Below are 57671 nucleotides of genomic sequence, written 5' to 3'. Positions count from 1 at the left end.
TTGCCGCGCACCCAAGTCTGCTGGCGCTGTTAGTATTAACATCGCTGTTCTGGCTAGTTCACGATTTGAGCGCTACACTGCGATCGCCGATGATTTTGGCACGTACTGGCAACGATGCCAGAATATTGGGTCTGGCCGTCTCGGCTGCCGGCTTGGGCGGTATTGTTGGGGCGTTAGCTGTGAGTGCTTGGGGCGGCCCTAAGCGCCGGATACACGGCTTTTTGCTCGGTATGGCAGGTGCGGGCTTGAGCAAAACTGTGTTTGGCTTAGGAGTAACGCCGTTGGTTTGGACTTTGGCTCAGTTTTGTTCGTCTCTCAATTTCCCGCTGCTAGGCAGTTCTGCTGACGTTATCTGGCTTGTTAAGGTTAAACCGGAGGTGCAAGGGCGGGTTTTTGCCACTCGTTCTGTAAGCTTACTGGTTGCTTCAACTTTTGGTTACTTAATCGCAGGCCCGTTGGTCGATCGTGTTTTTGAGCCGGCGATGATGCCAAAAGGCAGTCTTGCACCTGTTTTTGGCTGGCTGTTCGGGACTGGGACTGGGGCCGGTATCGCGCTGCTTTACGCTAGCTGCGGACTCTGTATGTTCATACTTGGCTTAGGCGGGTATGCCTTCCGGGTGTTGCGCGATGTTGAGGATATTGGGAGCGATCTCATATCGAAGTTCGATTGATTAATCATCTCGGTCTTCTGTATTTAACTAGGGCTTGCTGAATAAGTAAAGGAAGCTCAAAAATAGCTCGATCGCTAATTCCAGCAAGCCGATAATTTAAGTTTTTCTGGTCGTTCTGATGCCCGAATCTAATTTTTTATTGTCGCCGCATTGGAGCAAGTTGTTATTGATGCAAATTGACAAAAAAAACCACAATAACCTTCTCAATTCTGGGATAAGGTTTATGATTAAAAAAGCGATTCCTTCTTCGGTTGGGGAAGTATTATCAAGTTTTGCCATCACTCTATCGAGACCAAATCTTCCCTTCGCTTACCCGAATTTTCCTTCGATTGTCTCGCTTTTAGGATTCCTATATCAATCGACTAACATATCTGCTTTGGTAAACTATGTATTCGCGATCGTCGCATCGGGGGTTTTTTGATTGTTGCCTTTGTCGCTAGCCGAATCAGATTGGAAGAACTGCTGGATAAATATCCTGGAATTGAATCAGAAGACATTTCTGCTTGTTGCTTGTGAAAGACATTGGAATGACAGTTGTCAATGTGAATGGGGCTTAAAAATCGGGTTCCGCAGCTAAAAGCTCGATCGACAAATCCATCTGTTCCTTCCCCCGCGCCAAAAAGCTTTCGCACTCCTGCAAGCACTCGACAGCAACCGCAAACTGCTCGAAAACCTCCTCAAGAGGCAACTCTCCCGATTCCACCCGATCGATAATCGCTTCAATTCGATCGACCGTTTCCTCATAATTCCAGTCAGACTGGCGCAACTGCGAATCAATCATAACTTTTCTTCTGCATTTAATACTTCTACAATCTTAACTTTCAGCACGCCCCGACTCAACCTCACCGTCAATTCTTCTCCCAATTCCAAACCGTCGCTTTTGCGGACGATCGTACCGTCACTTTGGATTACCGCCGCATAACCCCTTTGCAATACCGCAGCCGGATTTAGGGCGGATAACTTTTCTTGCAATACCTCCAGTTTACCAGTTGCTTGCCGCAAAGTTCGGGATGTCGCAGGCAAACGTTTTAATCGATTTTGTAACAGTTGCAAATGCTCTGCTTCTGTCTGAAATCTTGCCCGCACAGCGTTTGCTAAATCGATCGTTCTTTGCTTGTGATCGAAGTAAATATCTGCTAAAACTGGTACAGCTTGAGCCGCCGCCGCAGTCGGAGTGTGGGCTCGTTTATCTGCTACTAAATCGGCGAGAGATTCGTCTCTTTCGTGCCCGATACCGGTGATAATTGGAATCGCACAATTCGCGATCGCCCTGACAACTCTCTCATCATTAAAACAAGCCAAATCTTCCGCAGAACCCCCGCCGCGGGCTAACACGATCGCATCGGCCCTACCGTCCAATTCTACCCGGGCGATCGCCCTAGCAATGGCAGCAGCAGCCAATTCTCCCTGTACCAAAGTCGGCGACAGCAACACCCGCAAACCCGGATATCTTTGCGCTAGAGTGCGCTGAATGTCTCCCCAAGCAGCGCCGGTATCGGATGTCACCACGGCGACAATTTGCGGGTGTGCGGGAATCGGGCGCTTTCGGGCGGGATCGAAGAAACCCTCAGCATCCAAGCGCGATCGCAATTGCTGCAACCGCAAAGCCTGCAACCCTTCCCCAGCGGGCAGCGATTGCACAACAGTCAACTGGTACTCGCCGCGATTTTTGTAAACCCGGATGCTTCCCAAAACCAGCAACTGTTCGCCTTTTGCCGGGATTTGCACCAATTTTTGCCGCTGAGAATTCCACACCACGCAGCGAATAGCAGCGCTTTTGTCGGTGTCGCACAGGGTGAAAAAGCAGCCGCTGGGGTGGTGCGAAACGTTCGACACCTCGCCTGTCAGCCAAAGTGATTGCAGGTTGCGATCGCCCTCCAACAAGTCTTGCAGGTATGATGTTAGTCCGGCAACAGAGAACGCTGTATCGGGAAAAATTGAAGTCATCCAATTTTAGATTTTAGATTTTAGATTTTCGATTTAGGCTACTATCAATGCTTCTGACAGTGTGTGATTGCCCAGCGTAAAATAAGGGTTTCTGGGCGATTGCAGAATCGACTTGCTAACGGAAAATCAAGGGTTTCAGAATACCATCTCAACATAGTCCGGACTATTGTAGTATATGTAAGGTAATTTATTTGTAGGCTGAGCGGGCGATCGTAAATTTAACTGCAAACAAACTAATGATATCAGATACAATGACTTCGATGAATGTGCTGCGCCAAGAGGCTGCGGCGATCGGCATTACGGAGGAAGAAGCCAGAAAATATGGTGACCTCCGACATAAAAGAACTTGGTCTTTGGCGATCGAACATCACCTCTCAATGCAAGATTTTGCCGATCGCATAGAACCATCCTTCACAACTTCCGAACCGGAGTCGTCCAGCGCACTCAACCACTCTCTGACTGAGGAGTCGAAAGACAATGGTATTCAGCTAACGGCGAACCTAGGCGAATCTAGAGTAACCAGGGAGAACCAAACCGCATCTCTTGCTTCGTTTCCACAACCAACAGAAGAAATCGGGCGATCGCACAACAAATCCATCCTGCGCCTCAAGCAGGCTAGAAGTTTTGAACAAGTAGTTCAAAATCACATTAAAGCATTACAAACTGCATCTAATGCTCGCACAAATGAAGCACATTCATCGCTAGGCAATTGGGTTTGTCCTGAGTGCGGCCCGCAAGGTGAAATTAGCTGTCACCTGTGTGAGGGGACTGGCAATATCAGCGACCTTGCAGCTATTGGCTGGACGCTAGCTTATATGGAAATGTTGGGCTGTTCTGCTCGCGAAATTGAACCGGTACGGAAATTTTCGCCTGCGTCCAGCACTCTAGAATTGAATTTAAAAGTTTGTATCGCTATCAAACAAAGTACCGAGGTTTTAGCCCGAACAGAAAAATGGGTAATTAGTCATTAGTCATTAGTTATTAGTCATTAGTTATTAACTCTTAGTTACCGGAAAGCTCAACCAAATTAAGTATTGATTCTAGCTTTTTAAAAGCAACTTCCAAATCATCGTTGACAACTTGGAAATCGAATTCCCCCGCAGCTTCAATTTCCTCTTTAGCCCGCAGCAACCGACGGGCGATCGCACTTTCGGAATCTTGACCTCGACTCCGCAAGCGCCGTTCCAACTCATCCCAAGAAGGAGGTAAAATAAAAATTCGCAGCGCCTCTGGAAAATTATTCCTAATTTGCCTCGCGCCTTCGAGCTCAATTTCTAGGATTACCGATTTTCCCTCACCGATTCCTTGTTTGAGACCAAAATAAGGAGTACCGTAAAAATTACCGGCAAACTGAGCCCATTCTGCCAAATCTCCAGCCTCAACCATTTGTTCAAAGCGGCTGCGGCTGACAAAATAGTAATGCTTTCCCTCAATTTCTCCCTCACGGGGCGAGCGAGTTGTCACCGATACCGAAAGATACAATTCGGGATGGCGATTGAGGAGCGATCGTACTAGGGTGCCTTTCCCCACACCGCTAGGCCCAGTCAGAACAATTAATTTACCAGATTTCATTTTTAGAATAGAAACGTGTAACAATTTAAGTTTCCGCTTACTTTAGACTGTAAACGCTTAAATTGCAACTGACAAACCTCAATCATCCCGACCTTGACTGTCTTTGCCGATCGCAAAACGATTAGCAACCGTTTCCGGCTGAATCGCCGAGAGGATGACGTGACTCGAATCTGTAATAATTACTGCTCTCGTGCGGCGGCCGTAAGTAGCGTCAACCAGTTGTCCCCGTTCCCGCGCATCAGTAATAATCCGCTTAATTGGCGCTGACTCGGGACTGACAATGGCAATCACTCGGTTAGCAGACACAATGTTACCAAAACCGATATTAATTAATTGAATATCCATGAAAATCTTAATCTATGGGTTAACGACTAACTATCAATCCTTACTTTTTATCATATATACAAATATTTTTTCTGGCAATCCTAAAATTAATCCCAACTAATTTTTTTAGTTTCTACCTAAATTTTTTACCCTTTCGACGCCAAGTACCCCGTTCTTTATCAAAATTTTAAAAAAAACTTGCTGTTGCCGCTCTATATTAAAGATTCGGTAAAAGCCTAGATTTTTTGTTGCCAATAAAAGCATTAGCTGTATCGAGAAAACAGCCAGTAAATGTTGAGAAATATAAAGTTAATTTCAGGTAGAGGGAACGTTAAGGAGCGCGAATTAAATAATTTACACTCTTGAAAGTGGGGTGGGCGTCCCGCCCGCCCTTTCTGGACGGGCGGGACGCCCATCCCACAAGAACATCACGCATTGTAAGTTATTTAATTCTCATTCCTAAGTATAATCAATCAGTGATAAATGACAGCAAATATTCGCAAATTGCAGTCTATACTAACAGTATTGACACTGATGCTGCCTTGATGAGCCTTCAACCTAAACTAAAAGCTGCTGGCGATCGCACTTTCGACCCGATTTTCCACAAAAATAGGACTAAGTTTCCGGTAGCATCGGAATGATACCGAAGACACAGCACTGCCGTGTCCCTAACCCCATTAATTGTAGGGACACGGCACTGCCGTGTCCTGACTGTGAGTAACATCAATTCCGATGCTAGCGGAGTTGATATTACCCCTATTTGTGACAGTTTACCTTAGTCCTAAAAAAGATAGAGGATGATGTGGCAAACTACGGATATTTCTTGCATCATGTTCTATAATAAAATTGGTTGGTAGTGAGGCACGCAAGTCCTATTAATACCATAAAAAAAGTGGGGATTTAATTATCAATTTTATAACAATAAAAGTTACGCAGAAAGTTTGATTACACGTAAATTATAGCGGATTTTAGGTTTATGAAATGTAGGAACACGGTAATGCGGTGTCCCTACGGGTATCGAACGCTCTGTGGTGTAATTCATCAGCCTGGGATCTGCTGGATAGCGGTAAGACTTCATGCACACCGCACCCTACACATACACGATCTGCGTAAATCCTGTGCAACAAAAAATCGGGATTAATGCAGATAAATTCACCCGCCTTAATCCCGAGTTATTCCACACTTAAATTAAGCCGCAACTAAACCGCTGTGTCTCAACAAAGCTTTAGTGCTCGGTTCGCGTCCCCGGAAAGTTTTAAACACTTCCATCGGGTGCAAACTGCCGCCCAATCCTAACACTGTATCTCGGAAGCGCTTACCTGTAGATGCGATCGCACTTTCATCTTCCAAACCCGCTTCCTCAAAAGCCGCAAAAGCATCAGCGCTGAGCACTTCCGCCCATTTATAACTGTAATACCCCGCCGCATAGCCGCCCGCAAAAATGTGTCCGAAAGCGCACAAAAATGCGTCTTCTTCCAGAGGAGGCAAAACAGTCGTAGTTTTAGCAATGCGGTTGCGGACATCGGCCACAGTTTCGCTGCCGCCCGAGCGATAGCGGTGGTGCAATTCGATGTCAACGCTGCTAAAATGTACTTGCCTGAGCATGACGGTGCCGCTCATGTAGTGGCGCGCTGCTAGCAGTTTTTGGTAATAGTGTTCCGGCAAAGTTTCCCCGGTTTCGTAATGCTTTGCCATCCCGAACAAAGTCGCGCGATCGTAACACCAATTTTCCATAAATTGACTGGGCAATTCCACCGCATCCCACTCAACATTATTGATGCCCGAAGCCCCCGGATAGTCTACCGTTGTCAGCATATGCTGCAAACCGTGACCGAATTCGTGAAACAAAGTTTCGACTTCCCCAAAAGTCATTAAACTCGGTTTGCCGTCCACAGGAGGACTTTGGTTGCACACCAAATAAGCCACCGGCAACCGCGTGGTTGTCTTGGACCCTTCCACAAATTTAGCGCGCACCACGCACTCGTCCATCCAAGCACCGCCGCGCTTTTCCTCGGGGCGGCTGTAGGGGTCTAAATAGAAATTGGCGATCGCATTTCCTGCTTCATCATCTATTTGGAAATAGCGCACATCTTTGTGCCAGACAGGAGTTTGACCGTCTGCCGCAGTTACTGTCACGCAGAACAGGCGTTTTACTAATCCAAATAACCCCTCTAATACCTGTGGCAAAGCAAAATAAGGTCGCAATTCTTCGGCACTAAAAGCAAACTTTTCTTCCCTGCGCCGTTCCGACCAAAAACCTACATCCCAGTGCTTCAAATCTCCAGCTTCCGGCGCGCCTTTTTCGGCAGCAAAAGCTTTCAAATCTTCTAAATCTTTAATAGCAGCACTGTAACTAGCTAAGCGCAATTCTTCTAACAAAGCTTCCACTGCTGTAACGTCTGGAGCCATTTTGCTCGCCAAGCTCAATTCGGCATAACTGCTAAACCCGAGCAAAGCAGCTTTTTCCTGGCGCAAAGCTAAAATGCGATCCGTCAACGGCCAGTTATTCAATTCTCCGCTACTTGCTCTGCCGATAAAAGCTTTGTACAACTTTTCGCGCAAGTCGCGGCGGGTGCTGTGCTGCATGAAAGGGCCGTAACTGGGAAAGTCTAAAGTGATCCGCCAAGGGCCGTTTTCGGCATCCGCATTTTCTTCGCCTGCGCTGCGAGCGGCTTGAGCTGCTAAACTCAACAAACTCGGCGGCAAACCGTCAACTTCGTCTTTGTTTGTGAGGGTGATGCTGAATGCTTTGGTAGCGTCGAGGACGTGATTGGAAAATTGGGTAGTAATTTCCGCCAATTCTAATTGAATGGCATTAAAACGCTCTTTTTGCTCGCCTTCTAAACCGACGCCGGAGAGTTGGGCGTCTCGGAGAGCGGCTTCGACAATTCGCTGTTGAGCTGACTCTAAGCTGTCCCAATTTTCGCTTGCCCGCAGCGCTTTAAAAGCTTCGTAAAGCGGTTTGCTTTGACTGAGCTTGCTCCAAAATTTTACTACTTCCGGCTGCACTGTTTCGTGAGCCGATCGCAGTTCCGGGCTATTTTTCACGCCCATCAAATGTCCGACAATGCTCCAGCTCCAATTTAAACGCTCTCCGAGTCGCTGCAAGGGTTCTACTAAGCCGCTCCAAGTCGGCTCTACAGACGATTCTAAGGCAGCTAGCGAGGCTTCTAGTTCGGTCAGCAGTTGGGTGATGGCGGGGACTACCTGTTGTGGTTCGATCGCGTCAAATGGAGGCAGTCCTTGACCGATTAGTAACGGGTTATCAGCAATAGTTACGGTTGCAGTCATTTAATTTTCTTGTAACAGGTTGAAAACAGGTGAACTAGATAGATTAGCTTTTCATTTTGTAACACAGTTGTCGACAAATTTGGACTGGATGGGGCGAGAGTCGGAGAGTGTCTGAGTGGAAAAATCTTCCTTCTGACTGATGACTAATGACTAACGACTAATGACTACTCTCTTGTATGTGCTGCAACTCCTTGACAACCGAGATTAAGCGCTTGAGGTGAGGTTTGACAACTTCTTGCTGCTCGTGTTCCAAACGGTGGATTTGAGCTTGGACAATTGACAAATCCGGAGTCGATTGGTGCGCGGGAACTTGCAGTTGGCTTTGCAAATTGGCCATGACTTTCTGGATTTCCAAAAATCGAGTATTTACTGCTTCCCAGTCGTCTCGGGTGATAGAAGTTTCTACCAAGCCTTGCGTCGCACTTTGCAGTTGCTCTATAGCCTGTTCCACAGCTTGGAGATGCGCCGATTGGTCAACCGATAAATCTTGCAGTTGTGCGCTCACCTGGTGGCGGACATCGAGGACAGCAGACGCTACGATTTCTTGCAAAGAAGCTACCGACTCTCCCAAACTCAGCAACTGCCGCTGGATGTCTATCGACTCCTCAAAGCCTTCTGCCCTAGGCATTGCAGCCATTTGCTGGCGCAGCGCTGCAATATCTGCAGACAACTGCTTGCGCAATTTAACAATTACCGTCACCGCCGTTTTTTCGACTTTATTGACAGACTTTTGGACTTGGGCCATTTCCGAATTTTGATGCACCCGCACTTGCTGCTCGAACCGATACCTGTTAGCAACATTCAGCGACAAAGCCAAAGTTAGGGGAGCTACCCCGTAAAAAGCTTGACCCGACACAGCCACCGCCAGGGAACCCACACCAGAGGCAGCCAGAGAGGCGTATTCTGCCAGCTCCAGCCAGTGCCTTTGAGGAAAACTTGGTCTCAAATGGTTGTTTGCAACAGAGGGTTTTGGCTTCCGCACGGCTCTTTGAGTCATAGTATTTTCTCGTTGTTGGTAAGGTTGCGAGACTGGGTGGAGCATTGATTTCTATCCTTTTTTCAGTTATATGTTTTAGATTATTTCCTGAAACTCTTCTATTTTTACCTTTGTCAGCAAGCTAAGGATGACTGACATATTATTATGTATTTGGGAGCTGACGGCGATCGCGCCCAATTCCGGCTGTTAAAAGGTTCGCCCCAGCGCGCCCTCTATTTTACAGGAGTTACGGTCATCGGGTTCGGGCGATCGACTTCGGGCAGCCCAGGCTAACCGAACAATGCCTGAGACTATTTTAGATTTTAGATTTTAGATTAAAAGTTAAAAAAATGCGACCTACTGAGGGCGATCGGGGTTTGGAGCTTGTCTGGAGTTGCCTTTTTGTGCGCGCATTGGTATAATTTACTGTTTCTCAATTGCCCGGAGCAAATTTACTGCAAAAATTGACCGATGAACTCAGAAAAACCCGGAATTGGCGATCGGCTCAAGTCTATTTTCAGTATCTCGATCTTTATCATTCTCGTACTAGGAGTAGGCTTTTTAAGCGTGAATTTTATTTCAGCTCTCTATGCCAAATTTTCTTAAAATTAGGACTGAGCACGGCCACCCAGAAACCGTTTTTTTTGCGATAATATTTCGTCGCAGCCACAGATTCGCTAAAAAACCCGGTTTCTGAGATGCGGAGTGCGTAATAGCAAGTCGGACAAGACAATGCCGTTGCCCTACTTCAAAATAGGCGATCGCAATGGCTGGGAACCCCGCCAGCGAGAAGGACACGGCAATGCCGTTTCCCTACCCGATTAATTGTAGGGAAACGGCACTGCCGTGTCCTGACCGTGGGTAATTTATCATAATTTCAACTGTAAAGATTGTGGTCTGGGTCTAGCCAGACAATATAAAAAACATTTTCACTAAAAAATCCATGCACCCTACCGTATTCATTAGCAGATATTTGAAACTGGTAGGGGATATTGATTAGGATATCTTCATTGAGAATACCAAAGCCATTAGGTTCAGTAGTATTTTTCCAAACTATGCCATGACAGCGCAGACTTTTACTCTGATTATTGATAATTTCTTGAGCGTTCAATTGTGACAAATCGCGCAGCCGTCTCAATAGAGATGCTAGATACTTAGCATCTCTACCGCCTAGTGAAAACTTATCTTTATCATCCTGATAATACCTGAAAGAAAAACTAACTCCTTCCGGTATTTTTACATCTAGACGATTGATGCTCGATAAAGATTGCTGGCGGCGTATATCTGCTTTCTTAATTTTCTTCGATGACACGGCTTTGGTAAAAGTCTCTCATTGATTCCTTGGTAATAATAGCATGAGAAGGTTCATCTTTTGGCAAATCACCTCTAGCATTAATCCAAGGGTCTTCGCGGCGCACCATCAATTCTAACTCATAGGCATCGCAAAAGAAATATTCGTCGGATAACTCGTCTAAAAACTCTTGTACTTCTTCGGGAAACTCTGGTTTTTTGACTTCTTTCAGAATTGGCTTCCAGTCAAATTGTTCTTTGTATTCATAAAATAAAGCCGGGATAGTCGGCCCGTGCACCCAAGCTTCAAAATCTTCATCAAAAAGCGGTGTATCTTCAAAGGCTAAATACCATGCTTGGGCGTAGTACAATAGTTTTTGTAGCTTGTGGTTGCTGAGATAGGAACCTACATCATTCGCGAACCAGATGTAGTAATCAGCGAGTTGGGAGGCTGTTGTGACTGTAGTTATTGTGGTCATATAACTCGACTAAATAAGTTTTGTATTCTATGATAGCACAGTCTTAGGTTTTATAATTTTTGGGGTAATGCTCAATAGGCTATGATATGTTTATTTGCAGTTCAGTTTTTCTCAGGTAAGGTTAAAGTTGATTTTTGATGAAGGTAGGCAATTAGAGATTGTGCAGGCAATTGAGCGGGTGAGAGACGGAATTTTCTGGAAACCTGGAAAAGCAATGTCTCATTTACTCAAAAGGATTAATTTAGGTCATTTAGGGCCGGATGCGACCCTTGAAGAATATAATGGAGTTATCAGTTTAATTGTCAGGGATGCTGATGCTAAAGTTTATGTGTATGTCTACGGAGAAACGTTTTATCCGACAGTTACCAGCAGTGTAAACAACACAATATGGCTGGTAATGATGGGCTTGGATGGACTTTTAGAAACGGCTTTTCCTCCAAAGGAACCGGAAAGCTACCTGGCTAATTCAATGTTTATTTATGTAGGTTTAGTTAAGGATTTGTTATGAATACTTTGGTAAAAAACTATTGTGTAATGGTTGAATTTCCTGATGTGAGTGGGGCTGAACATTTAGAAATGTTGCAACTTAGAGATGAGTTGGCAAAAGTTGAATCTCAACTGAGTGAGGAAGAGAAAGGTTTATTAGCAAATGCCGATCGACGGTTAGTTGAACAAGCAAAGGAGTTTTATGAGGAGTTGTCGAGATTTGTGGATTTAATGCAGAAGCGCAAATTTGAGGAGATTACACCTCAGCGTTGGTGGTGGTATTTGGATGTTTTGGCATTGTTGCCGAATTTGAGGAAACAAGAGTTGACAAGCGGTGTTGTTTGAAATGTTTATTCATTGTCGATGTTTGTTAAGTGCGCTCGTCGAGTTTTGATATACTGCTTCAGTACAGGTGACAAAGTGTAAAGACTTGCTTCTTTTTCTATCAAGCAGCGCCGCCATAGAGATTGCAAGGCGTTTAGCAAATCTGATGATGATATTTGTCCGTTTTGTAGCAATTTCGCGACGGTGACTGGCTGGTTTTCTGTCGCCAACAATGACATGACTTGTTTTTCGAGTTCGGAAGTGCGATCGTACTGCTGCTGTAGAACATCTTTCAAATCTTCGGGTAACAATATGGTATCATCTATTAATAACTCGGTCGCGCCGATTCCCAACTCTTGAATCAAAGTCGCCACGCTTTTTAACCATAACGGATTGCCTTGGTAGCGGTGAATGAGTGCTTCGCAATTATCAATTTCTGTTAATCCTTTATCTCTGAGGATTTCCCGTGCGGCTGCGGTGTCTAAACCAGTGAGTTGTAAGGTACGAATAGGAGTATTTTCGCTGGTGAGTTGAGGAACTTCTTTCGGTGGTTCCCAACCGACTAGCAGAAAGCAACTTTGATGGGATAATTTTTCTATCTGTTTGAATAAAGAGCGATATTCTTCGTAGTCTGGTTTATATTTTCCTGCCAATTCGCCGCTACAGAAAAGGTTGTGAACGTCATCTAAGACTACTAAACAGCGATGGTTTTGCAAATACTTAATTAGCGGTAAGCGTTTCTGGTTGGTTGGGGGTGAATCTGGGTTTTCTGACTGGGAAAAAAGCTGTGTTAGGTTAGATTGAAATTTATAGATGGTGGGGAATTCGTCTAGTGTGTACCAAACTGCGTACTCAAACTCGTCTTTGATTTGTTGTACGAGTTGTACTGCTAGGGATGTTTTGCCGATGCCGCTGATACCGGTGAGGGTGATGAGGCGGCAGTTTTGTTGTAGAATCCAGGTTGTGAGGGTTTGGAGTTCGGGGGTGCGATCGAAGAAATTACCCAACTCCGGCATTTCGCTTAAATCTTGATGTGAAGTTTTAGTTGGTTTTGTGTTAGATGTTTCCTCAGTATGTGAGTTTGATATATCTGGCGGGTGTCTACCTTCTCCATAAGAATTAACGCAACAACTTATTTGTACGCAGTCTTGTTGTAGTGCAAAATTTTTTGAAAAGAGGGAGAGTTGGAATCTCTCCACTGCCGATCTAAAATTTGATTTACTAACATCTTCTCCCAACTCTTCTGAAAGTATTTGCCATAGTTCTGAGCCTACTTTCCTCACACTACTTTCAGAACAGTCAAAGTTTTTGGCTATGTGCTTGTATGTCTCATGTTCTAGAGTTCCCCGGAGTACCGCTGCTTGTAAATCATCAAGGTGCTGACCCGTTTTCTCGAAGACTATGCGATTGGCGATTTTTAAAGCTTCTTTTAGGTTCATCGGGGCCGGGAGAGGTGACTTTTTTTTATTATAGCTCACATTTAAGAACAGTTTAATACATTTTTCCACATTTTTGTACAAAACTAGATTAAAGAGATTGAAAGGGGTGAAAAATAGCTCACAAAATTGAACCTTTTTGGGCTAGACAAATCAAAGATTTGTAAGGATGATGGGACAAGTATTAAATTAGGGGGAATTTATTATTTTAAAAAATATTAATCATGTCAAATTTAAAGCTTTTGGGCAAGAGACTTACAAATCTTTCCCTTTATCAGAAAGCCCAACAAATTGGCTTTGAGTATATCCTCAACCCCGACACTGGCGAACTACATCGTGTTGGTCTAGATAATTTTGGGGGTTCTCACAATCTCGCAGATGCAGACCTAAGCATTTTTATTGGTCTTAATAATATTGGGATTATACCAGTTGACGTTTTTCGTGATGGGAAAAGACTTCCCGTTTACGATATTGATACTGGCGAAATGATTGGAAGCTATGCCCTCAATAAATGTAGTTACTGCTTTCCAAAATAAGCTTACTTCTTTAAAAGGCATTGGGAACTTGTGCATAATCAAAAAATTCTGAGGACAGACGCATGACGTATAGGCTGTTTGAGATCCCATCTGAGAGCGGTAATCATGCAGATGTTGTCTGGGCAGATCCCAGTAGTAGCGATCGCAATGCCTATACCCATTTAGCCTATACAATCGAAACAACTGACAGCGAAAACAGCGTACTAGATCGGCGAGGTATCCGCTTCAAAAACTTACGCCACTGGAAAAAAATCAACGATAAATTTCCTGACTTACGGTTACGTCTCAAGGAAAAGCATACATACTATGCAGGTGAAAGCGTCCTCGAAAAAAATGAGCTAAAGCATCAGCATCATATTCAAACTGTTCTAAGGTTGGGTGCATTAGAGCTACTCGCAAATATCTATTCGGGGCGGATTACCGCTAGTGACAAAGATCCTTTTCCTCATCAATTAGCATTACAACAGTATGTTAAAAATCATGAGTCTCGCATTAAGCGAATTCTGATCGCCGACGAAGTAGGTTTAGGTAAAACAATTGAAGTAGGCTTAATATTAAGAGACAAGCTGATTGCACAAAAAGAGGATTTGCGTTGTCTTTATCTAACTTCTGGTGGCTTAACCGAAGATGTTAGAGATAAACTACGTAGTGTGATTAAAGATTCTGTTGATGGAAGCATTATTAGTGTTGTAGATTCTTTTAGACAATATGGCGATAGCATTAGTCAAAAAGGTATTCGGATTGCTAGTATGCACGCTGCTAGACGATATCTCAATGATAAGAAAGAGCTACCTAAAGGAGTTAAACCAAATATCATCATCATTGATGAATGTCATCACTGTGCCAGCAATGCTAACCTCATCAATGGGGAGTCATATGTAGAATCGGCAATTGAGACAACACAAGCTTATAAAACTGCATATCAGATGATCGCAGGTAAGTTCTGGAAAGACTCAGAACCGCCAGAGCTAGTTATCTTGATGAGTGCTACACCTTTTCGATCTGCCAATCAATTTACAAATTTATTGCGATTACTGGTACACCAAACTGCTTTTGAAAATGCCTATGCTAACGATATTGGCAACAAAGAACTTCGAGCAGCAATATCAAAAGATGATTCACCCGTAGCAGTCATTTGGCGGCAACAGGATGAGATTCGTAATTGGTCTGACCAAAGATTATTTCCGAAATTAATGATAGTTCGTCCCCACCGCGAAGGTGAGCCAAGTCTCGAAAAAACTGATGAAGAGTATCTGTCAACGCTAGAAAAAATCAAAAGGACAGTACAGCGTATTTATCGAGATCATAGGGGTAGTTTTGGAGGGTTTGCTACTGCACATCTTGAAACACGTTTAACCAGTAGTTCCCTTGCAGGTGCTTGTTGGCTATTTCGTTGGTGTGTCCGCCATCATCCAAAATGGCAAAATGAGCACAAGTATAAGACAGATAACTTCGCTGATACTCAAGATTTAAGGAAATTAATTCGCGAGATTTCCAAACACCTAGCGAAATTTGATACTGAGAGGGATACAGTTACAGGATACGCCAAAAAGGTTATATTTCCTTCTGACAGTAATTTTTCATTTGACTCTGCCCACTTGAAGGATGGCAATATACCTGCTATTCGTGACTTTCAGAAAAAACTACTGGAGAACGCAAAACAAAAAAATGATCGAGATGATGACGATGATACAGATTTAGAAGCAACGATAGAGGAAATATTAGAACTGACAAAATTAGCCTTAGACTTGTTGGCATCAGGTAGAAGTGTTGAAAATGCCAAGCTAAACTGGCTAACAGCTATGCTAGAAGAACATCCCGATTCTCGTTTTCTCGTTTTTACTGAGGTATTACAAACTACTGCCATTATTACCGCAACTTTTCCTAAACAAAGTCGGGCTCTTACTGGGGAGATGAGTGCTGATGATCGAAAGAATGTAGTTAAGGATTTTTACGATCGCAACAAAAATTACCGCATCCTTGTCGCAACTTCTGCGGCGGACGAAGGATTAGATTTTCAAGTAGCCAATAAAGTTGTGCATTGGGATCTCAGTCCCGATCCTGCTGTTTTAATGCAACGTAATGGCAGGGTTGCTCGATTAGGTCAAATTTCTGATGTCACTGCCTATTATCTCATTTTAGAAGGTACATTAGCCGAAAAAAGAGATACAGCCTTACTAAAGCGTCTCGAAACAGCAGGAGTTACAGATCCGCGTATGCAATTGAAAATTTTGGGACAGCTTGATAATAAGCAAGAGGGCAAAATTGCAAGTGCTATTGAAGATGACAGTGGTGATGGACAAACTGTAGACAAAATTCTACAAGTAGCAAAGGAAAGCAGTGATCTCATGGAGACAGAGCTTCGTAAGTTAAATGAACAGCTAAAACCCATTGAGGTTCTCGATCGCGATAAGCTACTTAAACGCCTCAAAACTTGGCATAATTTGGAAGTTACTCAATACGATACTTACAAGCATAAATTAGTTTTTGAATCGAAAGAATGGCAACGTCCTGTTTTTGGAGAAGAGAAAACAGAGATGGAGTCAGCAGTTTCTGAAGTTCTCGTAATCAAGCAGAAAAACAAAAAAGATAGAAAATTTAACTTTGACCCAGAATTTGCTCTTTTTAGCCAAGAAAAAACTCCCGATCGATTAGCAGGGTTGCTGCCTTGGAACCAGAAAAAAAGTGAGGGAGATACAAAACAACAACATCAACCTTTTTTTGACATTGATCCAATTGGAGCCTTAACCCAGTCTCTTGCTAGACAAAGACAAGCGGATTTTATGGCGGTTTCTGCACAAAAGTTGTGCGAACATTTTCCAGATATTAAAGGCTGCTCTTACTTGCTGTTTGCAACCCATCCATTACGAGAATTGGAGAAAAACAAATCATCAGACTCAGCTAAATACTTGACATACTACACTTTTACAACTGATTTTAGTCAGCCAGTCAATTCCAATGGTGCTTCTGCTATTGAAGTACATGACATGATTACTTTCTTGGAGGCGCAAATTGTTCAAGGTGTAGTCTCTCTATCATCCGAAGTAATCGAGCTGGCAAAATCAGCAGGGCGGGATATCTCTCAATGGGTTCAAGATTCTTTCAGCATGGGTGGTGATGATTTCTTAGATGAAGAGTCAAGTTATTTCGTGCCGATTCCTGTTGCTTTGGTAGCTATTGTTGATCCGATCGCAGAAGTTAAAGAAAATAACATCGCATAACATCGCCCTTTCTTTTTTCTGATGAGAGTTCGCCTAAAATGAAAGATCGATCGCCCCTCACACCAAATACCAAACACTACGATGATTGTACGAAGTGCGATCGCCGTTACAATCAAAGTATCAATCCTCGTGAGATGCCGCGATGACCATCAAAGAACTCCTCATCCAAGAAATCGATAGCACCCCTGACGAACTACTTGCGGATCTTCTCAGTTTGGTGCGATCGCTCAAATCCACTCCAAACCCCCAACTTAATACCTACGAACAACAGAAGGAGCGTATCGACTACCTCGAAGCTATCATCGGCATTCGCAAAGGACTCGAAAGCTTCGATCGAGGTGAAGGAATCCCAGTCGATCGAGCCATGACAGCGCTACAGCAGCAGTTCAACATTCCTCAGAGTCTATGAGTTCCTAGAAGTCAGTCACATTGACATTTTTGATTTTCGCCATTTTGCCCTAAATAGTAAAATAGAGCAGTAACCTAGGCAATTGCCAACCTCCCTCTTCTGCTTGAGAGTAGAATATATCTATGAAGTTTCAGTGGGACTCAAGCAAAGCGAGTAGTAATGCCAAAAAGCATGGTGTGTCTTTTGAAGAAGCTGTCACTGTCTTCGGAGATCCACTGGCTATTACAATTTCTGACCCTAACCACTCTGTAGGTGAGTTCCGTCTTTTAACGATCGGTCAGTCAAATTTACAGCGCCTTTTTGTTGTGTCCCATACAGAACGAGAAGGTGAAGTGCGTTTAATCAGCGCCCGTTTAGCCACCCGACAAGAGAGAAAAAGCTATGAGTCAGGAACCTGAAGTAACAATTAATGACGAGATGAGACCTGAATACGATTTTTCAGGTGGTGTCCGTGGCAAATACTATGAAGCCTATATGAAATCAAGTAATGTTGTGATTCTCGATCCAGATGTAGCAGAAATATTTCGAGACTCAGCTTCTGTCAATGAAGCGTTGCGATTGCTGGCAAAAATTGCCAAGTCTGTCACTGTCTAGGTAGCGCACACAGCACAACAAATCAGATCGGAAAGTTTCCAGGTTATCTGTGCTTGCATAGGTGGAAAGCAAGGGGTGGCGCGATCGCCCCTGACACCAAATACCAAACACTGCGATGATTCTACCAAGAGCGATCGCCCTTTCTATCAATTCCTGAAAACTTGCACTTTTTCCTCCATATCCACTCCCCCTTCGTCTAAAATGTCAGCCGAAGCATGACGATCGATAAACTCACATAACAGCTCAAAAAACTTATCTAGTGCTTTGCTTTCATCCTCAGAATAAAACAGAATGACGCTAGCCCAAGATTGGCTAGTCTGCACATTGAATCTTTTTCGTATCCACTCAGGAAACTGCATAAAATCGCTATCTTGTTTCGTTGGCTGTTCTCCCAACTCATATTTAGCGACGCTGTAACCCGATAAAAAAGCCTGAAGACAAATAATTGAATGTCGTCCCAAGTACATTGAAGGAGCTTTTTTGATTTTCTCAATCAGGGTATATAAATCGTGCATTTTTTACCTCAATATTTTTCAAATAACTGCAAGTTTTCCACTCAAAATTCCTCTTCTATAATCTTAAAACTTCCCATACCCAGTTCCAGAGTAGGAGATGTTAAATTTTGCAGCCATTCCTGCCGAGTCACACCACTACAATCTATATTATCAAAAACAATTTCCTGTTCATCGATGGTAATTGATATCCCTTGATGATAGCCATTAGTAGCAATTTGCTGCTGTCGTCGTAAATCATAAATCACTGACCAAGGTAAGTCTTGCCTTTCTAAATCCAGTTTAATCTGCTTACCATGTAGGTTTCTGAACGTCAAGAATTCTTTGATAGCCTGACTACATTCAACACATTGAAAAACCCCATAACGACTGGCAATTTTAGCGATATCTTCTCTAATTTCATCTAAACAACTCCGCTCTAAACTCAAAGTGTAAAGTTTACCTCCTATATTTATGTACAAGTATATCTCAAAATCATTGCCATTGAGCGGGCCGATCGCATAGCGTGCGATCGCCCTGTTGCAAGGCTTGTCCAAGGGAGCGCGAGATCCCCTCACCTCAAATACCAAACACTGCGATGATTGTATGAGTTCGATGCTTGAATTAAAAGAAAGATCGATCGCCCTTTGTTTTTTCTGATGAGCGATCGCCTAAAATGAAAGAGCGATCGCCATAAGTCAAGAACCCCGGCACACCCTATGACAATCAAAGAACTACTTCTCCAAGCAATCGAAGCCTTGCCCAGTACAAGACTTGCCGAAGCCCTCACCTTCATGAAATCTCTCTCCACCAAACCTTCTATCACATCTGCTAAATCCTTCCTCGCTCACCTCAAGACAATCGGCACTTGGTCAGGCGACGACTTCCAAGAATGTCTAGAAGCCGTCCAAAACTCACGCGGCGAAACCGAATTTGACTACAGCCCCAATCCCTTTGAATAATGTTTCTTCTCGACACCAACCATTGTAGCTATGCCCTACTAGGCAACACTCAATTACTCGATCGCCTTGCCAACCTTGGGGATGAGTCGATCGCCACCTGCACCATCGTCAAGGGTGAACTGATTGACATGGCGGCGCGCAACAACGAGAGGTAAATCTTGCCCTAGTTCAACGCTTCCTGCTTGGGCTATACATCTACCCCATCGACGAAACCACCGCCGAAATTTACGGCAATCTTAAAGCGGCAGTTTTCGATCGCTACGCCCCAAAAGACAAAGCCCAACGCCGTAAAACCAACATAACTCAATTGGGCATCGGCGAAAATGACCTGTGGATTGCCGCCGTTGCAATCCAGCATCAACTCAGCCTAGTGACGGCAGATCGAGACTTCCAACGCATTCAAGCAGTTCAGCCATTTGAGTTGGAATCCTGGATCTTCACATCGCCAGAGTAAGGATGAAGGATCTCGCCCCACAAAAACAAAGAGCGATCGCCCTTTCTTTTTTCTGATGAGCGATCGCCTAAAATAAAAGAGCGATCGCCCTTCACACCAAATACCCAACACTGCGATGATTCTACGAAGTGCGATCGCCCTTCACACCAAATACCAAATCGATGTCTGCGGTACAATAAAAGTAAACTCATAATTAATATTTCAAAAATTAACATGATCAACCTAGAATTACCGCAGTCCCATCCCTTCACCAACCTCAAGGTGACGCTGCTGCTAGAATCACTCACATCCGGGGAAGTTGCGGCATCTGTTAGAGAGTTTCCCGACTGTCAAGTGAAAGCAGAAACACGAGAAGCGGCGATCGCACAAATTCAAGCTACCTTTTTAGAACGGCTCAAAAATATTGAAGCAATTTCATGGAACGTGCCGATTCAGGCTTCAGAACCAACCTGGATGAAATTTGCAGGTGTCTTTAAAGACGATGCCGATTTTGTGGCAATTATGGAATCAATTCGCGCCGAACGAACCTCAGATGATGACTCAGAAGTAGATCCTTCCTATTACTTGTAAAGGTGCTTTTTGTGTCTCGATATATTCTGGATACGGATTGCGTTTCACTGATTCTCTACAATCATACCCAACTTACCGCTAACGCGAAAAAGCATCAGCTTGCTGTCACGATTGTCACAGTTCAATAACTCTTCAACGGTTGGGTTGGCAGGATTAACGATCCTTCCCTGCTGCATAACCTACCGGGACTCTATTCTAAACTTTGGACAACTGTAAAATATCTCCAAACTATTGAGGTACTGGACTTTACACCGAAAGCTGATACCTGTCTCAAGAAACTGTTAAAAGATAACCCGCCCCTGCGGAAAAATCGCCTGCAAAAAGATATGCGGATTGCAGCTATTGCCTTGTCCCTCGGTGCTACCGTTATCACTCGCAATCAACGAGACTTTTGTCAAGTTCCCGGACTCTCGATCGAAGATTGGACGCTTGATTCCTAACTCCTAACTAATGACTGCTGACTAAACTAATGCAAAAACTTGCGAACTTGATATTCGCGACTTTCGGCGATCGCAATTTGCAAATCCCCCATTTGGGCATCCAACTCATCTATTGTGCTTTGTGGCACCGACTTCCACTTCTCCCTAGTTTCCCAGCGAATCAACATCACCACCTCATTTTCCACCGGATCTACCCAAATTTCTTTGCCTAAAAAACCGTCCCAACTTTTTAGTCCCGCCGTCCAAACTTCCTGATCTCGCTGAATAAACTGCTCCCACTTTTCTTGAGGTACTTTAAATTTGAGCCACTCAATTACCATCTTATTTCCTATTTGTAAATAGCTAATTAATCGTTGCCGATCGCAATTTTAACGATCAACTCAGTTCCCTGTCCCGGAAGAGAAACACAGTGCAACTTACCGCCGTGTTTTTCTACTACTAAATGCTGGGATATTGCTAGACCCAAACCAGTGCTCGTATCGGGACATTTAGTGGTAAACAAAGGGTCAAAGATGCAGCCGAGGACTTCTTCTGTCATCCCAGGGCCGTTATCGCTAATGGCGATCGCAACTTCGCTGTCCCCTATAACTTCCGTCCGAATCCGAATTTCGGGATGGAATTTTTTAGTTCCTGAGCCGCCCGAAGACAAGAAAGACCGATCTTGCATTTTACCGTACTTTTCGGGATTTCTCCCGCCTTCTTCCAAAGCGTCGATCGCATTTGTCAACAAGTGCATGAACACTTGATTTAACTGTCCCGCATAGCAGCGAACTCGCGGCAAATTACCGTATTCTTTAACTAGAGAAATCCCCGGGCGTCCCCCTTTAGCTTGCAGGCGATTTTGCAAGATCAGCAAAGTGCTATCCAAACATTCGTGGATATCTGCGGTCTTCATTTGGGCTTCGTCGGTACGCGAGAACAAGCGGAGCGATCGCACCACATCCCGAATCCTTTCCGAACCGACTTTCATTGAATTTAGCAATTTTGGCAAGTCTTTTTTGATGAATTCTAAGTCGAATTCTTCCATCCAATCTTGAATTTCCGGCACGGGATGGGGATAATACTTTTCGTAAAGATCGATCGAGCGCAGCAGTTCTTGAATGTAGCCCGTGGCGTGGCTGACATTGCCGGAAATAAAACTAACTGGATTGTTAATTTCGTGGGCTATTCCTGCTACCAACTGCCCCAGAGAGGACATTTTTTCTGTTTGAATCAGTTGAGTTTGAGTTCGCTGCAAAATTAACAGCGTCTGCTCTAATTTCGCCGCTTGCTGCCGCAGGCGTTCTTCTGATTCTTGCAAAGCCAAAAGAGACTGTTTGCTTGCTGTAATGTCTACTCCCACAAATACCGCCGCCGTACTTTTGTGATATTTTTGAGCGACGATTAAATAAGTTTTATTTTCTCCTCGGATGCTGGCTGTGACTTCTTGAGATGTCTTCTTTTCAGGGTTGGCAAAGAAATCGTATACTAAATCGTTAAATTTGGGACTTGTCTCTAAAAAACCTACTTTTTGACCGGCAAATAGTTCGGCAGGCATTTGGTAAGCGGTAGCTAAATGTCGATTTACTCCCAAGTACCGCAAATCGGAACTTACCCAAGAAACTAATCCGGGCACGGCGTCCAAAACGGCTTGAAGTTGCTCTTTTGCCTCTAAAAGCGCTGATTCTGCTGCTTGGCGAGCGGAAATGTCGCGGGCGATCGCGCAGCGGTATTCGCAGCCACCGTATTCTAAATAATTGACTTTAACTTCGACGGGAAAACTCTCGCCGTCTTGGGTTTTGTAACTGGTTTCAAAAGTGAGGTTCCTTTGCTGCTTGAGTTGCTCCCAGTGATCTGGCCAATCCGATGCTGACAACTGCGAATCGATGTCGCTCACTCTCAGGTTAAGCAGTTCCGATTCCGAGTAGCCGAAAAGATGACAAGCTGCTTTGTTAGCGTAACAAATTTGACCGTCGGAGGTAGTAAAAAAGACTGTATCAGCAACATTTTCGAGGGCAATTTGACTTAGTTGCGGTCTGGTTTCTAACTGCTTGCTTTTGACCTCGGACTGAAATTTATTATAACAATTTGTTTGAGCAAGATCCTCAGCTATCTCAAAGGCAAACAGGATCAAACCGCCGATCGCACCTTCGCTATTTTTCCAAGGCTGAAATACCCATTTTACCGACGCCCTCAAAGAGCCGCCTCCGATATTTTCTGCTAAAGATGCGGTCGATCGCCCTACCACAAACTCGCTGTATTCCAAAACACCAGCCAAACAAGCCCGAGCATTTTGCTGCCAATATTCCGGGAGATTCGGGAACAGTTCCCAATGAGACCGGCCGATCGCCTCGCCCGCGCCTAACCCGCAATCTGTTTCCCAGCGACGAGAAACCGACAGATAGCGCATTTCACAGTCTACCATTGCCACGGCGTCGGCGGAGCGCTCCACAAACCGCCGAAATCGCTCTTTACTCTCGAACACGGCTGCCTCTGCGGATTGTTGGTGGGCGATCGGGATTGCCCCGTCGGCATACCTTCCCAGTCCCTGACTTTTTTGCTGAACTGGCTTAGTTTGCACGGTTTGGGATTTCCTCCATAGCTGTTGAGTTTGAAAAATTCTGTTTGAGACCAAAAATGCTCTTCTCCTGATTTGCTCTCTCGGGCGATACCCTTAGAGGGTATCACCCATCATTGATATCATTTTTGATGGCGATGTGTCTATAGGTACTCAAGAAATTTTGCCCCAAACCGTGAGATTCAGAAGATTTCCTGGCGATTGTTCGGTATTTGAAGTCGTGCAGCCAGTGCGATCGCCCCGATTCCGGGAGACTTTAAGAGTTTGCTCAAACAAATTTGTGCGTAAATTCACTGGTAAAATCTACTCTCCCTTTCCGTAAGATTGCAGGATCTAATCTTTCAGTAGTGTTGCAAGTCATCAAAACTACCAGTTTTTGCTGAAATTGAATGCCGTTTTCGTCCATGACGCTTTGATACAAAGTTCCGTCCAGCAAACTCAATATGTGTTCAGTTTTGTTAGTGCGTTGGGCCTCTGCGGTCGATCGATCTTGAGCCAAATTATCAGCTTCATTGATAATAATGCAAATCCGCTCTAAATAACTCGGCGGCACAAAATTTTCCACAGCATCGTGATCTAAGATAAAAATTACATAACCCAGCGGCACTAAAATTTCCTTTGCTACCGCTTGCGTCCAAGCAGTTTTGCCCGTACCCGGTTCGCCGCTAACCAAAACAGCCAACTGATTTTGGTCGAGAATTGCCTGTTGAACTGTATCGGTAAAACTTTGAACTTCCTTAGAAAACGTCCGAATTGGGAACTGACTGTGAACCTGTCCGACGCGGCTTTTGTACCCGCCCAGAATCACCGCTAAATTGTAAGTTGCCTTGCTAACCAACGGCGTAATATCTTTACAAATCAGAGTGTAGAACCGTCTTCCCCTGTCGTAGCTGTCAATTTGCAGCCAACAGCCGAATTTTGCCCAATGAGCATAAACAGTACCCAAAACTTCCAAGCGTTCCCAGCTAATAAATCGTTCCGGGGGATAAGAAAAATGTCGTTCCATAAAAAACTGGGTAATCGCATCCGGTTTTCCCAGCAAATCCAGAACTTTGAAAACAGTAATCTCTTGAACTTTGTTGAGAACATAATCGATGGGAATGCTAGCGCGGCTGACCAATTGAACCACCGGCGTTTCGGTAACTAAAACGTCTTTGTAACGGTAATCGGGATAAACTGGCTGCGGAGTAATGTAATCCCAAAATTGGTCTATTTCGTAGCGAGTATTTTCCGAGAATACATTTAAAACATTTGCCCACCAGGTATATTGGTGTCGTCCCATTGCGTCGGCAATGTCGCTAGCGGCATCTAAAGTTTTTTGAGCGAGTTCAAAGGGGTCGCTAGAGGCTAAGTGTAGCAGGTGTTCCCAATCAAATTGACGGTAGAGAGGTCGCCACCCGCAGCCCAGAAGTCCTCGATTTTGAGGATTGTTTTGATTGAAATTGTTGTCGCGATCTCCCATATTTTCCGCACTCATTTCCTGAAACTCCTAGTTACTACAATTATAAGATATTCTCCCATCTATTTACAAACAAAAAACGGGAGTTGTTCATTAAGATATTTTTATATAAATTGGCGGTACAAAATCTACTAGCCAAACTTTATTTTCCGAGCAGTAAAATGTATGACCGTCGCGTTGCATTGCTGCGGCATCTACAGTAATGATAGCCGGGATGCCGTGTCTTGCACCTACTTGGCGCGCCGTCTGGATATTCACCGATAAATGAACGTGATGCCGCGACATTTTTCTAATTCCTTGACTGAGAATAGACTCGACGGCCGTGCTATCGGTTCCGTGATATAAAATCTCCGGGGGAACAGCGGGTTTTAACTGCAAGTCAACCTCTACACTGTGTCCTTGGTTAGCACGAATTAGAGTGCCTGTGGAGTCGAAAGAAAAGCGCTGTTTGTCGTTTTGCGCGACTACTTCCTTGAGTTCTGCAAGCTGAAAGGAAAAGTTATTTTTTTGGCAAGCATCGAGGAGTTCGCTAACAGGAACCCAGCCGCCGGTAGCAAGTTGAATACCGATGCGCGAGGGCGCGTGGCGCAGATGTTTGCTGAGATATCGGCTGATTTTTATGAATCGAGAATCCTTCATGAATTTACTGTATTTATTGAGCTTTGAAATCGCATTTTGCCAAATGTCAGTGCGGTGGAGGCGGGTTGCTTTAATCTGTTTGCACTGCGAGAGATGGATTGAGTGAACCAAAAGCGTGTCTACTTAAGTTTGAAATACTTTGTATCTCTCATTTATAACTGAGTTTCGATCCCCGTTGCATCCCCCTCCCGGGGGACGCGAAAGAATGCTCCTTTCCCCCTTTTTTAGGGGTATGCCAGGGAGATCGAGGGCTTAATCGTCAAACAGCAGTTTGGCATTACATCAGATGTTAAGTTGACACTTATGTGAGTGAACCCGCCCATACAGGTTAGTTGAAAATGGTGTTCGGGGCGTGAGTTTTCAGCAACTCGATCTGGCGATGGTTATCAAAAACTCTCCTTTCTGCTGAATGCCTTCTAGCTTCGGACAAGTCCGCCAAAAATAGCAAAGTTGAGATAGCGCCAGTGACATCCTGCGTCTGCAAAACCAGCTTCTGCAAGCCACTTTGTCTGATCTTCCACAGAGGAGGGAATATCTTCTTTTAGATAGTTTTGAAACCAGGCTGCATCGTCTTCTCCGTTAGCTCTCATGTACTGCCGCCACAACTGTTCGTATTGCTGAGTCAGCCTGGGGGTAGCACCTGTCACAATATCTCGAATTAGCAAGATTCCCCCTGGATTCAGGGAGTCGAAAAGTTTGTGAAAAAGTTTTTGTTTCCCTTCGCTATCTAGGTGGTGAATTGCCAATCCAGAAACTACCAAGTCGTAACCGTTGCCGAAATCATCTTCGGCGAAATTTCCTTGCTGCAAGGTCAGCCGTTTTCCGAAAGCGGACAAATTAGTTTGGCAAGTTTTCAGCATATTGTTCGCGATGTCAAAGGCGACGACATTTGCTTGAGGAAATGCTTGCAAAATCAGAGCAGACAGTATGCCAGTCCCCGCGCCTAAATCCAGAACTTTTATCTTAGCATTGGTTTCCAATGGAATTAACTGCAATATTAAATCGTGTTGCTCGCGATAGCGGGGAATGAGGCGAGGAATTAAGCCGTCATAATCAAATGCTCTTTGTTCAAATTGCTCGCGTACAGAGTCTAAATTCACAGACAACTTTCCTCAAAATGTTAATAGTTGAGTGCGTCAATGCGGTTGGGCGGCTCTCTCGTTCGAGACGTACTACGGTTTATAGTACAAAATATTTACAGGGGTGTCAAGATGTAGAAGAAAATAATTTAACAGAAGTTGGGGACGATCGCAAGATACGGACTTTGTTCGCCCAAACTAGCCAATTATTTGCGAACTGTCTAGCCATGCACGTATATCTGCTTGAGTGGAGATGAGGCAGAATGACGGAGGGCCGAAAGCCTGCGCAAGAGGATATTTTGTGCCAGATGCGGGGGTAATTGTGAGAAAAAAATTGACGGTTTTTATCGAGTACCTGATGGGGCAGATTTAAGAAAATATGTCCTCAGATTGACAAAAATTAGACAAAATGTAAATAAAATTTGAGGGTTAGTCCCGAGTGGATGTGCTGCCTGCAGATTTTTCAGGAAAATCTAGAGATACAAAATATTACACCCGCCAGCCAGGGTAAAAAAACAGTGATAATGAATCAGGATGCGAGTAGATTAGGTGTCAGCCGTCAGGGGAAAATAGAAGCAATGGAAATCCAACAGCGGAGTAAGGATAAGGCCGATCGCCCGCAACCAAACGCGCACGATCGCTTAGGTCAAATTTCTACGATAAAAGAACTAGATTCGTCGCTGCAAGAAGGTTTAGATTTTAAAGGAGCGATCGACCGCTCGGCACTGGCGGTGAGGACAAACGCCCGAGGAATTATCAACTACGTCACCGATCGAGTTTGCTCCATCTCCAACTATTCCCGCGCCGAACTGATTGGCTGCCACTTCGGCATCCTCCACTCGGAATATAAGTCTTCGGAATTAATCAAAAATCTGCGGTCAACTGTTGCAAAAGGTGAAGTTTGGCAAGGAGAAATTAAGAATCAAACCAAGAATGGCAGCGATTATTGGGTGTATGCAGCAGTAGTTCCGCTGTTCGACTTTAAGGGAAAACCCTCTCAGTATTTGGCGATCGGATTCGACATCACCGATCGCAAAGCCGTGGAAGCAGCCCAAGCCGAAGCCAACCGGGCAAAAGACGAATTTCTGGCGATCGCCTCCCACGAACTGCGATCGCCCCTGAGCGCAATTTTGGGATGGGTGCAGCTAGCTCGATCGCGCAAGTTAAACGAAGCCACCACCAACCGCGCTTTGGAAATCATCGAGCGCAACGCCAGATTGCAAAACCGGCAAATAGACAATCTCCTCGACCTCTCGCGGCTGCTGCGGGGGAAAGTGCGCCTGAACGTCGGCCGAGTTCACCTCCCGTCTCTGATAGAATCCGCGATCGACACCCTCCGTCCCGCCGCCGATGCCAAAAACATCCGCGTAGAAAAACATTTCGACCCCGCCGTCGGCTACATTTTGGCAGATGCAGAACGCTTGCAGCAAGTAGTCTGGAACTTGCTTGCTAACGCCATCAAATTTACCCCGGAATCCGCCCCCGGGCTAGTCCAAATACAGATCGAGTCTACTGCATCGGGCGCGCTGATTCGCGTCAGCGACAGCGGTTGCGGCATCGACCCCAAATTTCTGCCACACCTGTTTGACTACTTCCGCCCGACAGATAGCTGCCAGACCAAGGAACAAAACCGGCTTGGTCTGGGACTCTCGATTGTACGCCAGTTAGTGGAACTGCACGGAGGAACTATTTGGGCTAGGAGTCCCGGTATCGCTCAGGGGGCGACGTTTGAGGTGCAGCTACCGATCGCCAACAAAAATGCACCCGACGATCGCACTGCTGCGATCGCCCAAACGGAAAGCAGACCCGGATCGGTTTCCAAACCCCTAGCCGGAAAACAAGTCCTGGTGGTTGAAAGCAGTGCCGAGATCCGGGAATTTCTGAAAACTGGCCTCGAAGCATTTGGAGCCAAGGTAACAGCGGTGGGTAGCGCCGGCGAAGCGATGGCCGAGTTGGAACAGTCGCGGCCCGACGTGTTGGTAAGCGATATGGCGATGCCGGAAGCAGACGGCTGCGATTTGATCCGCCGGATCAGAGCAATGGAAATGTCTGAGCAAAGGGAACTGCTGCCGGCGGTGGCGCTGACGGGAGGCATCCGGGAAGAAGATTCGGCATCGGCGCTGGAGGCGGGGTTTCAGAGGCATTTGTCGAAGCCGGTGTCCGCGAATCAGTTGGTGAACGCGATCGCCCAATTGGCCGGACTGACTGGATTCGGGTCCCGAGAGTCCGACGCGCCAAATGTCGGGGCGATCGCACCCGACGAAGCCGCGATGCCGGACTCTAACAGTTTTGACGACAAAAATAATCTGGATCGATCAACAATTGACAGCAGAAAATTACCGCTGTTGCTGGTAGTAGAAGACAACAGTTTTCTGCTGTCTTACCTCCAAAGCTTATTGACTCCGTACTATCGAGTCGCCGTGGCGATTGATGGGGTTGAAGGTTTAGAAAAAGCCAAAAGTTTACAGCCAAATTTGATTTTGAGCGACCAAATCATGCCCCGACAAAACGGACTGGATTTGCTCAAGGAGATTCGGAACACGCCGGAATTGAGTTCGACTCCGGTAATCTTTTTGACAGCGCGATCGGGGATGGAAGCTAGGATCGAAAGTTTGGATGCGGGGGCTGACGATTATATTTCAAAGCCTTTTGACGAGAGGGAACTGCTGGCGAGGGTAAGAAATTTGCTGCGAACCCATGCTGCCGAACAGCAGTTGACGGGACTCAACCGTCAGTTGCAGCAGCAGAAACAGCAGTTAGAAACCGTGAATCGAGCCTTGCAGTATTTGGCAACTTACGACAGTTTGACTGAGGTAAGAAACCGCCGCTCTTTTAATGAATATCTCGATACGGAATGGCGGCGTTTGGCTAGGGAAGAAGCACCGCTGTCTTTGATTATGTGCGACATCGATTATTTCAAACTTTACAACGACACTTACGGCCACCAAGCGGGGGATGAATGTTTGCGGCAAGTGGCGTCGGTTCTCCAGCATTCGGTAAAGCGATCCGCAGATTTAGTAGCGCGTTACGGTGGAGAAGAATTTGCAGTAGTTTTGCCGAATACGGACATTCAAGGTGCGACTTGCGTAGCTGAAATGATCGGCCAACAGGTGCGGAGTTTGCAGATAGTTCACGCTAAGTCTCCTGTCAGCGAATACGTGACGCTGAGTTTGGGTGTAGCTTGCTGCATTCCGGCACCGATGTCCCAGCCGGCGACGCTAATTGCGATCGCCGACGAGGCGCTTTATCGGGCAAAAAAAGCAGGGCGCGATCGGGTTTCAGTTGCCACATTTGAAGGATAATAGTTATTAGTCATTAGTTATTAGTCCTTAGTTCTTAGTTCTGAGTTTTTAGTCTTTAGTCTGTTCACTCCGAGCGAATTTCAAAAACTCAATATCTTACTAAAATAGGTTAGTAGTAAGGAATTCCGTCCTTCAATCCGACTTAATAAGGACTAACTTACTGACTGCAAACTTAATTTATTTCAAATAGCAAGAGAAGAGTTATAGGCCAGGGTCTCCTGACAGTAACATTAGATATGTCTAAATACCAAAGGCTAGTCCACTCCGAGATTAGCTGGCAACAATTCAAACTAATTCAGCAGGAGTTTTCTAATATCGTTTCCGGTTGTACTTCTGATGATACCGAGGACACGGCAGTGCCGTGTCCCTACCCGATTAATTGTAGGGACACGGCAGTGCCGTGTCCTGACTGTGGGCAATATTAAATCCGATGATAGCGGAATTGATATAACTCTCCTGGTATCAGATTGTTTTACGATAGCAGTGAGGTAGCAATGTAACTCCTCACCGCGACTTCGTTACGGTGAGGAGTTAGGCGATTTTTAGGTAATAACGCTTCAATTCTCTATAGAACATTGCAGTAGTATAATCTACTTGGCTAATTGTTTAAAAAAACTCCCAATAAGGAGCAATTTCAACCTCAATCTCTTCGTCATATCCAGCCAATACAAACAAGTTGTGGGTTCTCTCGTCAACACAGACGATGTGAATAGGTGGCAATGCCAAATATGTCCAGTAATAACTGATTGGATAAATTAACCGCAATATTTGTAGATACTAAGTTTTTTTGCGCTGACCTACTTACTCGAAAATTGTCTCGTCTTCCTTTCGCCACGCCGGATCGACAATACAAATAAATATTAGCGGCTCTGTGCCGCAGTTGTAAATAAACTGCTTGGCGTTTGGCGGAATGTAAACTGCATCTCCAGCTTCCACGAATTGATTTTCGTCGTCGATGTGCATTTCTCCAACGCCGCTGAGGATATAGTAAACTTCAGAAGTTGTCAGGGAGTGCAGCGCAGAAGTTTGTCCCGCCGGCAAAGCGGCATGGGCTAAACTGTAACGCAACTCGATAGATTGTTTGTCAGGATGCAGCAATTCTCGCAGTTGAGTACCGTCGCCAGCAATAAACTCCTCGCAGGCATTTAGCTTTTGAATTAGCATTCTTTCCACACTCCTGAAAATCTCTTTACCATAAGGTAAGTTTAATTGAAAAAGCGAGAGATGTTAAGAAATATGTAAAGCGGCGGCCGAAATTTTTAACCGTAAGTTCCCGAATGCGATCGATAATCAGGACAGTCGATCGCATCTTCAGATAAAGCTATTGTAGGCTGAACGGGACACTTGAGGTGGTAGTCGCCGGTGAAAAATACGCAGTTAGCACAAGGGATTTGGTGCATCCTCTGAGCTCGGCGCAGGGAGTCGGCGACAGTACGCCCGACACTCAAACACAGCAAAAAAACTAAAGCCCAGGCTGAGACAAAACACAGGGGGACTAAAACAGGCTGTATTGCCTTAAGCAAAAAGTAAAGCATAGCAAGAAAATTCAGCGTTAGAAGCCACACATACATTACAGTAGTGGAATTGCCGATCGATCGACCAAAAAGTTTAGAATCCTTTACAGCTCGATCGAGAAACCGGGCAATTATGGCATGATAAGGAACAGTCCTTAAATAAAATTAGAGGAAATCAGTTATGACTCTGCGATTAGGCGATACAGTTCCCAACTTTACCCAAGCTTCCTCGGAAGGAGAAATCAATTTCTACGACTGGGCTGGCGATAGCTGGGTCGTGTTGTTTTCTCACCCGAAAGACTATACTCCAGTTTGCACCACAGAACTCGGTGCAGTGGCCCGTCTCAAGTCGGAATTTGAAAAGCGGGGCGTCAAAACCATTGCCCTCAGCGTCGATGATGTGGATTCTCACATGGGCTGGATTAAAGATATTGAGGAAACGCAAAATGTCACCCTCAATTATCCGATTTTAGCAGATGGCGATCGTAAAGTCTCCAACATTTACGACATGATCCATCCCAACTCGCTGAACAACTTAACAATCCGCACAGTTTTTGTGATTGACCCGGAAAAGAAATTGCGTTTGAGCATTACTTATCCGGCGAGCACTGGTCGGAATTTTAATGAAATTTTGCGAGTAATTGATTCCTTGCAACTTACCGACAAATACAGCGTTGCGACTCCAGTTGATTGGAAAGATGGCGACGATTGCGTAATTGTACCTTCGATTACCGACCCCGCAGAATTGGCCGAGAAATTTCCCAAAGGCTACACGCCGGTTAAGCCTTATTTGCGGATGACTCCTCAGCCGAATAAATAGGTTTAACACTCCTGGACGCATAACCTAATGATGTAGGGTGCGCACTGCGCACCTTACTTCTATAATTCCCGCGTCAAACCAGCTTGTAGTTAGGACTTGAGTCCTTAATCCTGATTTTTGAGGACTAAAGTCCTGACTACAAACAAAGAAATTGTGCAATCTTGTGTAAACACTTTAGATTTGAGGAAAGGCAAAATGCTGTCATCAACAATTGTGTTGCGAATACCGCCCAAATTGCAAATGACAGACGAGGAGTTTTTCGAGTTCTGTCAAATCAATAGTGAATTACGCATTGAACGCAACAAATCGGGAGAATTGCTAATTATGCCCCCTACTGGTGGAACAACAGGAAATCGCAGCGGTAGCGTCTTTGGAGAGTTGTATATTTGGGCCGGGCAAGATGGAACCGGTATGTGTTTTGACTCCAGTACGGGATTTAAGCTTGCAATGGGTGACAAGTCTCCAGATGCCTCGTGGATTAAACTGGAACGGTGGAATGCTTTATCTCAAGAACAGCAAGATAAATTCGCACCTATTTGCCCGGATTTTGTAGTAGAACTGAGGTCGGCTTCTGACAATCTCAAGCCATTGCAAGAAAAAATGCAAGAATATACGAGAGAACCTGGAGTGCAATTAGGCTGGTTAATTGACCGCAAAAATCGCAGAGTTTACATCTATCGTCCCGGTTTGCCAGAGGAATGTTTGGAGAATCCGGCTACAGTTAGCGGCGACCCCGTTTTGCCGGGATTTGTTTTGAATATGAGCAAGATTTGGTAAGCTTAGTATAGGAGCAACGATGATCGAGGAAATCAATTATGTTGACATCAACTATTGTGTTGCGAATACCACCAGAATTGCAAATGACAGATGACCAGTTTTTCGAGTTCTGTCAAATTAATAGTGAGTTGCGCATTGAACGCAACAAATCGGGAGAATTGCTAATTATGCCCCCTACTGGTTCGGAGACGGGAAACCGAGAAGGTAATATATTTGGGCCGCTTTGGGTTTGGGCAGAACAAAATGGTACCGGTTTAGCGTTTACTTCGAGTACAGGATTTACTCTGTCAACAGGTGCACAAAAGTCGCCGGATGCTGCTTGGATTAAATTGGAAAGATGGAATGCTTTGTCACTAGAACAAAAGCAAAAGTTTGCCCCGATTTGCCCGGATTTTGTAGTAGAACTGAGGTCGGCTTCTGACAATCTCAAGCCATTGCAAGAAAAAATGCAAGAATATATGAGAGAACCTGGAGTGCAATTAGGCTGGTTAATTGACCGCAAAAATCGCCGAGTTTACATCTATCGTCCCGGTTTGCCAGAGGAATGTTTGGAGAATCCGGCTACAGTCAGCGGCGACCCGGTTTTGCCGGGATTTGTACTCAATATGAGCAAGATTTGGTAAAAGTGGTAGCAATAAATATCAACTTATTGTAAAAATTAATAATAGGATGCAAACACGCAAAAAATATGGATATTAAAAACGGCTTTGTAGGCACAATCGGCAACACACCACTAATTCGCTTAAACAGCTTCAGCGATGAAACAGGCTGCGAAATTCTCGGCAAAGCAGAGTTTCTAAATCCCGGCGGTTCCGTTAAAGATAGGGCCGCTTTATACATCATCAAAGATGCAGAAGAAAAAGGCTTGCTGAAACCGGGCGGAACTGTTGTTGAAGGCACTGCCGGCAATACTGGCATCGGTTTGGCCCACATTTGCAACGCTAAAGGTTACAAATGTTTGATTGTGATTCCCGATAACCAATCTCAAGAAAAAATCGATGCTTTGAAAACCTTGGGCGCTGAAGTTCGGACTGTCCCCGCTGTTCCTTACAAAGACCCGAATAATTATGTCAAATTGTCGGGAAGATTGGCTTCGGAAATGGAGAATGCAGTCTGGGCAAATCAGTTTGACAATTTAGCCAATCGCCGAGCTCATTACGAGACAACTGGCCCGGAAATTTGGGAACAAACAAACGGAAAAATTGATGCTTGGGTAACAGCTACCGGTACCGGCGGCACTTTTGCGGGCGTAGGAATGTTTTTGAAAGAAAAAAATCCTGCTGTGAGAATTGTCTTGGCAGACCCGATGGGCAGCGGGCTTTACAGTTATTTCAAAACTGGGGAAATTAAGACGGAAGGCAGTTCGATTACTGAGGGAATTGGCACTACCCGCGTGACTGCAAATATGGAGAATGCCCCGGTAGACGACGCCATCCAAATTAACGATACGGAAGCTGTCCGGGTGATTTACCAACTGCTGAGGAAAGAAGGGCTGTTTATGGGCGGTTCTGTGGGGATTAATGTGGGGGCGGCGGTGGCTTTGGCGAAGCAAATGGGGCCTGGACATACGATTGTTACGGTACTCTGCGACGGCGGGGCTCGGTATCAGTCGCGTTTGTTCGATCGACAATGGTTGGCTTCCAAAGGTTTGTCACCAGATTAACCGTAGGGTGCGCTGCGGCGCACCTTAAAATCTGGGCATATATAAAATCTGGGCGTATATGCGCGCACCTATTCCCATGAGAAAAAAATAGCATATATGTAGCAGAATGTCAAGTAAAAAATATGGAAATTATCCAATCTTCTAGGCAAGTTCTTGTTTGTCAAAACCGCACTTGTCGCAAGCAAAATTCAGCAAAGGTACTGGCAGCTTTTAAGAAATTGTCGCCCTCAGAAGTTGAAGTTGTTGCTAGCAGTTGTTTGGGACAGTGCGGCAACGGGCCGATGGTGTTGGTGCTGCCAGAAGAGGTTTGGTACAGCGGTGTTTGCCAGGAGGAAGTTGCGGCAATAACTGAGCAACATTTGCGGGGAGGAAAGCCGCTGGAGAGGATGCTTTACCGCAAGTTTCACCGACTTTCTAATTAGTCGATCGCCCGCCTTTAAAATTCTTCGGCAAACAACCGGCGGAGAATCTCGGTGACTTCGGCGGCGACTCTGGCGTCTTGTTCGATCGCCAAGCGATCGACACTGCTGGAACCGCCTACAGCTTTTTCTGCCCGCAAACTCATGGCTAAAGTTCTGAGTTTTGCCGGCTTTCCCGCCGCCTTCGGCCGTTCGTCAACAAACCGCACTAAAGCCACATAAACTGTTTCTAAGGTTCCCCGGATCGAGCTGAGTCCGTAACCCAATTTTGAGATAATTACTGGAGAAGTAATGAGGGTATCCATCCCCAAAGTTTTAATTGCTACGTCCGCATATCGAGCGCTGTCGTGTCCCATTGCTCTGACAATGCTTTCTAAGCTGTTCCACTGAGATGCTTTCATGCGCGATCGCTGTTCGATGTGGAAGTGCCATCCTAACATGGAAATTAGCCTGGTCAAGTCATAAGCAGATACGGAATTTTTTTGTTTGGTGCTGTTTAATGCGGCACTTAGCAGCACTTGTTTTTTGGTGAGATCGAAGATTTTGGGGTTGTTGTGATAAGGATTTTCGCCGTAATCGCCGCGAAAAATTAGGTCATTATTGCCAGTAGCGCTCTTCAGCCATTGCTCTAGTCCTATGCGAGTATCGAAGCGTTTGAACATCGCGGCTAAGGAGTTTGAAGTTGCTATATTTGAGGCATAGCTAATCATGTCTTTTGCTACATCGTAAAAGTAAAAATCGTGTTTTAGCCCGTTGCCATCTCTAACAACGCAGTTGTCAATGTCGCAGTCGGGATATTTGCTATTTATTTGACTGACGATATTAAGGAGTGCGATAATTTTAGTGGCACTCCACTGCTCAGCATTGGTAAGTGCGTTTTTTCCCAGCCACTGCGCCTGAATTTTGCCGTCTACAAAAGTACCAATGCAAACGCAGGCTTCCTTAATTTCTGCGTGCAAAAAATTTAAACCTTGAGAGTTAATTTGAGGTAGTTCTCCCACGCTGGGAAACGGGGTCAGTTTAAGGGGATTATTGGGGCCGGGAATAGAGCTAATTACTTTTAAGCCGTCGGGTTTCTGTTTGAGATAATCGGGATAGTTTTTAATTTCTTGTTGGTAAGGGGATTTTTCTATGCCCCGGTCTAAAAAGGCTAGTTTGTTTATGTTAGCTTGGGCATCTATTTCCATTTGGAGGTAGTTTTTGAAGATGCGCGCTCGGTCTTTTGCGAGTTCGAGGGAGGTGAGGTTCATGATAATTGTTGGCAGCTTGTTACAAATAAGTAAATCACTATACTAGGATTTACGCAAACAAACCGGGTTACTCTGCAAAATTTTGGGTTAAGGAACGAAAAATTTATGAAGAAACCGGGCTTCAGACAGTAACTGCGTCCCGGAGTATATATCTGATTTCTGGCCCTACGATCGAGCTTTTTTGCCGCGTACTTGAATGCGTTTGTCGGTTTTTTGTTTCTTAATCCAAGAGACAAATTTCTGGAGTTCAGGGTCATTTTTGAGCTTTTCCAGGGTGTTGAGCTCTTGGGCGAGGTGTTTGTTTTCAAATAGAGAGTGAATCTGGCGGTGACAGGCTGAGCAAATGTCGATTGTCGGGCTTGGGTCTTCGTTTTTCCGCTTGGTGTTTTGTTTGGGGATGAGGTGATGGGCGGTTAATGCTTCCATTTGTCGATCGCACAATTCGCACTGCATAATTTTCTCAATGCTGCTGGATAGGAGAATTGCTACTTTTAGTTTAGCGCGATCGGCTGTGAGAGGGTGAATGAAAGGCGATCGCACTCTCCAAACAATAAAAAAACCCCCAATTGGGGGTCTTACAAATCTCTTGTGGCAGAGGTCGAAAAGCCTCTGGGATCACAAAATATACAGTAACAGAAACAAAACAATCCAAATCACATCCACAAAGTGCCAGTAAATCTCAGTCGCTTCGATTCCAAAGTGGTGATCGCTAGAATAATGACCTTGCGCGCGCGATCGCCACACCACCCCCGCCATCAGCAGCACTCCAAACGTAACGTGCAAGCCGTGAAAAGCAGTCAAAACGTAAAAGCAACTGGCATACAAATTAGTCGTCAAGCCAAACTCTAAATGAGTGTATTCGTAAACCTGACCTGCCAAGAAAACTGCGCCCATAGCAATAGTTACGAGCAACCAATTCCGCATTCCGGCGGCATCATTCTTTTTGATTGCAGTATCCGCATTGTGAATCACGAAACTGCTAGAAATCAAAATCAGCGTATTAATTCCCGGCAGCAATAACTCTCGCGCCGGCGTACCTTCAGGAGGCCACACGGGGGCCATCGCCCGATAAATCAAATACGCGGCAAACATACCGAAAAATATCATGCCTTCTGCGCACAGGAACACAATTACACCTAACATTCGGTGGTCGGGATGCTCGACACCGTGTGCTTCTACCTCGGCTTCGTGGTGGTAATTCAGGGCTGTTTTTGCCGGATCGATCGCTGGAATTTGCATAATAAATTGCTAGTTGGTAATGGGATGTTGAAGGAAGAGGGAAGAAGGAAGAAGGAAGAGGGAAGAGGACATTAGTGCCAACAATTGCCTGAAAATCTTTGTATCTCTCGTTTATAGCGAAGTCTCGATCCCCCTAAATCCCCCTTCTTAAGGGGGAAGAAAGAGTGTGTCCGGTTCCCCCCTTCTTAAGGGGGGCTAGGGGGGATCGAGAGTTTAATCGTCAGATAGCAGATCCGTACTAAGTTAGACGTGTTTGTTGACATTAATGACTAATGACTGATGACTAATAACTATTCGCCATCTTGACTTTCATCAGCAGGAGAATCAACATTTATCTCGGATTCAGGAGCGACCAAAGTTGCAGTACGGCCCAAGAAAGTTGAAGCTTGAGCCTCCGCAATAGGAATACCTGTTTTCTGCGCGTTGCGGGTGGCATTTTCCCTCAGCTTGAGTCTGAGACGTTCCCCAGTATGCTGAATTTTTTCCATGCCGTAATCGTAAGGCCCCGTTGCCAATACCGGCACTCCTTCAAAATTTTCGATCGGAGGCGGCGAAGTCGTCATCCATTCCAAACTCAAAGCTTGCCAAGGATTGTCACCTGCTTTCGGGCCGTACCTCCAGCTCCAAATCACATTAATGATAAACGGGATTGTAGACACTGCCAGCATATAAGCACCGACAGTACAAATGACATTAATTGTGGTAAATTTCGGGTCGTACATTGCCACCCGCCGGGGCATTCCTTGCATCCCCAAAGCGTGCATCGGCAAGAAAGTTACAGTAAAGCCAACATAGGTTAAAACAAAGTGAACTCTACCCCAAAATTCATTAATCATCCGCCCCGTCATTTTGGGGAACCAGTGGTAAAAAGCAGCGTAAATGCCAAACACTGAGCCACCAAACAGCACGTAGTGCAGGTGAGCGACGACAAAATAAGTGTCGTGAACGTGAATGTCGAAAGGTACGGAAGCCACCATGATCCCGGTGATGCCGCCGAGCACAAATGTTGAGATAAAACCCATCCCAAATAGCATCGCGCTGACAAGCCGGAGTTTTCCTCCCCAAATAGTTGCCAACCAGCTAAATATTTTAATCCCAGTTGGTACGGCGATGATCATAGTGGTGATCATAAAAAACATCCGCAGCCAGCCGGGAGTACCGCTGGTAAACATATGGTGCGCCCACACGATCAAGCCCAAAAAGCTGATCGCGAGACTGGAATATGCGATCGCCAAATAACCGAAAATTGGCTTGCGCGAATGCACTGGCAAAACTTCTGAAATAACCCCGAAAAAGGGCATAATCATAATGTAAACTGCCGGGTGCGAATAAAACCAGAATAAATGCTGGTAGACGATGGGATCGCCGTTGCCTGTCGGGTTAAAAAATGCCGTCCCCGCTAACAAGTCAAACGACAGCAAAATCAAAGCTGCGGCTAACACTGGAGTAGCAATCAAAGTCAGCGCTGAAGTCGCAATCATCGCCCAGCAAAACAAGGGCATATCATTGAGACCCATGCTCGGAACCCGCATGGTAAAGATGGTAATGGCAAAATTCACCGCCCCCAAAATCGAAGAAGTTCCCAGAATCAAAACGCTGAGAATCCAAATTTCTTCCCCCGCTTGAGCAGTAACTAAGCTCAAAGGCGGATAGGAAGTCCAACCCGCCTGCGGAGCTCCTACCAAAAAACTGCTCAACAGCAACACGCCGCCTACGGGAATCAGCCAAAAGGCAACGGCATTCAGCCTGGGAAATGCCATATCTTGTGCCCCAATCATTAAGGGGATCAAAAAGTTAGCAAATCCGGCTCCGGCGGGTACGATCCACAGGAAGATCATCACCGTCGCGTGAACAGTAAATAAACTGTTGTAGAGTTCGGGGGTGACAAAATCCGCGTCGGGGGTGGCGAGTTCTGTTCGCACCAAAGTTGCCATCACGCCGCCGATTAGATAGAAAATAAATGTTGTTACCAGGTATTGAATACCGATAACTTTGTGGTCGGTATTAAAAGTGAAGTAGTCGCGCCAATGTCTATCGGCGGGCGCTGTTCCGCGAGCCTCAGTGTTGGCACTTTCTTGGAACTGTGCTTGTGTCATAGTTATTAGTCATTAGTTATTAGTCATTAGTTATTAGCTCAGGATCTTTGATCCAGTGCCAGGAACTAATGACTATTTTTAGTGATGAGTTGGGTGAAGTTGTTCTAGGGTTTCGGAATTAATTTTTATTTCCCTGACGTAGGGAGCCAAAAATTCACCGTCTGACAATTCCCCAGGATTGACTGCAACTGCTTGCTCTAAGTTTTGACTGCTAGCAACTTGCTGGCTTTGCAGCCAAGTGTCGAATTCTTCTGGCGTGTGAACGACTGCTACAGCTTTCATCGCTCCGTGATAAGCGCCGCACAATTCAGCACAAACAACCCGGTATTCGCCGGTTTTAGTTGGTGTAAATCTCAGTTCGCTCGGCCGCCCGGGAATTGCATCTTGTTTGAGGCGAAATTCGGGCAGCCAAAATGCGTGCAGCACGTCTTGGGCTGAGATATTTAGCTGTACGTCGCGGTTGACTGGCATATGCAGTTCGCCAGAACTAACGCCGCTTTCTGGATAGCTAAAAATCCAGGCGTACTGCAAACCTGTGACATTTACAACTAAGTCTGCTGGTTTGTCTTCATTTTCTGGGGAAGCGCCTACGCCTAAAGCAACGAGTTTTTGAGACGGAATTTGAGGGGCGTTTTGGGGTGTATCTGAGAGTGTGGCTGCGATCGCACTTCCCCGCATTTTAGAGTGCGCTTGCATGGTGCCGTGGTCGTGATTGCCCATCGGATCGAGGCCTCCCATTGAGTTGTAAATCTCAAAACTGTAGACTCCGATTCCTAAAATAATCACCGCCGGCACGGCTGTCCAAAGAATTTCTAAGGGAAAGTTGTCATGCCAAGGCGGGCCGTCTGTGTTGTCTCCTTGACGACGGCGATATTTAATTGCAGCAACGATGAGAATTCCCTGGACCATGATAAATAGTCCAGTGGAAATGGTCATCATTGTATTGAAAAGTGCGTCTATGTCGGATGCTTCATCAGAGGCGGCGATCGGCAGTAAACCGTGATTCTGCCCGTACCAGAGACTGATCAGAGTCACTCCGATGCCGGCGAGCATGGTGAGGATGGAACTTGGAATGTTCACGCTGGTACTTCTTAATAGCGACACTTCTTCGCTTGAAAAATGAAGGAAGCGCCTCTGGGTTATCAATTTTTAATTGTAAATGGTATTTTTAGTAAAATGTCTATCTTAAGGGTTACTTAAGGCTTAGTATGTTTGACCGAGCGCCCGAGCGCCTCAAAAATACGTCTTTTGTACCTTGACAAAAATGAGTAAAAATGCTACACAATCGCTCTGTTTGGCTGCTAAATTTGAGATTTTTTCTCAAACACCATCAAATGCTGCTGGGGCAACATATCTTTTGTCTCTTTCCATACTAAACCGACGGCTGCCATTTCTTTTTTAACCTGCTTCTGCGTCATTTTGTGCAAACCTTTAATGGGAATCATCGGGTTTTCGCCTCGATACTCGATCGATACAGTGCGGCCTCCCGGTTTGAGTGCTTTCACAATTCCTTGCATCATTTCTCTGGGATATGCAAATTCGTGATAAGCATCCACCATCACAACTAAATCTACGCTATTTTCAGGCAAATTTGGATTGTCGATTCTGCCCAAAACTGGCTCAACGTTAGCGATATTTTTTTCTTGTTTATTCAATTTAATAAAATTAATCATTTCCGGCTGCACGTCAACGGCCAAAACCTTTCCTTCTGGAACTAAGGGAGCGATGCGAAAGCTAAAATATCCAGTTCCCGCTCCAATATCGGCTACAATATCGGTTGGTTTTAAATCGAGATTGTTGACTAATCGAGCTGATTTTTCTTCCATGCCGCGAGACGGTCTTTCCAGCCAACCAGCGCCTTGATATCCCATGACTTGAGCAATTTCTCGACCCATGTAAAATTTGCCAATGCCGTCGGGATTGTGGACGGTTCGCTGCTGATAAATTGTGTCGCCATTTGCGGTTTTACTTGCTGCTGCACAGGCATTGAGCGGCAAGATGCAAAGAATTGTCAAAATTATTACTGTTAATGGTTTAAGGAATTGTGCGGTTTTTTTCACGATATTTCAGATTTTGTGTTTAAATTTATTTCTCGTTTTCTCGTTCCCTGGCTCTGCCTGGGAACGCAGATCCGGAGGCTCTGCCTCGGTAATATCCAGAATAGTTTAAGATTTAGCTGACAGCGGATTCTAACAATTTAATTGTACCAGAGTCAGCGTCAATTTCAACTTCTAGGCCGATCGGCAAAGTGAACTGTTCCCGGATGTGTCCCACCATTGAACCGTACCACGCGGGAATCTTTAAAGGGCGAATGTGGTCGGACAAGACTTGAGGCAAGGTTAGGGACTCTTGGGGTTTTTCAGCTTCGCACTTGGTACACTGTCCGAAAATAAAACCTGATATTTTATCGAGAATGCCCGCTAATTTGAGCTGGGTCAACATTCTATCGATGCGATAAACTTCTTCGCCAACTTCCTCGACAAACAAAATACTATTTTCCCACTCCGGCAAATAAGCCGAACCCACCATTGCTGCGATTACTGATAAATTGCCGCCGATTAGTTTTCCCTTAGCTGTGCCCCGCCCGATTGTTGCAACTTTCACGCTTTGGGAGTTTTGCATCGTAACAGAACCTCCCTCAAACAAAACTTTCTTGACGTAATCCACTGTAAAGGGGCTCCAAGTTGACGCACCTAAAGGGCCGTGAAAAGTAACTCTATTAGTTTTAGCATAAATCGCCAATAACAGCGCAGTAATATCGCTGAATCCCATAATAATTTTGGGATTGTTGCGGATAATATTGTAATCCAGGAGCGGCAAGATCCGACCGCAGCCCCAGCCGCCCATCCCGGTAAAAATAGCTCGCACTGAGTCATCGGCAAAGGCTGCGTTGACATCGGCGGCGCGATCGGCATCCTTGCCCGCTAAATAGCCGTAGCGGTCGTAAAAATGCTCTCCCAGTTTAACTTTTAATCCCAGCTTTTCGATAACTTTAAAAAAATCCTCGATTTCTTTTTTGTAATTGAAAGCAGCAGGATTGATTAAAGCTATAGTATCGCCAACTTGCAGGCGGCGCGGCTTAACGATCGCAGTTTTCGGAGATAGGTTGGTTTGGGCGATCCTCTTCGAGGGCTTCGCTAACGGCAAAAGCTGAGTACCAATAGCAGTAAACCCAAAAGTTCTGAGCAGAACACGGCGGCGGAGAGTCATAGCTGTTAGTTAATTTTTGCTATAATTGTATAGCAAAAATTCTGTCATATCAGTTTAAAATTGCGAGTTTCCAATGAAAACAGACACTAATATCTCAGCTAAAAAATCTTGGGCTCAAGCTTTAGCCCGTCCGGCTGCGGAATTTCCCCTGACTCAGTTATCCGTTAAAAGCGGTAAAATTCCCGCAGGATTGCGGGGAACTCTCTACCGTAACGGACCAGCACGTTTGCAACGCGGCGGCATGAATGCGGGACATTGGTTTGATGGCGACGGTGCAATTTTGGCAGTACATTTTACCGATGCGGGTGCTGCGGCTGTTTATCGCTACGTGGAAACAGCGGGATATCAAGCTGAGGAAAAAGCCGATAAATTTCTCTACAGTAATTATGGCATGACAGCACCGGTGCCTGCGTGGTTGCGGTGGAAGAAATCTGTTAAAAATGCTGCCAATACTTCTGTTTTAGCTTTGCCCGATCGCCTTTTAGCTTTGTGGGAAGGTGGCTGGCCTCACAGCCTCGATTTGCAAACTCTGGAAACTCAGGGAACGGACGATTTAGGCAGTTTAGAGAGCGGATCTTCTTATTCAGCTCACTGCAAGCGCGACCCGATTACTGGGAATATTTTTAACTTTGGGATTACACATGGTGCGAGTACAAAGTTGAATCTATATAAAAGCGATCCTACAGGCCAAATTGTGCAACAAGGAACTGTTGCTTTAGATGGCCCTCCTATGCTCCACGATTTTGTTCTGGCTGGAAAGTATCTAATATTTTTTGTGCCACCTGTACGACTCAAATTTTTGCCAGTGTTAGCTGGAATTAGCAGTTACAGCGACTCTTTGGAATGGAAACCCGAGTTAGGAACGCAGATATTAGTTATTGACTCGGAAACTCTCTCTTTAGTTAGTCGCGGCGAAACCGATTCTTGGTTTCAGTGGCATTTTGCTAACGGTTTTGTCAAGGAAGATGGTTCGGTGGCCGTTGATTTAGTGCGCTTGGCTGACTTTAAAACTAATCAGCGCCTGAAAGAAGTCGCGGCGGGTGAAACTCGCACCGATGCGGAGGGGACTCTGTGGCGGGTGCATCTCAATCCTCTGACGGGCAAAGTGACAGCAACAGAAGAATTGTTGGATCTACCTTGCGAATTTCCGACGGTACCTGCTTCAGAAATAGGGCAAGACTCGCGATATATTTATCTGGCAATGTATCGGCCTGACGTTGATATTGTAGCGGAACGTTACGGTGCGATCGCCCGTTTGGACACGCAAAACCGCAATCTCACAATTGCCGACTTGGGCGAAAATCGCTATCCCGCAGAGCCCATCTACGTTCCAGATATTTCCTCTGAAAAAGGTTGGATAGTAACAGTTATTTATGACGGCAATTCTGACAGCAGCGAAGTCTGGATATTTGACAGCGACGGACTTTCAGAGTCTCCTGTTTGCCAGCTAGAATTGCCCGGTGTCATACCTTTGGGCTTTCACGGCACTTGGAAATCCGCCGTATGAGAATTGTGTAAAGAAGTGTTGCGGAAGATTTATTAAAAATTGTTGCCGCTTTAACTTCTAGTTGTTAAGGTGTGTGTAGATAGGAAATTCTCATATCTAGGAGGTGTGGAATTGATAATCTGCATTGCTCAATTATCCTGTGCCAATTCGCACGAATCCCCGGCGATTTTTAGTCGCGGTTGCACAGGAGATCGTCTGCCTCTGCGGACTAAAAAAAGAGGGGTAATTAAGCCCCAAAAAATGATAAATTCGGGGTGAATATTCCCGGCGAATAAATTCGCGGCTACACAGGCAAAGTCCGCCTCTGCGGACTGAAGAAAACCAATCCCCGGCGAATAAATTCGCGGCTGCACAGGCAAAGTCCACCTCCGCTAACTGAAGAAAGAGCGGTATTAAAGCCAGCTTTGGCATGATTCCCGACTAGGTTTTCTCATCTCACGTTTGTCTGCTTGCATGAGGTTAAATGACCAGATATTTGACTGATTCCTGGCAAACTAAAAGTTTAGTTCAACTCACGCGCACGTTAGCGATTCAAAAGTTTTTTGTTTTGAGTTAACCCCACGAAAAAATTAGGCTTGTCGGAACAAGATAGCCTTTCCCAAAATTATGAATTATGAGTTGTTACCGCCAAAACATTCAACTCATAACTGATAATTCACAACTCACAACTCATAACTCCGTGCCGCGGTGAGCATCAACCAAAAGGTTTAATCTATGCAACTTCAAGGAAAAACAGCTCTTGTTACAGGAGCTTCGCGCGGAATTGGGCGATCGATCGCCCTGGAATTAGCGAGACAAGGAGTCAAACGTTTGTTGATTGTGGCGCGCAACCGCAAGCAATTAATTGAACTGGCAGAGGAAATCGATCTTTTTGGCACAGAAGTAGTGCCGTTAGCTTTGGATTTAACTCAGTCAGTAGCGGTGAATATTGCGATCGCCCAAGCTTGGCGAGATAGCGGCCCGATTCACCTGCTAGTCAACTGTGCGGGCGTCGCCCACCAAGCATCATTCTTGCGTTCCCCGCTGCCGTTAATCGAGGAAGAAATCGCCTTAAATTTGCTCGGAACCTACACAATTACCCGCTTAGTAGCGAGGCGAATGGCGACTCAAAAAGAGGGAACCATCGTCAATGTTTCGAGCTTGATGGGAAAAATTGCCGCTCCGACAATGGCGACTTATTCTGCTACCAAATTTGCCATTTTGGGATTCACCCAAGCTTTGCGAAGCGAGTTAACTCAGTACAATGTTCGAGTCACAGCTTTGCTGCCCTCTCTAACAGATACCGACATGGTGCGAGACTTGGAACAATTTCGCTGGGTAGTGCCCACAACTCCTGAAAAAGTTGCCCTAGCACTGGTGGCGGGATTGCACAAAGATGCGCCGGAAATCTTAGTAGGATATCAAAGTCATCTAGCAGTTTGGTGTCACCGAATTGCTCCTTGGCTGCTGGATTTTGTGTTGCGGATGGCAACTCCCGAACTTCGGGATAAATCGCAGCGCGATCGCAAATTGCGGGAGGCTTTAGCTAGCGGGCGATAAACCCTTTTATGGGCGGGCTTTCCGGCCCACCCTACAAGAAAACTCATTCTTTGTGGAACGGGCATCTTGCCCGTTCTTGAGAATGGTGCAAAATGTAAGTTATAGTTGATAATACTTATCATTATATTGAGTTCCAAAAATGAGCGATAAAAAATCATTTCTCAATTATAAAGGTAGCCAAAAACAAAAATCCTCTCTACCTCCAAATTCTCTGGTTGAATTAGCCTCTAGTTGGCGGATAGCTTGGGGGAAAACAGACAGCATCGAAGATAAGACAGCGTGGCGAGAAGGTCAAATTGCTATTATTGGCTCCAACCAAAATGCTCAGCTAATTCTAAGTCCATCAGAAAAATTTGCAGTTGTCGGCGATATTTGGCTGAGCAACCGATTAGAATTGCTCGAAAGATTGGGGATTTCTGCGAATAGCTGGCAGGGGTGCGATCGCCAATTAGTAGCTCAACTGTGGGAACGCTGGGGCGTTGAATGTTTGCCGATGCTGGCGGGTATGTTCGCGTTTGCGGTTTGGGACAGAGAAAGGCAAGTTTTGCGGCTGGCGCGCGATCGCACGGGTGCGCGCACTGTTTACTACACTGATGTTGGCGCGACTCGCTGGATTGCTCCTCAACAAAGGGCGATCGCACAATACCATTCAAGGGCGATCGACCTCGTAGCGCTGCGAGATTACCTCTGCTGCTCCTTCGTTCCGGGCGATCGTACCCTCTGGCAGCAAGTGCGAGAACTGCGCCCAGGAAGCGTTTTGAGCTTCCCTGACGAGACGATTTCCGCTTACTGGGAACTCCGAGAACAAGTGGTCGAGGCCGAACAATCTTTAGAATGGCACGGCGCGAGATTGCGCTCTCTTTTAGATGAAATTGTCCGAGAATATTTGCCTGCAAATCAACCTGTAGGCGTCTTTCTTTCCGGCGGGTTAGACTCTAGCTGCATCGCCGCTTTAGCTGCTAAATTTCACGATCGACCAGTTCACACTTACTCAATTCATTTTGGTGCAGAATGCGCCAACGAATTAGAGTTTTCCAGTCTAGTCGCCCGACACTGCCAAACTCAACACCACATTTTAGAAATTACCTTTCGGGATATGTGGGAAAAATTGCCAGAAACGATGAGCTATTTAGACGATCCGATCGGCGATCCGCTGACAGTGCCAAACTTGCTATTAGGAAAATTGGCGCGAGAATCGGTCGAAGTTGTCCTCAACGGCGAAGGCGGCGACCCCTGTTTTGGCGGGCCGAAAAATCAACCGATGCTAATTAACAGCTTGTACAATTCTCTCACTAATTTGGATGCGCTGCCAGCATATTTGATGTCATTTCAAAAGTGCGCTGCGGATTTGCCTCAACTGTTAAAACCGGAAATTTTGGCAGCGGTAAAAACAGAACCTTCGGTATTTAGCGCGGATTTGAATGCCAGCAGCAATTATCTCAATCGATTAATGGCATTAAATATTAAATTTAAGGGAGCAGACCAAATTTTGACCAAAGTCAACAACTTGACTCAAGCTGCTGACTTGCACGGGCGATCGCCTCTTTTCGACCAGCGAATAGTTGACTTGAGCATGACTATTCCACCGGAATACAAACTATCGGGAGTTGTGGAAAAAGCTGTTTTAAAACAAGCGGTTGCAAACCTTTTGCCCGCTCAAATTTTAGACAGGCCCAAAAGCGGGATGCTGGTTCCAGTACAGTTGGGATTTAAGAAGTTTTGGCAGCGAGAAGCTAAAGGTTTGCTGCTGTCGAAAAAAGCTGCGATCGCTCCTTATTTCAATCAATCTTTGATAGGTCAATGGCTAGACTATGAAGGAGATACCTGGGGGCGTTACGGCGTTAAACTGTGGCTGTTGGCGAGTTTAGAAATCTGGCTGCAAGGTAATAAGTAATATCAAATCGGCTTAATTGCACATTATATCTGTAGGGAAACGGCACTGCCGTTTCCTTATCTGCACGGACACCGCAATGCCGTTTCCTTACGCCACAAGATATTTGCGCGGACACGGCAATGCCGTTTCCCTACCGCACAGGATATTTGCGCGGACACGGCAATGCCGTTTCCCCACAAACCTCAACCAAAACTGTCAACAACATAAATAGAACTATCCGTACCGCCTAGCAAAATAAAACTGCTGTCATCGCTGCCTAAATCTCGACTCCCGGCAATGCCTCGATTCAAAATCTGAATTAGTCTTTGAGGACTAAACGATTCCAATTCTACAAAATTACCTACTTCCAACCACTCCAATTCTTCAGCGGATAAATTTTGACGAATTTCTGGCGGCAACTCTACGGCATCTCGTGCATATTCCTGAGAATTTAAAACAAGCATACTGTCACCAGCCGCAATAATTTGCCGGGGTAGCAGTCCGATATCAATAATTAGCGCGCTGCTATCTGGGAACCAATTAGGACTGGTGCGCAGGTGGTCAACTAAACCAAGTCCTCGGGGACTGCAAGCGTGCAAAGCATAGACTTTTAAGTCGGGATTTCGGCGCAGCATTTGCATTATTGTGTCAAAGATACTTTGAGGATATCCGGTAACGCTGAGGACTGCACAGTTGTTTTCAAAGTGAAAATTGTTGGCGATTAAAAATTGGGCAATTTCCGGGCGATCGCACACAACTAATCTATCAAAACTGTAAGCGCTGACATCGGGACTGACGGCAGCATTTTCATTGGTATCGCGGGGAGGTGGCAGCATTTTTGCGATCGGGTTGATTGCTTTCCATTGATTAATACAGGATTGACACTGATAAAAGTCACTCAACAAAGTTTGTGCTGTATTAAATATTTTGTGAGCGTGTTGTTGGTGTATTTTTCTAACTTGTGGACTCCCTGAATTAATAAATGTTAGCCCTAAAATCAAGCAACCTAAAAATAGATAAATGGAAAGTGTGGAACTTAATAATACACTAGAAAAGAGTCCTAATGCTATAATTAGCCATCCGAAAACTACCCAGACAATTCCATTCGGTGGTTGGTCAACAGTTACGTGTGTTGAAGTTGTGTAGAACACTTTAGGACTTTTTTCTTTGAGTCGCCGGCAAAAAAAATAACATAACTGTTGGGGAGTAAAAAACAACGTATCGTTCACTGAAATATCAGCGATCGCCTTGGCAAACATGGCGTCAGTTATTTTGACACGATTGATAGTAGTTGATTCAAAAACAAACCGATGCTGGCATCTTTTGCAGCGACCGCTATTGGCTCTGCGGTCTCTTAAATAATTGTGTGTTCCGCAGTTAATGCACTTCATAAAAATCTCCTATTGATGATTCAAAAAACTTGATTTGCTAACAAAACTCTGTAATCTTCTCTGCGGCGAATTAGGCGGTGTTGGCTATTGTTTTCTAACAGCACTTCCGCTGGCCTCGGACGGTGTAAAAAATGCGACGACATGGCATAGCCGTAAGCCCCCACATCTAAAATAGCCAGAATTTCCCCAACTCTCAAAGCCGGCAGTTGACAGTTTTTCCCCAAATAATCCCGCGAATAAGTAGTATTGCCGCAAACATCAGTAAGATGTAGAGAATTCCGGCAATTCCAGGTATAAATCTCGCGATAACCGCCGTGAACTGACGGCACTGAAAGATTGGCAACAGTAGTATCCACGCCGACAATTTGTTTGGCTTCCTGCCATTTTACGGAAACAACTCTAGCGAGCAAAGTAGCACATCCTGCTACAACAGATCGCCCAGGTTCAACTATTAGCTGAATTTCGCGAACTAGTTGGCTGATTCTGCTGGTTAATTCTGCTCCGAACAGTTCCCAGTCAAAGGTTGTACCTCCGCTGCGGTAAGGATAGCCAAAACCGCCGCCAAAATCGAGATATTCCCAATCTGGCAATTGCTGAGCTGCGGCAATTACAGTATCAATTACTTGAGTAAAAGCTGCGGTAGAATTAGTGCCGGTACCGCGATAAAAATGCAATCCGCTGAGCTTTAATCCGGCTTTTCTAGCGAGGGCGATCGCCTCTGGGAATTCAGTCGATCGCACTCCAATTCGACTGTCTCCTGTTAGTTCGGGCAAATTCAGTCTCAAACCCAAACGAGGCGGTTCTAAAATCTGTTGGTTTTCCCTGAGAGATTGGTAAACCTCACAGCACAACTGCAACTGAGCGAGACTGTCGAAATTCAGAGTTTTGACACCCCATTTGAGAACTTGTGCCATCTCATTTTGGTGCAAATTACTGCCGCTGTAAACAATGTTTTTGGACGCAAAACCTGCCTGAGTTCCTAAATAAATATCCCCCGGTGTATTGGCGTGCAGTCCCCACCCGCAAGCTTGAAAAATTTGCAGCAGTGCGATGTTACCGTTCGTCACGCTGGCAAAACAAAATTGAGTTTTAGGATAGGAAATTGCTTTAGTAATGCGGGCGATCGTCTGGCGCAAAATATCGCTTTGATAAACGTAAAGTGGCGAACCGTAAGTAGCTAATAACTCTTGAGCTAGGGAAAGAGTAAAAGGCGGTTCTTTGAGAATTGATTTGCGCTCTGCAATTGTTGACATAATGGTAAAGTAGATGTTTTTTTAATTAGCAATTATCCCAAATCCAGCTTTAATACCTCACTTATTCTTCAGTCCGCGAAGGCAGACTTCGTTTGTGTAGACGCGGTTTCAACCGCCGATTCATAAAGGGAGTAGCGTTTATTCTGCCCACCGCTGGCGGTAATTCCAAACCGATCGAGGCAACCAAAATGGATGATTCCAAGATTTGTTTTTCACTTCCTCGCCTAAGATTTGCGATCGCCAAATTTGCCACATAATTAACAGCCAAATAATTTCGCCAATGCGGCGGCCTTGAATTCCCGCTGCGAATTTGCCGGACACAATTTGAGCAGCTAAATCGGGTTGCCAGCGTTTCTCTGACAGCAGCACGGCAGGGTTCAACCAATCGCCAATTTGATGCCAAAATTCATTCAAACACCAAGAGGTTAAGGGAACCCCCATACCCCGCTTTTCCCGCCAAACTATTTCCGCCGGCAGCCAATTTTCCACGGCTCGTTTGAGGATGTATTTCTCGCAAGCACCCCGCAAACACAATTCTCCTGACAGTTTAAACGTCCAGTCTGTTAAGGCAAAATCGCAAAAGGGCGATCGCACTTTCAGACCAAAAGCTAGAGCTAAATTAGCAGCGCGGGGATGGATGTTCTGCGCGCCTTTGAGCATCAGCCCCGCGCGGCGGAGGCGGTGCAGCAAAGACCCGCCTAAAGCAGGATTAAGAGCCTCTAGCAGCCAATCTTGAGGGTGCAAATTATGAATTTGAGTGTAAATTTGCGGCTGGTAAACTTTAGTTTCGTATCCCCACAACCGATGAAAAGTTCGCAGGTATTGCAGGGCAAAAGCTTCGTCTCCGGCTGGATTTGCTGCTTGATAAATACCCGCTGCAATCAGGGGTTTATTCGTCCACCCAGCAAATAATTGATCGCCGCCTTCGCCGTTGAAAACGATATCGGTTTCTTGACTCGCAGCTTCATTTAAAAGGTAAAGCGGCACTGTAACTCCGTCGCCAAAAGGCAAATCTAAAGCTTTCACAGCAGAATGCAAAACTTGTTTGATCCGGTGCGGCCTGGCATCTACTTTTACTAAAGGAATTTTCAGCGCGCAGGCAACTTGTTCTGCCCAAGGATGTTCAGGAATTCCGGCTTCGCCAAAGTCGAGAGTATAAGCGCGCACTTTGACTCCGGCTTTTACTAATAAAGCTGCGACAACTGAGGAATCTAAACCGCCTGATAGAAATACTCCGACAGTTTCACTGCTGTTTATATCGGAAATTTGGCGCTCAACTGCATCTTTAAGTAAGTTTTGCAATTGGGCGATCGCTTCTGCTTCGTTTTGTATTTTTTCTGAACTTTCTCCCCATTCCAACAAGCGTTGTGATTTTGGTTCAAAAATGACACCGCTATCTCGATCGCACTCCCAAGTCAATTCGGTTCCGGCGGGAACGGCGAACACATTTTTGACAGGAGTTAAAGGAGTTGGGACATAGGAAAAACAGCTATAACCGTACAAACCGGGAATGCTTACATCTGGCTGTTCGCAAATATTTAAAAGCAGTTGCAATCTCGATGCAAACCAAATACTCTGCCCGATTTGCGTCCAGTAAAGCGTTACTCGCCCGAAGGGTTCCCTTCCCAAAATCAGGCAATTTTCGCGAACGTTTACCCAGACATCAGGTAACAGCAAACCGTTAGCTGATGGATATGTAGATAGTCCAGATGCTGAAAGGGCCGCGATTTGCAAAGTAGGTGAAGCGTAGCTATCCCGCAGGGAATCGCTCTTTTTGGTCGGCAAGCTTGGCGCGCGATCGAGTTCGGTACTAGCAACATTCCAAATTGGGTGATTTAGGCCGCCGGCGATGGAGAAACTGGAAGAATCCTCGACTTTTTGAACTGGAATTTCTCTGGCCGACTGGCTGATGATTTTCGCCAGCAGCGCGTCTGATTTGTGGCGAGAATCGCAGCCCCAGTATCCTAAAAATTGACGCGGTTTGTTGGTAATTCCCATATTAAAATCTATCCATAGGCGAGTTTTTTATGATTATTTAACTTCAAAGGATGTACTGCCGATCGCGCGACTTTCAACGAACATTTTAACTTGCCAATTTCCGGTAGCAGCAGCAGTACCAATTTGGTAGCGGCATTGAGTATTCCAGATAGGTTTGTCGATTTCGCGAGTCTGATAGCGGTTTTGTTTGACAACTTGACCGCTGGGGTCAATCCAATCGCAAGATAACGACAGTTTTTTCCCTATCGGTGCATCTTTCAAGGTAGTACGGTAAAAGATTTCTGGATTATTTTGGCGGGAAATAACTGTCAAATTGCCACCATCATCCTGCACCGAGGTTATGCGGTTTTGTTGAATTGAAACGCGATCGATCGCTTGTCGGTTTTGCTGAATGTAGAATCCGGTAATTGCGATCGCCCCCGCAGCAGCAGCCAATCCTCCTGCAATTCTTAGTTGAGTTTGAGTCAGTCCATTTTCCATATATTAAGACCCAGTAGGGTTTTTTATGAATGTTGTTCATGAATGTGGCTTACTGACATTAGTTAATTAACATCCTAAAACAGGTTAAACTTAAAGTAAAACACGCTAAACTTAAAGTCAATTCATAAATGTCATAACTTTTAGTTCATAAAAGTCATAATTATTTTTTCACAATCATTTCCATTCGCCCTGAAGGGTAAAAGCCGCCCAATAATAGGGCGATTGCCAGTTTTCCTGCTGCATCATTTCCATCTGCGCCGCCCTCAAAGCTGCCGCCGGCGCTAACTTTTGTTGCACCATTTTTTGATAAAACTTTTGCATTAACACAGCAGTTCCTTCATCATCCACACTCCACAAACTAACGGCCACCCGCTGCGCCCCCGCATACATAAAACCCCTTGTCAATCCCACCATTCCTTCGCCTTTAACATTCTGTCCCATTCCCGATTGACAAGCACTTAAAACCACTAAATTTGCCGCTAATTTCAAGTTAAAAATATCCGTGAGGCGCAAAAAACCATTAACAAGATTGCCTTTGTCATCTACCATCGACATCACAATTCCTGACAGTTCGGGATTTTGGCTGTTGGCAAGGCCGTGGGTGGCAAAGTGAATTATTTGATAATTGGCTAAATTTCCATCGATAGCAGTAGTGCGGCTGGCATCAAAATCAAATATTTGGCGGCTAGAAGCTGAGGGAAACAAGCTGGATATTTTTTGGGCTTCTTGGCGGGTAAATGCGAGGCGTTCGGGCGGCCATTGCCGATTATAAGCGCGAAGCGAGCGATTTAAACCGAGGTTGTTGGCTTCTAATTTTTCTGTGGTTGCTGGGGTGATTTTTCCTTTAATTCTTTCATCATCTGGACTGAAAACAGGGTCGGCTAAAATTGCTAAACTTTGGCCCGGCGGTTTTCTATCTCCGTAATTTTGCCGGATAATAGCGAGAGTTGAGGCGGAAGGCAGGGTAATAATTTCATGTGAGGCAATTAAGGGAACATTGGTATTTTGTCCCCGGGTTTGGTCAAGAGTTAACGCGGGAAAAGGGGTATAGTGCAGCACGCCGTCGGGAACAATTAATAAGCGTTTGTTTCCTAATTGGGCTGCGGCGGGCTGTAAAATTAATTGGCCCAGATTGGCACTGGCCTGGGCAACTTTTTGGGGAATATCTCTCTGGATTGGGCTAGTTACTGCGGTGCGGAAAGCGACTGCTGCTGTTTCAATGTCAACCTGTGAGGGCAATTCATAGCTAGTGAGTCCCGTGGATGTCACAACCCACAAATAACTGCGATATTCGCCAAGGGAATACTGCAATAAAATCGTGTTTTCATCGAGAATCTGTTTCTGAATTTCTGGCAGCGTTAAAGGTTGGGGTTGGGTGAGGGCAGCGTAGCGGGGGCTGGCGGTACGAATCTGGGCTTGAATTTGCTGATATTGTTGCAAAAGTGCGAGGCGCCCAGAGTCGATTTCATCGATTTTAGTTGCGTTGGGGTTGGGGCTGCTGATTGTTTCGATGCGCTGCTTTTCAATGGCATCGAGTTGCTGTTGCAGGCTCTTTTCTTGTTGCAGTAAATCGGGGGAAATGCCTTCGCGAATGTTGGCGTTACTTTCAAAGAGGAGTTCGAGGAGGCTGCGGGCCCTCGAACGTTCGCTGGCTTCTAAGGCTTTGGTATCGTAACCGGATTTAGGATGAGTTTTATGCAGTTGCATTAACAAATCGATGTAGAATTCGTAGTAGTCCTGTACTGTGGCAAAGTATGAGCTGCGGAGTTCGGGGCTGGCTATTTTGGTGCGGAGGTTTTCGATGATTTTAATAGAGAATTCAATGTCGTTGAGGGCTTCGCTAAGATTGTTTTGGTGGCGTTTGGCAGAAGCCATGTTGGAAAAGATGGTAGCTTCCCCGCTGCGATCGCCCACTGCCCGAAATAGGGGAAGGGACTGGCTGTAATACTCTAGCGCTTTCTGTTTTTCTCCCAATTGTGAGTAGACACTGCCTATGTTGCTGAGGGTGGTAGCTTCCCCACGGCGATCGCCTGTTACCCGTTTCAGGGGAAGGGACTGGCTGTAATACTCTAGCGCTTTCTGTTTTTCTCCCAATTCATTGTAGACATAGCCGATGCTGTTGAGGGTGTTCGCTTCCCCACGGCGATCGCCTGTTGCCCGACTCAGGGGAAGCGACTGGCTGTAATACTCTAGCGCTTTCTGTTTTTCTCCCAAATCGGAGTAGGCATCGCCGATATTGGTGAGGGTGGCAGCTTCCCCGCTGCGATCGCCGGTTGCCCGACTCAGGGGAAGCGACTGGCTGTAATACTCTAGCGCTTTCTGTTTTTCTCCCAAATCGGAGTAGACTAAGCCGATGTTGTTGAGGGTGGCAGCTTCCCCGCTGCGATCGCCTGTTGCCCGTTTCAGGGGAAGCGACTGGCTGTAATACTCTAGCGCTTTCTGTTTTTCTCCCAATTGTGAGTAGACTAAGCCGATGTTGTTGAGGGTGGTAGCTTCCCCACGGCGATAGCCGATTGCCCGAAACAGGGGAAGCGACTGGCTGTAATACTCTAGCGCTTTCTGTTTTTCTCCCAATTGTGAGTAGACATTGCCGATGTTGTTGAGGGTGCGAGCTTCCCCACCGCGATCGTCGGTTGCCCGACTCAGGGGAAGCGACTGGCTGTAATACTCTAGCGCTTTCTGTTTTTCTCCCAATTCTGAGTAGACTAAGCCGATGTTGTTGAGGGTGGTAGCTTCCCCGCCGCGATCGCCTACTGCCCGAAACAGGGGAAGCGACTGGCTGTAATACTCTAGCGCCTTCTGTTTTTCTCCCAATTCTGAGTAGACTAAACCGATGTTGTTGAGGGTGGTAGCTTCCCCGCCGCGATCGCCTACTGCCCGAAACAGCTTTAATGCTTCTTCAAATTTGACGATCGCACCTCTTTTTGTTTCCGCCGTTCCTTGCTGGTATAGTTGCAGTCCTTCTTTTAAAGCTTTTGCAGCAGCCTCGCTACTGCTATTTTGCGCCGTTTGTACGGTTTTACCAACAGGCACGGCTACTGCAACTGGTTGACTTAGCTGAACCGAAAGTGCGATCGACATACCGGCCAAAAACCATTGAGTGCGATCGAACATAACCACCCTTTTTGTATTTTTTTCCATCTTACTCACTAGCTCGCTTAGTGTAAAGGCAGGAAGAAGTGATATTATGTCCGCTATATCATTTCCACTCGCCCTGAAGAGTAAAAGCAGCCCAATAATAGGGAGATTGCCATTTTTTCTGCTGCATCATTTCCATCTGTGCCGCCCTCAACGCTGCCGCCGGCGCTAACTTTTGTTGCACCATTTTTTGATAAAATTTTTGCATTAACACAGCAGTTCCTTCATCATCGACATTCCACAAACTAACGGCCACCCGCTGAGCACCTGCATACATAAAACCCCTTGTCAATCCCACCATTCCTTCGCCTTTAATATTCTGCCCCATTCCCGATTGACAAGCACTTAAAACCACTAAATTTGCCGCTAGTTTCAAGTTAAAAATATCCGTGAGGCGCAAAAAACCATTGACAAGATTGCCCTTGTCATCTACGGTAGACATCACAATTCCTGACAGTTCGGGATTTTTGTTGTTGGCAATGCCGTGGGTGGCAAAGTGAACGATTTGATAATTAGCTAAACTGCCGTCGGTAGCGGTAGTGCGACTGGCAGAAAAATCTATTTTTTGACTGCTAGAATCTGAGGGTACTAAGCTTAATATTGTTTGGGCTTCTTGGCGGGTAAATGGTAGGCGATCGGGCGGCCATCCCCGATCGGAAGCACGAAGCGAGCGATTTAAACCGAGGTTGTTTGCTTCTAATTTTTCTGTTGTTGCTTGGGTGATTTTTCCTTTAATTCTTTCATCGTCTGGACTGAAAACTGGATCGGCTAAAATTGCTAAAGTTTGGCTTGGCGGTTTTCTGTCTCCGTAATTTTGCCTGAGAATGGCGAGAGTTGAGGCTGAAGGCAGGGTAATAATTTCATGTTGGGTGATTAAGGGAATATTTGCCTTTTGTCCGGCGGTTTGGGGAAGAGTTAAAGCCGGAAAAGGGGTATAGTGCAGCACTCCGTCGGGAACAATTAATAAGCGTTTGTTTCCTAATTGGGCTGCGGCGGGCTGTAAAATTAATTGACCCAAGTTTGCACTTGCTTGGGCAATTTTTTGGGGAATATTTCTGTAAGTTGCGCTAGTTATTGCGTCTCGGAAATTGCGGGCTGCTGTTTCAATATCGGCGCGTTTTGGCAATTCATAGCTAGTTAGTCCCGTTGATGTCACAACCCACAAATAACTGCGGTCTTCGCCGAGGGAATACTGCAATAAAATCGTGTTTTCATCGAGAATCTGTTTCTGAATTTCTGGGAGTGTTAAAGGTTGGGGTTGGGTGAGGGCAGCGTAACGGGGGCTGGCGCTACGAATCCCGGTTTGAATTTGCTGATATTCTTGCAGGAGTGTGAGGCGCTGTTTCTCTATTTCATCGATTTTAGCTTGCTGGGGATTGGGGCGACTGAGGGCTTCGATGCGCTGCTTTTCAATTGCATCGAGTTGCTGTTTTGCGCGATTTTCTTGTTGCAGTAAATCGGGGTCAATGCCTGCGCGAATGTTGGCGTTACTTTCAAGGAGGAGTTCGAGGAGGCTGCGGGCCCTCGAACGTTCGCTGGCTTCTAAGGCTTTGGTATCGTAACCGGATTTAGGATAAGTTTTATGCAGTTGCATTAACAGGTCGATGTAGAATTCGTAGTAGTTTTGTACTGTGGCAAAGTATGAGGTGCGGAGTTCGGGGCTGGCTATTTTGGTGCGGAGATTTTCGATGATTTTGATAGAGGCTTCAATGTCATTGAGGGCTTCGGGAAGATTTTTTTGGTGGCGTTTGACATCAGCCATGTTGAAAAGGGTGAGAGCTTCTTTTCCAGCGTTGCCGACAGCCCGGCTCAGGGGAAGGGATTGGCTAAAATATTCTAAAGCTTTGTGTTTTTCTCCCAAATCTGAGTAAACTAACCCAATATTGTTGAGGGTAATAGCTTCCATTGAGCGATCGCTGACGGCCCGACTCAGGGGAAGGGATTGGCTGAAATATTCTAAAGCTTTCTGTTTTTCTCCCAAATCTGAGTAAACTA

57 protein-coding genes and 1 pseudogene (1 of these 58 running past the window's edge) are annotated in these 57671 nt (G+C 45.5%); 24 read left to right on the top strand and 34 right to left on the bottom strand.

Annotation, left to right across the window (positions count from 1 at the left end; translation table 11 throughout):
* Positions 1-671: the 3' portion of an MFS transporter gene (locus tag QUB30_RS02790; protein ID WP_333328730.1), read on the top strand. The gene continues 655 nt to the left of window position 1, outside the view; 671 of the gene's 1326 nt are visible here — the last part of the coding sequence; its start codon lies beyond the left edge, outside the window; its stop codon occupies positions 669-671.
* Between the two features lie 128 nt (positions 672-799).
* Here the strand turns inward: QUB30_RS02790 and QUB30_RS02785 are convergent.
* A pseudogene (locus QUB30_RS02785) lies at positions 800-1007 on the bottom strand (transposase); the annotation flags it as partial.
* A gap of 33 nt (positions 1008-1040) precedes the next feature.
* Here QUB30_RS02785 and QUB30_RS33750 point away from each other — a divergent pair.
* Positions 1041-1187, top strand: coding sequence for a DUF433 domain-containing protein (locus tag QUB30_RS33750; protein WP_445300462.1), 147 nt, complete (start codon positions 1041-1043; stop codon positions 1185-1187).
* A gap of 37 nt (positions 1188-1224) precedes the next feature.
* Here QUB30_RS33750 and xseB read toward each other — a convergent pair whose 3' ends face one another.
* Together xseB and xseA are read right to left on the bottom strand one after the other, a co-directional pair.
* The gene (xseB, locus tag QUB30_RS02780; protein WP_015176394.1) at positions 1225-1452 is read right to left on the bottom strand and encodes an exodeoxyribonuclease VII small subunit; all 228 of its coding nucleotides are present in this window, start codon (positions 1450-1452) and stop codon (positions 1225-1227) included.
* The gene (gene xseA / locus QUB30_RS02775; protein ID WP_333328726.1) at positions 1449-2618 is read right to left on the bottom strand and encodes an exodeoxyribonuclease VII large subunit; all 1170 of its coding nucleotides are present in this window, start codon (positions 2616-2618) and stop codon (positions 1449-1451) included. Before xseA ends, xseB begins: the two co-directional genes overlap by 4 nt.
* Before the next feature lie 236 nt (positions 2619-2854).
* On the opposite strand from xseA, the gene QUB30_RS02770 reads away from it, so the two are divergent.
* Positions 2855-3589: a hypothetical protein gene (locus QUB30_RS02770; RefSeq protein WP_333328721.1), complete on the top strand. Its 735-nt coding sequence runs from the start codon at positions 2855-2857 to the stop codon at positions 3587-3589.
* A 31-nt stretch (positions 3590-3620) separates the two neighbouring features.
* Here the strand turns inward: QUB30_RS02770 and gmk are convergent, their stop codons facing one another.
* Both gmk and remA read right to left on the bottom strand, forming a co-directional pair.
* Positions 3621-4190 (bottom strand): guanylate kinase, encoded by a 570-nt coding sequence (gene gmk / locus QUB30_RS02765; protein ID WP_333328719.1) that lies wholly within the window; start codon positions 4188-4190, stop codon positions 3621-3623.
* Between the two features lie 78 nt (positions 4191-4268).
* The gene (remA, locus tag QUB30_RS02760) at positions 4269-4535 is read right to left on the bottom strand and encodes an extracellular matrix/biofilm regulator RemA (RefSeq protein ID WP_106149020.1); all 267 of its coding nucleotides are present in this window, start codon (positions 4533-4535) and stop codon (positions 4269-4271) included.
* Positions 4536-4990: 455 nt separating this feature from the next.
* On the opposite strand from remA, the gene QUB30_RS02755 reads away from it, so the two are divergent.
* Positions 4991-5155 carry a hypothetical protein gene (locus tag QUB30_RS02755; RefSeq protein ID WP_333328715.1) on the top strand — a complete coding sequence of 55 codons (165 nt, stop codon included), beginning with the start codon at positions 4991-4993 and terminating at the stop codon, positions 5153-5155.
* A gap of 547 nt (positions 5156-5702) precedes the next feature.
* Here QUB30_RS02755 and QUB30_RS02750 read toward each other — a convergent pair.
* Positions 5703-7805: a M3 family metallopeptidase gene (locus tag QUB30_RS02750; RefSeq protein ID WP_333328712.1), complete on the bottom strand. Its 2103-nt coding sequence runs from the start codon at positions 7803-7805 to the stop codon at positions 5703-5705.
* 157 nt (positions 7806-7962) lie between these two features.
* Entirely contained in the window at positions 7963-8847 is an 885-nt protein-coding gene (locus QUB30_RS02745; protein ID WP_333328708.1) for a hypothetical protein, read from the bottom strand.
* A 99-nt stretch (positions 8848-8946) separates the two neighbouring features.
* Here QUB30_RS02745 and QUB30_RS02740 point away from each other — a divergent pair, with 99 nt between their 5' ends.
* On the top strand, positions 8947-9075 hold the full coding sequence (locus tag QUB30_RS02740; RefSeq protein ID WP_333328705.1) for a hypothetical protein: 129 nt from the start codon (positions 8947-8949) through the stop codon (positions 9073-9075).
* A 583-nt stretch (positions 9076-9658) separates the two neighbouring features.
* On the opposite strand, the gene QUB30_RS02735 is transcribed toward QUB30_RS02740, so the two are convergent.
* Entirely contained in the window at positions 9659-10093 is a 435-nt protein-coding gene (locus QUB30_RS02735; RefSeq protein ID WP_333328702.1) for a hypothetical protein, read from the bottom strand.
* The gene (locus tag QUB30_RS02730; RefSeq protein WP_333328698.1) at positions 10074-10550 is read right to left on the bottom strand and encodes a type II toxin-antitoxin system antitoxin SocA domain-containing protein; all 477 of its coding nucleotides are present in this window, start codon (positions 10548-10550) and stop codon (positions 10074-10076) included. The genes QUB30_RS02735 and QUB30_RS02730 overlap by 20 nt, the downstream gene beginning before the upstream one ends.
* Positions 10551-10677: 127 nt before the next feature.
* Between QUB30_RS02730 and QUB30_RS02725 the strand changes: the two genes are divergently transcribed.
* A complete protein-coding gene (locus QUB30_RS02725) occupies positions 10678-11058 on the top strand; it encodes a hypothetical protein (RefSeq protein WP_333328695.1) in 381 nt (126 codons plus the stop codon).
* A complete protein-coding gene (locus QUB30_RS02720; RefSeq protein ID WP_333328692.1) occupies positions 11055-11381 on the top strand; it encodes a hypothetical protein in 327 nt (108 codons plus the stop codon). Before QUB30_RS02725 ends, QUB30_RS02720 begins: the two co-directional genes overlap by 4 nt.
* 5 nt (positions 11382-11386) lie before the next feature.
* Here QUB30_RS02720 and QUB30_RS02715 read toward each other — a convergent pair whose 3' ends face one another.
* Positions 11387-12799, bottom strand: coding sequence for an NB-ARC domain-containing protein (locus QUB30_RS02715; protein ID WP_333328689.1), 1413 nt, complete (start codon positions 12797-12799; stop codon positions 11387-11389).
* 221 nt (positions 12800-13020) lie between these two features.
* Here QUB30_RS02715 and QUB30_RS02710 point away from each other — a divergent pair, with 221 nt between their 5' ends.
* From QUB30_RS02710 to QUB30_RS02690, 5 genes are all read left to right on the top strand, one after another.
* A complete protein-coding gene (locus tag QUB30_RS02710; protein WP_333210951.1) occupies positions 13021-13332 on the top strand; it encodes a hypothetical protein in 312 nt (103 codons plus the stop codon).
* Positions 13333-13394: 62 nt separating this feature from the next.
* The gene (locus QUB30_RS02705; RefSeq protein ID WP_333328685.1) at positions 13395-16553 is read left to right on the top strand and encodes a helicase-related protein; all 3159 of its coding nucleotides are present in this window, start codon (positions 13395-13397) and stop codon (positions 16551-16553) included.
* 142 nt (positions 16554-16695) lie between these two features.
* The gene (locus QUB30_RS02700; RefSeq protein WP_333328682.1) at positions 16696-16962 is read left to right on the top strand and encodes a hypothetical protein; all 267 of its coding nucleotides are present in this window, start codon (positions 16696-16698) and stop codon (positions 16960-16962) included.
* A gap of 122 nt (positions 16963-17084) precedes the next feature.
* Positions 17085-17360, top strand: coding sequence for a BrnT family toxin (locus tag QUB30_RS02695; RefSeq protein ID WP_333223110.1), 276 nt, complete (start codon positions 17085-17087; stop codon positions 17358-17360).
* Positions 17344-17556 carry a hypothetical protein gene (locus QUB30_RS02690; protein WP_106147613.1) on the top strand — a complete coding sequence of 71 codons (213 nt, stop codon included), beginning with the start codon at positions 17344-17346 and terminating at the stop codon, positions 17554-17556. Before QUB30_RS02695 ends, QUB30_RS02690 begins: the two co-directional genes overlap by 17 nt.
* Before the next feature lie 146 nt (positions 17557-17702).
* Here QUB30_RS02690 and QUB30_RS02685 read toward each other — a convergent pair whose 3' ends face one another.
* Both QUB30_RS02685 and QUB30_RS02680 read right to left on the bottom strand, forming a co-directional pair.
* Positions 17703-18071 (bottom strand): hypothetical protein, encoded by a 369-nt coding sequence (locus QUB30_RS02685; RefSeq protein ID WP_333328679.1) that lies wholly within the window; start codon positions 18069-18071, stop codon positions 17703-17705.
* A 41-nt stretch (positions 18072-18112) separates the two neighbouring features.
* On the bottom strand, positions 18113-18625 hold the full coding sequence (locus QUB30_RS02680; RefSeq protein ID WP_333328676.1) for a papain fold toxin domain-containing protein: 513 nt from the start codon (positions 18623-18625) through the stop codon (positions 18113-18115).
* 141 nt (positions 18626-18766) lie between these two features.
* Between QUB30_RS02680 and QUB30_RS02675 the strand changes: the two genes are divergently transcribed.
* Positions 18767-19009, top strand: a complete 243-nt coding sequence (locus QUB30_RS02675; protein ID WP_333328674.1) for a hypothetical protein — start codon at positions 18767-18769, stop codon at positions 19007-19009.
* 178 nt (positions 19010-19187) lie between these two features.
* A complete protein-coding gene (locus QUB30_RS02670; protein ID WP_333329074.1) occupies positions 19188-19463 on the top strand; it encodes a PIN domain-containing protein in 276 nt (91 codons plus the stop codon).
* Here QUB30_RS02670 and QUB30_RS02665 read toward each other — a convergent pair.
* The gene (locus tag QUB30_RS02665; RefSeq protein ID WP_333328671.1) at positions 19418-19654 is read right to left on the bottom strand and encodes a hypothetical protein; all 237 of its coding nucleotides are present in this window, start codon (positions 19652-19654) and stop codon (positions 19418-19420) included. The two genes, QUB30_RS02670 and QUB30_RS02665, sit on opposite strands and share 46 nt — an antisense overlap.
* Before the next feature lie 22 nt (positions 19655-19676).
* Between QUB30_RS02665 and QUB30_RS02660 the strand changes: the two genes are divergently transcribed.
* Complete coding sequence (locus tag QUB30_RS02660) at positions 19677-20033, top strand: hypothetical protein (RefSeq protein ID WP_333328668.1); 357 nt, start codon at positions 19677-19679, stop codon at positions 20031-20033.
* A 466-nt stretch (positions 20034-20499) separates the two neighbouring features.
* Here the strand turns inward: QUB30_RS02660 and QUB30_RS02655 are convergent, their stop codons facing one another.
* The 5 genes from QUB30_RS02655 to QUB30_RS02635 form a co-directional block, all read right to left on the bottom strand.
* Complete coding sequence (locus tag QUB30_RS02655) at positions 20500-20793, bottom strand: TIGR03792 family protein (RefSeq protein WP_333235586.1); 294 nt, start codon at positions 20791-20793, stop codon at positions 20500-20502.
* Between the two features lie 26 nt (positions 20794-20819).
* The gene (locus QUB30_RS02650; protein WP_333328664.1) at positions 20820-23033 is read right to left on the bottom strand and encodes a PAS domain S-box protein; all 2214 of its coding nucleotides are present in this window, start codon (positions 23031-23033) and stop codon (positions 20820-20822) included.
* 265 nt (positions 23034-23298) lie between these two features.
* Entirely contained in the window at positions 23299-24507 is a 1209-nt protein-coding gene (locus tag QUB30_RS02645; protein ID WP_333328662.1) for an AAA family ATPase, read from the bottom strand.
* A gap of 75 nt (positions 24508-24582) precedes the next feature.
* Positions 24583-25128: an RNA 2'-phosphotransferase gene (locus QUB30_RS02640; protein WP_333328659.1), complete on the bottom strand. Its 546-nt coding sequence runs from the start codon at positions 25126-25128 to the stop codon at positions 24583-24585.
* Between the two features lie 416 nt (positions 25129-25544).
* The gene (locus QUB30_RS02635) at positions 25545-26228 is read right to left on the bottom strand and encodes a class I SAM-dependent methyltransferase (protein ID WP_333328656.1); all 684 of its coding nucleotides are present in this window, start codon (positions 26226-26228) and stop codon (positions 25545-25547) included.
* A gap of 503 nt (positions 26229-26731) precedes the next feature.
* Between QUB30_RS02635 and QUB30_RS02630 the strand changes: the two genes are divergently transcribed.
* The gene (locus tag QUB30_RS02630) at positions 26732-29509 is read left to right on the top strand and encodes a diguanylate cyclase (protein ID WP_333328653.1); all 2778 of its coding nucleotides are present in this window, start codon (positions 26732-26734) and stop codon (positions 29507-29509) included.
* Between the two features lie 606 nt (positions 29510-30115).
* On the opposite strand, the gene QUB30_RS33745 is transcribed toward QUB30_RS02630, so the two are convergent.
* The 3 genes from QUB30_RS33745 to QUB30_RS02620 all read right to left on the bottom strand — a co-directional run bounded on the left by QUB30_RS33745 (position 30116) and on the right by QUB30_RS02620 (position 31044).
* The gene (locus QUB30_RS33745; protein WP_445300460.1) at positions 30116-30274 is read right to left on the bottom strand and encodes a DUF6888 family protein; all 159 of its coding nucleotides are present in this window, start codon (positions 30272-30274) and stop codon (positions 30116-30118) included.
* Between the two features lie 36 nt (positions 30275-30310).
* Complete coding sequence (locus QUB30_RS02625) at positions 30311-30673, bottom strand: cupin domain-containing protein (RefSeq protein WP_333328650.1); 363 nt, start codon at positions 30671-30673, stop codon at positions 30311-30313.
* A 95-nt stretch (positions 30674-30768) separates the two neighbouring features.
* On the bottom strand, positions 30769-31044 hold the full coding sequence (locus QUB30_RS02620; RefSeq protein ID WP_333328646.1) for a hypothetical protein: 276 nt from the start codon (positions 31042-31044) through the stop codon (positions 30769-30771).
* 160 nt (positions 31045-31204) lie between these two features.
* Between QUB30_RS02620 and QUB30_RS02615 the strand changes: the two genes are divergently transcribed.
* From QUB30_RS02615 to QUB30_RS02595, 5 genes are all read left to right on the top strand, one after another.
* Entirely contained in the window at positions 31205-31843 is a 639-nt protein-coding gene (locus QUB30_RS02615; protein WP_333328643.1) for a peroxiredoxin, read from the top strand.
* A gap of 195 nt (positions 31844-32038) precedes the next feature.
* Complete coding sequence (locus QUB30_RS02610) at positions 32039-32620, top strand: Uma2 family endonuclease (RefSeq protein WP_333328640.1); 582 nt, start codon at positions 32039-32041, stop codon at positions 32618-32620.
* A 38-nt stretch (positions 32621-32658) separates the two neighbouring features.
* The gene (locus tag QUB30_RS02605; protein ID WP_333328637.1) at positions 32659-33243 is read left to right on the top strand and encodes a Uma2 family endonuclease; all 585 of its coding nucleotides are present in this window, start codon (positions 32659-32661) and stop codon (positions 33241-33243) included.
* Positions 33244-33308: 65 nt separating this feature from the next.
* Complete coding sequence (locus QUB30_RS02600) at positions 33309-34283, top strand: cysteine synthase A (RefSeq protein WP_333328635.1); 975 nt, start codon at positions 33309-33311, stop codon at positions 34281-34283.
* Between the two features lie 122 nt (positions 34284-34405).
* Positions 34406-34705 carry a (2Fe-2S) ferredoxin domain-containing protein gene (locus QUB30_RS02595; protein ID WP_333328632.1) on the top strand — a complete coding sequence of 100 codons (300 nt, stop codon included), beginning with the start codon at positions 34406-34408 and terminating at the stop codon, positions 34703-34705.
* Positions 34706-34719: 14 nt separating this feature from the next.
* Here the strand turns inward: QUB30_RS02595 and QUB30_RS02590 are convergent, their stop codons facing one another.
* From QUB30_RS02590 to QUB30_RS02560, 7 genes are all read right to left on the bottom strand, one after another.
* The gene (locus tag QUB30_RS02590; RefSeq protein ID WP_333328629.1) at positions 34720-35952 is read right to left on the bottom strand and encodes a hypothetical protein; all 1233 of its coding nucleotides are present in this window, start codon (positions 35950-35952) and stop codon (positions 34720-34722) included.
* Between the two features lie 165 nt (positions 35953-36117).
* On the bottom strand, positions 36118-36492 hold the full coding sequence (locus tag QUB30_RS02585) for an HNH endonuclease (protein WP_333328626.1): 375 nt from the start codon (positions 36490-36492) through the stop codon (positions 36118-36120).
* A gap of 75 nt (positions 36493-36567) precedes the next feature.
* Positions 36568-37191: a heme-copper oxidase subunit III gene (locus tag QUB30_RS02580; RefSeq protein ID WP_333328623.1), complete on the bottom strand. Its 624-nt coding sequence runs from the start codon at positions 37189-37191 to the stop codon at positions 36568-36570.
* A 290-nt stretch (positions 37192-37481) separates the two neighbouring features.
* A complete protein-coding gene (gene ctaD / locus QUB30_RS02575; RefSeq protein WP_333328620.1) occupies positions 37482-39287 on the bottom strand; it encodes a cytochrome c oxidase subunit I in 1806 nt (601 codons plus the stop codon).
* Between the two features lie 78 nt (positions 39288-39365).
* Positions 39366-40367 carry a cytochrome c oxidase subunit II gene (locus QUB30_RS02570; RefSeq protein ID WP_333328618.1) on the bottom strand — a complete coding sequence of 334 codons (1002 nt, stop codon included), beginning with the start codon at positions 40365-40367 and terminating at the stop codon, positions 39366-39368.
* Positions 40368-40588: 221 nt separating this feature from the next.
* Positions 40589-41347 carry a class I SAM-dependent methyltransferase gene (locus QUB30_RS02565; RefSeq protein ID WP_333328615.1) on the bottom strand — a complete coding sequence of 253 codons (759 nt, stop codon included), beginning with the start codon at positions 41345-41347 and terminating at the stop codon, positions 40589-40591.
* A gap of 112 nt (positions 41348-41459) precedes the next feature.
* Complete coding sequence (locus tag QUB30_RS02560) at positions 41460-42497, bottom strand: LD-carboxypeptidase (RefSeq protein ID WP_333328612.1); 1038 nt, start codon at positions 42495-42497, stop codon at positions 41460-41462.
* A 73-nt stretch (positions 42498-42570) separates the two neighbouring features.
* Between QUB30_RS02560 and QUB30_RS02555 the strand changes: the two genes are divergently transcribed.
* The 3 genes from QUB30_RS02555 to QUB30_RS02545 all read left to right on the top strand — a co-directional run bounded on the left by QUB30_RS02555 (position 42571) and on the right by QUB30_RS02545 (position 47437).
* A complete protein-coding gene (locus tag QUB30_RS02555; RefSeq protein ID WP_333328608.1) occupies positions 42571-44004 on the top strand; it encodes a carotenoid oxygenase family protein in 1434 nt (477 codons plus the stop codon).
* Positions 44005-44718: 714 nt separating this feature from the next.
* Positions 44719-45543: an SDR family NAD(P)-dependent oxidoreductase gene (locus QUB30_RS02550; RefSeq protein ID WP_333328605.1), complete on the top strand. Its 825-nt coding sequence runs from the start codon at positions 44719-44721 to the stop codon at positions 45541-45543.
* 139 nt (positions 45544-45682) lie between these two features.
* Complete coding sequence (locus QUB30_RS02545; protein ID WP_333328602.1) at positions 45683-47437, top strand: asparagine synthase-related protein; 1755 nt, start codon at positions 45683-45685, stop codon at positions 47435-47437.
* Positions 47438-47619: 182 nt separating this feature from the next.
* Here the strand turns inward: QUB30_RS02545 and QUB30_RS02540 are convergent, their stop codons facing one another.
* From QUB30_RS02540 to QUB30_RS02515, 6 genes are all read right to left on the bottom strand, one after another.
* Positions 47620-48807 carry a hypothetical protein gene (locus QUB30_RS02540; RefSeq protein ID WP_333328598.1) on the bottom strand — a complete coding sequence of 396 codons (1188 nt, stop codon included), beginning with the start codon at positions 48805-48807 and terminating at the stop codon, positions 47620-47622.
* Positions 48808-48827: 20 nt separating this feature from the next.
* Positions 48828-50060, bottom strand: coding sequence for a decarboxylase (locus QUB30_RS02535; protein WP_333328594.1), 1233 nt, complete (start codon positions 50058-50060; stop codon positions 48828-48830).
* A 138-nt stretch (positions 50061-50198) separates the two neighbouring features.
* Complete coding sequence (locus QUB30_RS02530; protein WP_333328591.1) at positions 50199-52058, bottom strand: asparagine synthetase B family protein; 1860 nt, start codon at positions 52056-52058, stop codon at positions 50199-50201.
* A gap of 33 nt (positions 52059-52091) precedes the next feature.
* Entirely contained in the window at positions 52092-52538 is a 447-nt protein-coding gene (locus QUB30_RS02525; protein WP_333328588.1) for a hypothetical protein, read from the bottom strand.
* 174 nt (positions 52539-52712) lie between these two features.
* Positions 52713-55679: a tetratricopeptide repeat protein gene (locus QUB30_RS02520; protein WP_333328585.1), complete on the bottom strand. Its 2967-nt coding sequence runs from the start codon at positions 55677-55679 to the stop codon at positions 52713-52715.
* Between the two features lie 58 nt (positions 55680-55737).
* Positions 55738-57671 (bottom strand): CHAT domain-containing tetratricopeptide repeat protein (locus QUB30_RS02515; protein ID WP_333328582.1); only part of this gene is annotated, 1934 nt, incomplete at its 5' end.

This window comes from Microcoleus sp. BROC3 (assembly GCF_036702515.1).
In the GTDB taxonomy this organism is placed as follows: domain Bacteria; phylum Cyanobacteriota; class Cyanobacteriia; order Cyanobacteriales; family Microcoleaceae; genus Microcoleus.
Note: the sequence above shows the minus strand (reverse complement) of the source record. Positions and strands in the feature narration are given on the sequence as shown.

What these genes read in the sequence shown, in the direction of transcription:
- QUB30_RS02555 (WP_333328608.1), top strand. Translation starts at nt 42,571, where the DNA reads ATGAAAACAGACACTAATATCTCAGCTAAAAAATCTTGGGCTCAAGCT.
- QUB30_RS02580 (WP_333328623.1), bottom strand. Translation starts at nt 37,191, where the DNA reads ATGCAAATTCCAGCGATCGATCCGGCAAAAACAGCCCTGAATTACCAC.
- QUB30_RS02770 (WP_333328721.1), top strand. Translation starts at nt 2,855, where the DNA reads ATGATATCAGATACAATGACTTCGATGAATGTGCTGCGCCAAGAGGCT.
- QUB30_RS02540 (WP_333328598.1), bottom strand. Translation starts at nt 48,807, where the DNA reads ATGAAGTGCATTAACTGCGGAACACACAATTATTTAAGAGACCGCAGA.
- QUB30_RS02655 (WP_333235586.1), bottom strand. Translation starts at nt 20,793, where the DNA reads ATGGTAATTGAGTGGCTCAAATTTAAAGTACCTCAAGAAAAGTGGGAG.
- QUB30_RS02520 (WP_333328585.1), bottom strand. Translation starts at nt 55,679, where the DNA reads ATGGAAAAAAATACAAAAAGGGTGGTTATGTTCGATCGCACTCAATGG.
- ctaD (WP_333328620.1), bottom strand. Translation starts at nt 39,287, where the DNA reads ATGACACAAGCACAGTTCCAAGAAAGTGCCAACACTGAGGCTCGCGGA.
- QUB30_RS02685 (WP_333328679.1), bottom strand. Translation starts at nt 18,071, where the DNA reads ATGCACGATTTATATACCCTGATTGAGAAAATCAAAAAAGCTCCTTCA.
- remA (WP_106149020.1), bottom strand. Translation starts at nt 4,535, where the DNA reads ATGGATATTCAATTAATTAATATCGGTTTTGGTAACATTGTGTCTGCT.
- QUB30_RS02630 (WP_333328653.1), top strand. Translation starts at nt 26,732, where the DNA reads ATGAATCAGGATGCGAGTAGATTAGGTGTCAGCCGTCAGGGGAAAATA.
- xseB (WP_015176394.1), bottom strand. Translation starts at nt 1,452, where the DNA reads ATGATTGATTCGCAGTTGCGCCAGTCTGACTGGAATTATGAGGAAACG.
- QUB30_RS02525 (WP_333328588.1), bottom strand. Translation starts at nt 52,538, where the DNA reads ATGGAAAATGGACTGACTCAAACTCAACTAAGAATTGCAGGAGGATTG.
- QUB30_RS02535 (WP_333328594.1), bottom strand. Translation starts at nt 50,060, where the DNA reads ATGTCAACAATTGCAGAGCGCAAATCAATTCTCAAAGAACCGCCTTTT.
- QUB30_RS02610 (WP_333328640.1), top strand. Translation starts at nt 32,039, where the DNA reads ATGCTGTCATCAACAATTGTGTTGCGAATACCGCCCAAATTGCAAATG.
- QUB30_RS02740 (WP_333328705.1), top strand. Translation starts at nt 8,947, where the DNA reads ATGTATTTGGGAGCTGACGGCGATCGCGCCCAATTCCGGCTGTTAAAA.
- QUB30_RS02590 (WP_333328629.1), bottom strand. Translation starts at nt 35,952, where the DNA reads ATGAACCTCACCTCCCTCGAACTCGCAAAAGACCGAGCGCGCATCTTC.
- QUB30_RS02715 (WP_333328689.1), bottom strand. Translation starts at nt 12,799, where the DNA reads ATGAACCTAAAAGAAGCTTTAAAAATCGCCAATCGCATAGTCTTCGAG.
- QUB30_RS02700 (WP_333328682.1), top strand. Translation starts at nt 16,696, where the DNA reads ATGACCATCAAAGAACTCCTCATCCAAGAAATCGATAGCACCCCTGAC.
- QUB30_RS02615 (WP_333328643.1), top strand. Translation starts at nt 31,205, where the DNA reads ATGACTCTGCGATTAGGCGATACAGTTCCCAACTTTACCCAAGCTTCC.
- QUB30_RS02660 (WP_333328668.1), top strand. Translation starts at nt 19,677, where the DNA reads ATGATCAACCTAGAATTACCGCAGTCCCATCCCTTCACCAACCTCAAG.
- QUB30_RS02745 (WP_333328708.1), bottom strand. Translation starts at nt 8,847, where the DNA reads ATGCTCCACCCAGTCTCGCAACCTTACCAACAACGAGAAAATACTATG.
- QUB30_RS02600 (WP_333328635.1), top strand. Translation starts at nt 33,309, where the DNA reads ATGGATATTAAAAACGGCTTTGTAGGCACAATCGGCAACACACCACTA.
- QUB30_RS02560 (WP_333328612.1), bottom strand. Translation starts at nt 42,497, where the DNA reads ATGACTCTCCGCCGCCGTGTTCTGCTCAGAACTTTTGGGTTTACTGCT.
- QUB30_RS02720 (WP_333328692.1), top strand. Translation starts at nt 11,055, where the DNA reads ATGAATACTTTGGTAAAAAACTATTGTGTAATGGTTGAATTTCCTGAT.
- gmk (WP_333328719.1), bottom strand. Translation starts at nt 4,190, where the DNA reads ATGAAATCTGGTAAATTAATTGTTCTGACTGGGCCTAGCGGTGTGGGG.
- QUB30_RS02620 (WP_333328646.1), bottom strand. Translation starts at nt 31,044, where the DNA reads ATGCTTTACTTTTTGCTTAAGGCAATACAGCCTGTTTTAGTCCCCCTG.
- QUB30_RS02690 (WP_106147613.1), top strand. Translation starts at nt 17,344, where the DNA reads ATGAGTCAGGAACCTGAAGTAACAATTAATGACGAGATGAGACCTGAA.
- QUB30_RS02640 (WP_333328659.1), bottom strand. Translation starts at nt 25,128, where the DNA reads ATGAAGGATTCTCGATTCATAAAAATCAGCCGATATCTCAGCAAACAT.
- QUB30_RS02710 (WP_333210951.1), top strand. Translation starts at nt 13,021, where the DNA reads ATGTCAAATTTAAAGCTTTTGGGCAAGAGACTTACAAATCTTTCCCTT.
- QUB30_RS02750 (WP_333328712.1), bottom strand. Translation starts at nt 7,805, where the DNA reads ATGACTGCAACCGTAACTATTGCTGATAACCCGTTACTAATCGGTCAA.
- xseA (WP_333328726.1), bottom strand. Translation starts at nt 2,618, where the DNA reads ATGACTTCAATTTTTCCCGATACAGCGTTCTCTGTTGCCGGACTAACA.
- QUB30_RS02550 (WP_333328605.1), top strand. Translation starts at nt 44,719, where the DNA reads ATGCAACTTCAAGGAAAAACAGCTCTTGTTACAGGAGCTTCGCGCGGA.
- QUB30_RS02665 (WP_333328671.1), bottom strand. Translation starts at nt 19,654, where the DNA reads ATGAGTTTACTTTTATTGTACCGCAGACATCGATTTGGTATTTGGTGT.
- QUB30_RS02530 (WP_333328591.1), bottom strand. Translation starts at nt 52,058, where the DNA reads ATGGGAATTACCAACAAACCGCGTCAATTTTTAGGATACTGGGGCTGC.
- QUB30_RS02695 (WP_333223110.1), top strand. Translation starts at nt 17,085, where the DNA reads ATGAAGTTTCAGTGGGACTCAAGCAAAGCGAGTAGTAATGCCAAAAAG.
- QUB30_RS02645 (WP_333328662.1), bottom strand. Translation starts at nt 24,507, where the DNA reads ATGAGTGCGGAAAATATGGGAGATCGCGACAACAATTTCAATCAAAAC.
- QUB30_RS02605 (WP_333328637.1), top strand. Translation starts at nt 32,659, where the DNA reads ATGTTGACATCAACTATTGTGTTGCGAATACCACCAGAATTGCAAATG.
- QUB30_RS02545 (WP_333328602.1), top strand. Translation starts at nt 45,683, where the DNA reads ATGAGCGATAAAAAATCATTTCTCAATTATAAAGGTAGCCAAAAACAA.
- QUB30_RS02730 (WP_333328698.1), bottom strand. Translation starts at nt 10,550, where the DNA reads ATGACCACAATAACTACAGTCACAACAGCCTCCCAACTCGCTGATTAC.
- QUB30_RS02675 (WP_333328674.1), top strand. Translation starts at nt 18,767, where the DNA reads ATGACAATCAAAGAACTACTTCTCCAAGCAATCGAAGCCTTGCCCAGT.
- QUB30_RS02625 (WP_333328650.1), bottom strand. Translation starts at nt 30,673, where the DNA reads ATGCTAATTCAAAAGCTAAATGCCTGCGAGGAGTTTATTGCTGGCGAC.
- QUB30_RS02595 (WP_333328632.1), top strand. Translation starts at nt 34,406, where the DNA reads ATGGAAATTATCCAATCTTCTAGGCAAGTTCTTGTTTGTCAAAACCGC.
- QUB30_RS02705 (WP_333328685.1), top strand. Translation starts at nt 13,395, where the DNA reads ATGACGTATAGGCTGTTTGAGATCCCATCTGAGAGCGGTAATCATGCA.